Below are 56,887 nucleotides of genomic sequence, written 5' to 3'. Positions count from 1 at the left end.
TATCCGGAAACCAGTGCTTCGGTCGGCGCGCTGTCCGAGCGCGCCGTCGAGGAAGCAGCGACGCTCACGAGAACGGCTAGTCCGAGTGAACCGCCGATCTGACGTGACGTGCTGAGCAGCCCGGATGCCATGCCGACTTCTTCGGGAGGAGCGTCGGCGGTGGCGACGTTGCTGAGCGGCATGAACGACAGGCCGATGCCGATGCTCGCCAGAAGCGAAGGCACCAGGATGACGGCCCAGAAGGGGCTGTCGAGGTTCATGGTCGAGAAGATGAAGGTTCCGATTGCTGCGAGTGCTGTTCCGATTACGAGTAGCGGTCGAACCCCGTAGCGCGGAAGGAGTTTGGTGGACGCGAGGATGCCGATGACCAGGCCGAAACAGAAGGGCAGGAACGCCAGACCGGTGGTGGTCGGCGAATAGCCCAGTCCGCGCTGAAGAAAGAGCGAGACGAAGAAGAACGCGCTGAACTGTGCCGCACACACCAGGCACATGATGGCGTTGGCAAGCCCGATTCGGGGCCGAAGCAGGGTGGACAGTCGTACCAGTGGTGTGGCGCAGCGGCTTTCGATCACAACGAAGGCAGTGAGCAGAGCGATCGTGAGTGCAAATCCGCCCAGAACGTAACCCGAAGTCCAGGAATGTGATTCGGTGGCAATGACGGTGCCGACCAGAGCGGTGATGCCGGTCGTCGCCAAGATGGCGCCGGGGAGATCGAGGGAGCCGCCTCTGGCAGCCTGGCCGGCCGGCAGGCCACGGGCGCCGGCAACTGCGGCGATCAGGGCCACCGGTGCGCCGGCGAACATCACCCATCGCCAACTGAGCCCTTCGGTCAAGATGCCACTCAGTAAGACACCGAGTGCGCCGCCGAGCGCTGATGACATTGCTCCGATGCCGAATGCCTTGGCTCTGGCGCGTCCGGTGGGAAAGGCTTGGCTGAGGGCGGCGAGTCCGGCCGGTGCGATCATCGCAGCGCCGACGCCTTGAAGCGCCCGAGTTCCGACAAGCATCTCGGCGGACACGGAGAAGGTGCCGACGATGCTGACGAGGGCAAACAGCAGAAGCCCGGAAACCAGAACCCGACGAGTGCCCATCACGTCGCACAGACGGCCGCCGAGAAGCAGCAGTCCGCCGAAGGCGAGGGCGTACGCGTTGACGACCCAGGACAACCCGGCGTCGGAGAAGTTCAGTGATTTCTGGATGTCGGGCAGCGCGACGTTGATGACTGACATGTCGAAGGCCACCAGGAACTGTGCTGTCGCGGCGGCTGTGAGGACCAGGGCAGGCGCGGCTACCGCCCGGGTTGTTGTTGTCATTGCAGGTACCTGGTTTGTATACGCGTTCTCATAAGTAGTTAGGTTTACCTTGCTGTCGACTGAGATGCAAGAGGTTCCCCGGGCGCGAGCGTCGTAGCAGGGGCGCGCACAATCGACGGATGGCCGAAAAGATGGAACCGAGATCACCGCGGCTCGGACGTCCTCCGACGATCACGTCGGAGCAGATAATCGACGCGGCGAAACGGCAGCTTCAATCCGGTGGCGCCGACGCGTTGAGCATGCGAGCGTTGGCGAAGTCGCTCGGCACCACGCCGATGGCTCTTTACCGGCACGTGGGCGACAAGGAACAGCTGATCAGTGCGGTTCTCGATGTGTATTCACAAGACCTCGGTTCGCTGGTCCTGCCAGAGGATCAGGTCGAACGGCTTCGCATGATCTTCTCCGCGATCTTCGGGAAGCTGGCGTCGGAGCGCTGGATCATCGAGTTGCTTCAGCGCGGAGGGCGCGGCGGGGGCGGCGCTGTGGTCTTGGTGGACCGGGCCATGGCCGCGTGTGTCGAACTCGGTATGTCGCCGCGTCGCGCACTGTTGGTCTATCGAGCGCTGTGGAACTACACGCTCGGTGCGCTGCTCAACATCTACGACACCACGACGCGGCCGGAAGGCAGTGTGTCGCCTCTTGCGGTCAAGATCCGAGAAATCGGCCCCGAGAAACTGCCGATACTCAGTGAGGTGCTCGAGGACTGGCCGGGAGGGACGACGACTGAGAGCTACCTGGAAGGTCTCGAGGTCTTGATCAGCGGATACGTGAGTATTCCCGACTAGTTGGCGCTCACAGCAGGCCGTGCCTCGGTGGAATTGTCCCGGACAGCGTCCAGCGGCCGATGTGTTGGACCTTCCATCGGGTCGGATCGTGCAGGGTATGCGTGCGTGCGTCACGCCAGAATCGTGAGAGGTTCGCCGATTCGCCCGCGCTTCGGGTACCGCCGATTTCGAACAGCGTACTCGTAGCCGCCAATGACGCCCTGGCGCCGACCACCTTGGCAGTTGCGGCGTCGATGGATGCTCGGGCCGTGGAGTCCTCGGTGGGATCACGACGCGCCACGTCGATCGATCGAGCCGCCTCCGCCAAGAGTGATCGGGCAGCGCGAACCTCGATGGCCGCTTCGCCTGCGAGTTGAACGAGCAGCGGATCGTCCACCGCCGTATCGACTTTCGCCTCGAAGAAGGGACGCGCTTTCGCGGCGAGTTCCACGGATTCGCGCAGTGCGGCCGACGCGATGCCGGTGTCGATCGCGGCGTGCAGAATCTGGGCCTGTGCCCCGTAGGTGGTCGGGTGAGTGAACAGCGACGTGAAGGGGACGACGTTGAACCGCGGCACCGACACGGATTCCAGGGTCACGGTTCCGCTCGCAGTTGTCTTCTGCCCCATGCCGTCCCAGTCGTCGACGATCGTCAGTCCGGGGGTATTCCGAGGTAGGTAGACCACGGATTTCACTTGCGCACCGGTCTCTGTGAACTGATCCGCATTGGCCGCACGCACCACGATCCAATCTGCGAAGAGCGCTCCCGTGCAATAGAATTTGCGACCTTCGAGCACAAAGTTCTCCCCGTCGGAGGTGAGAGTGGTGCCGTCGATGTCGATGGTCTTGTTGCCGCGCTCGCTCTGGGCGTTGGCGAACTGCTTACCCGACAAAGCCTCGGCGTAGAAGAACTGCTTCTGCTCGTTCGACCCCTGATATCGAAGCGCTTCCAGGAAGGTGAAGTGGCTGTGCGGAATCTGCGCGATGCTGGGATCACCTTCGGCGAGTAGACGGAAGACCTCGGTCAACGTCTCGGTGCTCGCGTCGATACCACCGAACTCCCTCGGCACCGAGAGTCCGAGCAGCCCCGACTGTGCCAGGGCGCGGACCTCGTCGTGGGGAAGAAGGCGCTGCGCATCGCGGACGCCGGCACCTGCCGCGAACTCGGCGGACAGCCGCGAGGCTACCGAGAGCGCCTCGTCTTCACTGGTGATGCGGTGCGCGATCTCCTGAATATCCACAGCAGTCATGCTGCCACCGTTTCACGGTCGCGGCACCCATCCAACACTTACAACCTGTGTGATCGCCATCCTGGAAATAGCCGGGAACTGCATGTTTGCTGGACCTTATGTCTACTGAACGTATCGCCGACGAGATCAAGTTCGCCTACTGGGTGCCTAATGTCAGTGGTGGTCTGGTTACCTCCGACATCGAGCAGCGAACCAGTTGGGACTACGAGTACAACAAGAAGCTGGCGCAAACTGCCGAGAACAACGGCTTCGAGTACGCCCTGAGCCAGGTTCGCTACGAGGCGAGCTATGGGGCCGAGTTCCAGCACGAATCCACGAGCTTCAGCCTCGCTTTACTCTTGGCAACGGAGAAGCTCAAGGTGATCGCTGCCGTACACCCCGGGCTCTGGCAGCCGGCAGTGTTGGCGAAGCTGGGCGCTACCGCTGACCATCTGTCGAACGGTCGATTTGCCGTCAACGTCGTCAGTGGTTGGTTCAAGGACGAGTTCACTCACCTCGGTGAGCCGTGGCTCGAGCACGACGAGCGCTATCGGCGTAGCGCCGAGTTCCTTCAGGTCCTTCGCAAGATCTGGACCGAGGACGACGTCGATTTCCGCGGAGACTTCTACCGCATTCACGACTTCACGTTGAAGCCGAAGCCTCTCAATACTCCGGAGCGTCCCAATCCCGAACTGTTCCAGGGTGGTAACTCGGCGGCTGCCCGCGAGAACGCCGGCCGCTATTCGGATTGGTACTTCAGTAACGGCAAGGACTACGACGGAGTCACCGAACAGTTGGTCGACGTTCGCCGTGTTGCTCGCGAGAACGATCGGGAGGTGAAGTTCGGGCTCAACGGGTTCATCATCGCCCGCGACACCGAGGCCGAAGCGAAAGACACGCTGCGGGAAATCATCGCCAAAGCCAACCGCCCTGCGGTCGAGGGATTCAAGAATGCAGTTCAGCAGGCAGGCGCATCGACCGCGTCCAAGGACGGTATGTGGGCGGATTCCAAGTTCGAGGACTTGGTTCAGTACAACGACGGCTTCCGCTCGCAACTGATCGGCACGCCGGAGCAGATCGCTCATCGGATCGTCGAATACCGCCGTCGTGGTGTCGATCTGATTCTCGGTGGGTTCCTCCACTTCCAGGAAGAGATCGAGTACTTCGGGGCCAAGGTGCTTCCGCTGGTTCGCGAACTCGAAGCAGCCGACAGTGCCGAACAGGTGCTCGTCACTGCCGGCTGACTGCCTGACCTCTCAGGACTTCGCGTGGCGCTTCGCCAGCATCCAACGAGAGATCTTCATGTCCCGAGCTTTTCTCTCGATGGTCAGCAGGTCCAGCGGAGCGCTGAACTTCTGAACGGCAAGTGATTTCACGCTGCTGAACTCACGCAGTCCGTCGGCTCCGTGGATGCGTCCGAATCCGGAATCGCCGACCCCGCCGAATGGCAGGGCGGCGATTCCGGCGAATCCGAGAACCGAATTGACCGTGACGACACCGCATTCGAGCTTCTCGGCAATCGCTCGACCCTTCGACGAACTCTTGGTGAACACCGAGGCGCCCAAACCGTACTTCGACGCGTTGGCGCGCTCGATCCCCTCGTTCATGTCGGCCACCTTGTTCACCACGACGCTCGGGCCGAACGTTTCCTCGGTGATCGCAGTGGAATCCTCCGGAACGTCCGTCAGGATGATCGGATCGATGAACGGACCGTTGAACGAATCAAGTCCGCCGAGTACAGCTTTCGCACCGCGTCCGAGGGCGTCTTCGATCTGGCCCCGGACTATCGCAGTCTGCTTTCCCAGCGTCATCGGCCCGTAGGTCGAGCTGTCGGTGGCGCCGGCGTGGGCGTCCCGTAGCGCGGCCGTGAGTTTGGACAGGAAGGCGTCGTACACGGGTGCTACGACGTAGATTCGCTCGACGCCGGCGCAGGTCTGTCCGCCGTTGCCCACTGCCCCGAACGCGGCGAAGCTGACGGCTGCATCGAGGTTGGCGTCGGAGTCCACCAGCATGGCGTCCTTGCCGCCACATTCGGCGACCAGGGGAGTGAGGGTGTCCGCGCAGGCGGCCATCACCCGCTTGGCGGTAGCCGTCGAACCGGTGAATGCGATCTTGTCGACACCGGACGAACACAGAAGTGCGCCGGTTTTGCCGTCACCGGTAATGGTCTGCAGGACAGGATGTCCGGGTGCGGCGATGTTCCACAACCGGGTCAATTCGACGCCGACGCCTGGTGAGAGTTCGCTCGGTTTGAACACGACGGCGTTACCCGCGGCCAGCGCGTAGCCGATCGACCCCATCGGTGTGTACAGCGGATAGTTCCAAGGGCCGATCACGCCGACGACGCCCATCGGCCGGTATCCGACGGAGGCAGACTGGTTGGCGCTGATCAGTCCTGCACCGACGCGTCTGCGGCGCAACACTTTCTGTGCGTTGCGTGCCGCCCAGTCGAGATGTTCGACGGCCAGCATGACTTCGAGTAGTGCGTCGTCGCTGGGCTTTCCCGTCTCGGCGGAAATGATCGCCGCCATTGATTCGGCGTGAGTGGCGATCGCAGCGCGGAAATTACCGAGCACCTTCCGGCGGCCTTGGAATCCGAGTTGATCCCACCACTTCGATGCGGTGCGAGCTGCGGCGACCGCCTTCTCGATCGCCTGTTGATCGGCGATGGGGTGCTGCGCGACCACGGATTCGTTGCGAGGGTCGAGGCTCGCGAAGGTGTGATCGTCCGATTTCGGATCTTTAGACGTGCTCTGGCGGCCGAGCTGTTCTGTCATGTTCTTCAGATCCTCCACATGTCGGTGCATCACATATATGTGATGTGATTTACTGTGCTGGTAGTCACAGTATGCGTCGGACGGAGCTCCGACAAGCCTCCAGCCTCATCTCACTCGGGAGTTTTCGATGTACATGGATTTCACGCAGGAGCAGTCTGATTTCGCCAAGTCGGTAGCGGCATTCTGCAAGAAGGAGAGTGGGACCCGTGAGCAGCGAGATCTGCTGACCGATCATGGCGCCCACAATCACAACCAGGCGTTCTACGAGAAAATGGCCGAATTGGGATGGCTCGGGCTGACCGTCCCGGAGGAGTACGGCGGATCGGCCGGAAGCACGGTTGACCTGTGCATCTTCCTGGAGGAAGCCGCCAAAGGGATGGCACCGATCGGTGGACTCGGCCCGACCGTCATCACCGGGGCCGCGTACGAGAAGTTCGGAAGTCCGGAGCAGAAGGAGGCAGTGCTGGGCGGGATCGTCCGCGGCGCGTCCCAGTCGATCTCGATGTCCGAACCCGAAGCAGGCTCCGACGTGGGCAATTTGAGTTGCCGCGCCGAGAAGGTCGACGGTGGTTGGCTGATCAACGGCCAGAAGACGTGGTGTTCCAACGCGCACTTCGCCGAGAACATCCTTCTGGTGGCTCGTACGTCCAGAGGTGAAGGCAAGCACGAGGGCCTGACGATGTTCCACGTCCCGGCGGACATCTCCGGATTGAAGATCAGTGGAATCGACACCATGGGCGGCAAGGAGGTCAACGATCTGTACTTCACCGACACATTGCTGCCCGAGGACGCGGTGGTCGGGGAAGTCGGCAACGGCTGGCGTCAACTCATGGCCGGACTCAACATCGAACGCCTCATCCTCGCGGCGATGATGCTCGGGACCGCGCAGCGCGCTTTCGACGACACCCTCGAATTTGTCACCACGCGTAAGCAGTTCGGCCGTCCGGTCGGATCGTTTCAGGCACTTCGCCACCGGATCGCGGATCTCGCCACGGAGATCGAATGCGGCCGTCTGTTGGTCTACAGCGTGGCCCGGATGGTCGACGCCAACCCGACCAAGATGTTCCCGCGGGAAGCGTCGATGGCCAAGCTCAAGCTGACCGAGACCGCCAAGAAGGTCGCGCTCGAGGGGATGCAGATGATGGGTGGGTACGGTTACGCCACTGAGTTCGACATGGAGCATCATGTGCGAAAGACTCTTGTGTCCTCCATTTATGGTGGTACCAACGAGATTCAGCGAGACATCATCGGCAAAACGTACGGACTGTGAGGATCGGTTGTGGCAACGTCTGCACGCACTCGGAGGGCGACATCTGAGCTGAGGAGACGGCCACAGTTGTCGGAGGACGTGGCCAACCACGTTCGCAACCTGATCATGTCCGGCTCGGTCCGTCCGGGCGAGTTCGTCAGGCTGGACGAAACCGCAGCCGACCTCGGTGTCAGCGTCACGCCGGTGCGAGAAGCCCTCGTCGCATTACGCGGCGAGGGGATGGTCGAGTTGGTACCGCATCGCGGCTATCTCGTCTCGCCCCTCAGTCGCCAGGACATCGAAGACATCTTCTGGTTGCAGGGGCAGATCGCGGTAAAGCTGGCCTTGCGGGCGATGGACAGCATCACCGCTGATCAACTGGTAGAACTCGCGGAACTCAATGCCGATTTGCGCGCGGCGGTCGACGCCTCGGATGCAGCTGCGATCGAGCAGTGCGAATTCGAGTTCCATCGCCTGATCAATCGCGCTGCAGGTGGTGCGAAACTGGCATGGTTCCTGTTCGGCGCGATTCGGTACACCCCAGCTCGTCTCTACGCGACCGATCCCGGATGGGGTGAGCTTGCGGTATCGAGCCACGACAGCCTGATCGAAGCGTTCGAAAAAGGTGATCGTGAGCAGGTCGACGCGCAGATGGGCCTGCAGTTCTCCGACGGCGCTGCTCGACTGCTGGCGCACCTCGACAACATCGGTATCTGGGACTGAATCAGGAGCTCACGGCGGCGGTAGGGCGGGAGCGAGCAGGATCGCTGCACACTCGGCGACCAGTTCTTCTTCCGTCACGTCGATGTACCCGTCGAGCCATGCACTGAGGGTCTGCGCCAGGCCGCCGACCAGGAACGTTGCCGTCAGGGTCAGATGACCGCTGTCGTTCAATCGGTAGAAGGTCTTGGCGTTGGCAGCCAGGAGACCGACGAATATCGTCGTCGACGCTTGGCGTTTCTCGGCCAGGACAGGGCTCGTCAGGGCGCTGGAGAACAGTAGACGTCCGCGACGAGGATCGTTCGCGATAGTGCGGACGATGTTCGCGATTCCGGCGAGCGCCTTGCCGCGTTCGGTCTCGGCGGAGTCGACTGCAGTCTGGGTTGAAACGGCGATATCCGTGATGACGGTGTCGTAGACGGCCGACATCAGAGCATCACGATCGGTGAAGCTCTCGTAGAAGTACCTTGCCGCTACACCGGCCTGCTTGCACACTCCGCGGACCGTCAGTTCGGGTTCGGCCGAACCCATGAGTTCCAGACCGGCCTCGATCAGCGTCTCCCGTCGTTGGGCTACGCGGAGCACGCCGTCGACGCCACCGTACGAACGCGGTTGGTCATTCATAAAGACCATCTTGGCATCTCGGTGTTGTTTGAAATCTCGGCGTTGCTTGACATCTCGGCGTTTCAGCGTTTCACTCATCTGAGAACGTGCGTTCGCAGATATGACTTCGAAGGGGTTCTGCCATGACGGTGAGTAGGGATTCGATAGACGGGCGCGGGGAAACGGTGGCAGGTGTCGACATCGAAGCGGTCGGCACCAAGGCGGTCGACACCAACACGGTCGACATCGATGCGGAAGTCGAAAAGGCGATGTCCGGGCTCGGGTTGTTGGCCGCCGGTGCGAACGTCATCATGCAGTTGGCGCGTCCGGCGGTGGGGTACGGCGTGTACGAGAGCAAGGTCGAGACAGGCCGGTTGGACCGACACCCGGTGAAGCGAACCCGGACGACGCTGACGTATCTCGCGGTCGCGAGCCTGGCGACGGACGAAGAAAAAAAGCTGTACCGACGCGCAGTCAACGGCTCGCACAAGCACGTTCGCTCCGACGAGAACAGTGCAGTCGAGTACAACGCGTTCGATCCCGAACTGCAGTTATGGGTCGCAGCCTGCCTGTATCGCGGGTTCGAGGACGTGTACAAAATTCTGTACGGCGATCTCGATCCGGTGACCCAGGACGCGTTCTATCAGCGCAGCGCCACGTTCGGTACGACCCTTCAGATGCGCCGCGACATGTGGCCGGCGGACCGGGATGCGTTCGAGGTCTACTGGAACGAGAACCTCGACAAGGTGGCCATCGACGAGACGATTCGTGAGCATCTGTACGGGATCGCGTCGGCGACTTTCACGCCGAAGTTGTTGCATCCCGTGGTCGGCCCCTTCAATCGATTTGTCACCACCGGGTTCCTTCCCCAGGCCTTTCGTGACGAAATGCGACTCCCGTGGTCGGTGCGTCGGCAGCGCAATTTCGACCGATCCATGCGCGTCGCCGCGCTGGTCAATCGGTTCAGTCCGAAGGTTCTGCGGATGTTCCCCTACAACTTCTATCTCTGGGATCTGCGTCGGCGTATCGCCAAGGGAATCCCGTTGGTCTGAGCCGACTCTGAGACTTGATGTGATTGACACCACAGGTAAATCGGACACATACTCAACATAGTTGAAGTTGACGTCAAGTTTCATCATTCCTGTGGAGGCTGTCAGTGGCGAACATCGAAGGCGTATGTGACCAGCGATTCTCTGGTTTGAAGGAGGCGCTGGCACGCAATCTCGATTCCGGCGAGGACGTCGGGGCGGCGATAGCACTGACGATCGACGGCGAATCCGTCGTCGACATGTGGGGCGGTTGGATCGACGTCGAGCACACTGCGCCTTGGGTCCGCGACACCGTCACCAACGTCTGGTCCTGCAGCAAGACCGTGACCGCACTGGCCGCACTGATGCTCGTTGACCGCGGCTTGCTGGATCTCGATGCCCCGGTCGCGCAGTACTGGCCCGAGTTCGCCGCAGCAGGCAAGGATCGTATTAAGGTCCGGCAACTGCTGTCGCACACGTCGGGTGTGTCGGGGTGGGATCAACCCTTCACCTTGGAGAACATCTGCGACGACGACTACGCCACCGCCCGGTTGGCGACCCAGGCCCCCTGGTGGGAACCGGGTACGGCATCCGGATATCACGCCCTCAATTACGGTCACTTGATCGGTGAGGTCGTCAGGCGCCTCGACGGAAGGACCCTCGGCCGCTTTATCGACGAGGAAATAGCCGGTCCGCTCGATGCTGATTTCCGCCTGGGCTTGCCGAAGTCCGAGTACCGGCGAGTCTCGAATGTGATTGCGCCACCGCCGTTGCCGATTGACATCGCGGCACTCGGGATGGACAACATCATGGTGAAGACCTTCACCGCACCGCCGGCCGACGCGACAGGTTCATGGACCGACGGGTGGCGCGCCGCCGAGATCGGCGCGGCCAACGGCCATTCGAATGCGAGGGCGCTCGCACGCATCCAGTCGGTGATCGCATGCGGTGGCAAGGTCGGTGACGTCCGTCTGCTGTCGGAGGAAACCATCGACAAGATCTTCGAGGAGCAGTCGTCCGGGGTCGACCTCGTCCTCGGTGTGCCGGTCCGCTTCGGCGTCGGATTCGGCTTGCCGACGCCCGAGTCCGTCCCGTTCATTCCGGAGGGGCGAATCTGTTTCTGGGGTGGTTGGGGCGGCTCGCAGATCATCATCGATACCGAGAAGCGCATGACGTTTTCGTACGTGATGAACAAGATGGGTCCGGGTCTGCTCGGTTCGGAGCGATCGGCGCAGTACGTATCGGCCGCCTACGACGCTTTGAATTGATCGACACGACAGCGCTGATCGACACGACAGCGTTGACCGGCATGACAGGGTTGATCGATCTGACAGGGAGGGCGGAGCGCTATCAAATCCTTGCTGAGTAGTAGCCCAGGGCGCTGGGTGTAGGTTCTGATCCTTAATCCGGCAGAACGGTTTTTTTGTCTGTCTCCGCTGACTATGCTGCCGGATATGCCAGTGTGTTCCGGGGGGAAATCAGCGTGTCCGCTACGTCGAAGTGTGCCCGAAAGTTGCAGACCTGCGTTGGCTGACCAGTGATGAACGGTCGCGTCGAAGTTGTCTTGCGCTGGTGGCGGTTGCCGGACCAGTTTCACAGTTTCAGTCGCTACCTCGAGGACCATGCGTTCTTGACTTCCTGCCGGGCACTGGTCGGCGGAACTGCGTTCTGGATGGGGTTGGTATTGCTGTCGGCGCGATTCAGTGACGTCGGTCCGCAAGGTGCGTTCTGGCGAGCGGTCAATCTGACAGTCATCGTGCTGTGCTTCGGCGCGGCTCTGATCTGGTGGTTGTTTCCGCCGACGCCGCTGTGGTCGTACACCTTTGTCGTGGGCTCCGACGCTGCGATTGCGGCAGCAGCGGCAACCGACACGGAACCGCTGGGGCGGCTCATCGCGTGCGTCGTTTTTGCGTCGATCGGTGGCTACATTGCGTTCTTCCACAATCCGAAACTCCAAGTCGGTCACCTGATCTTCGCCTCGATCGTCACGATGCTTTCGGGGTGGACTTTGTTGTTCGGCCCAACGGCCGACGTCGGGTTGGGACTGGCGAAGATCTCGGTTGTGCTGGCTACGATCATCGTGATTCCCGGTGTGTCACAGATTGTTCTGGCGGTCTTGGGTTCGGACGCCAGTACCTCCGACATCGACCCGTTGACTGGTCTGCTCAACCGTCGCGGACTGGCGCGTCGGGTGAACGACGTGATGGGAGCTCCGGTCACCGAAGCGGATGCACTACTCGTAGTGGTGATCGACCTCGACCGCTTCAAGACGATCAACGACGTTCACGGCCATGACGTGGGAGACAGCACGATCATGCGAACTGCACTGCGTATCCGTCTGTGGGCAACCCAGTCCGCCTTGACAGCTCGTACGGGCGGTGACGAGTTCGTCGTGGTGGAGCGGGTACCGGTCAGCATGATTTCCAGGCTGGAAGGACAGATCCGCTCGGCGATGGACGGGGCGGCCGATGATCCGCCGACGAGTGCCAGCGTCGGAATGGCGGTCCGCACCGCGCCACGGAATTTGGACGAGTCAGTCGACGAAGCCTTTGCCGAACTGTTCCGCGTTGCAGATTCGGCAATGTACGAAGCGAAGCGGGAAGGTGGCAACCAGGTTCGCGCGAGCCTGGTCTGATGTGAGAGCTCAGTCGGCGAAGCTCAGGCCACGTTCGGCGAGTGCTTCACGCAGAATCCTCAGGGCCTTCGGCCCCATCCCGTGCAAGGTGCCGAGTTCCTTCTCGGACACGGACGTCAGCTGCGCGAGGTGGGTGTAACCCGCGCCGATCAGCGCGCGCTGTGCGGGAGCGCCCGTTTTCGGGAAGTCGGTTTCCACTGTGTCCGGATCCGGTTCGGTCACTGGCCAACTCCTCCGTGTGGGTTTTCCACAGTTTAGCGAGCGTCGTGAACGATTTCGGGTCTGTCGACTTTGTCGAGGGTTCGCGGAAGCGCGCGACCGGCCACGGCAATGCCGATGATCGCGACAGCGGCGAAGGTGAAGAGAAGCAATTGTGCAGAACGAAGCGTCGACGGTTCGCCGATGTTCACCAGCACTCCAGCCAGAGCTGCGCCGAAAGCGTTGGCGATCAACTGCACGGTGTTGATGGCAGCCGAGGCCCGCGCCCCTTCCCCGGGATCGGCGACCGAGGTCATCGCACCGACTGCAAGATGAGGCCAGGCGATGCCGATTCCGACGCCGGCGACCAGCAGTCCGATCACCCACGCGACCATCGCACCGGCGCCGGCGCGCTCGGTGAGAAATGCTGCCATGATGCCCAACCCGATCGCGACGAGGATCGGACCGCTGACAACGATTCGTCGCACGATACGAGGGGTAGTGGCCGAGGCGCTCGGGATTTCGCCGAGAGTCCAGCCCAGAGCGAGTGCGGCGCCGAGGAATCCGGCGGCGAGCGGTGCCAGTCCGGCAAGTCGTTGGCCGAAGAGTGGAATGAACGTCTCGACGGTCGACGCGACAGCGAGGACGACGATGGTCAGGTACACCCATTTGAGAGACGACGCGTTGAACGTCGACGGTGGCAGTACGCCGTGGCCCGAGCGGCGATCTGCGGCGACAAAAGCGATCAGTAGCAGCACAGCGGCGAGGACCATCCCGGCGGTCACTGCGAGGTTGGACAGAATTCCGGCGACGCTGACCAACAATGCTGCCGCGGTCAGCAGTGCCAGTGAGAGGACCGGCACCTGACTACGGGTGGCGCTTCCCGGTTCATGCGCTGGCAGGGCGCCGGGAACGAGAGCGGCAACTGCAATCGTCGCGATGACCAGAACGCCGAAAGCCCATCGCCAGGCACCGAATTGAGCAAAGACACCGCCGATCGCGGGCCCGGCGAAGGTGCCGACTCCCCACATCGCCGAAACCAACGCAGCTCCGCGCGTCCATAGATGTCTCGGGAGCGCGGCATTGATGACGGCGTAACCGAGACCGGCCAGCAGGCCACCTCCCGACCCCTGGATCGTGCGGCCGACCAACAGCAGTTCCATGGTCGGGCTGACTGCACACACGACGGTGCCGAGCGCGAAGATCGCGAGGCCGATCAGGTAAGCCCCGCGTGGTCCCCTGGCTGCGAGGACGTTGGTGACCAGCATCGAGGAGATGACGGAAGCGATGAGGAAGACCGTTGCGGTCCAGGCGTAGTACTGCTGGCCACCGATGTCGTCGATGGCGGTCGGAAGCAGGCTGGTCGTCAGGTAGACGTTGGTCGCATACAGCGCGACGCCGCCTGCGAGGACGGTAGCGGTGCCGAGGTATCGACCGCTCAGTAGCTGCCGCCAGGTTCCGGCGGGAGCATCGGTGGGGGAGTGCATGTTGTCGAAGGTAGAATCTCAAGTGCGCTTCAGGTCAATGTCGTGCAGCCATTGGGAGGCAAAATGATCCGCAAGAGTGACGAACTTCTCTCGATCGGTGAGGTATCGGCACGAACCGGCGTCGCCGTGTCGGCGGTGCGCTACTACGAAACACTCGGTCTGGTTCCTGCGGAGCGGACGGCGGGAAACATGAGGAAGTTCCCGCGTCACTCGATCCGGCGGGTGTCATTGATCCAGCTGGCAGTCAGATTCGGGATACCGCTTGCCGAAGTTGCCGAAGTATTCGGGTCGTTGCCGCAGGGGCGAACTCCGACGAAGAAGGACTGGCGCAAGATCTCGACGGAGTGGAATCAACGGCTCGAGGATCGCAAGCAGGCCATCAACCGGATGCAAGACGAACTGACAGGTTGCATCGGCTGCGGGTGTCTGTCACTCAAGACATGCAACCTGCTCAACCCCGGAGACGAACTGGGCCGGGAGGGGCCCGGCGCCAGACGTCTCTGAAACTCCTGTCGGTCAGACTCTTTCGCGTGGCCGGGACTGCGCATTCCACCGACCACCGCGACGCTCGATCTCGATGGGATGCGAGAAGCACTCGCTGATGTTCTGGGTGGTGATCACATTCTCGGCGAGGCCGCCGGCGGTCACGACGCCGTCCTTGATCAGGAGAGCGTGCGTCGTGGTGCTCGGAATCTCTTCGATGTGATGCGTCACGAGGATGCTGGCAAGTGAGGGGTTCTGATTGCGGAGGTCGTCCAGTGCCGTCAAGAGTTGTTCGCGTGCAGCCAGATCCAGCCCGGTCGCCGGCTCGTCGAGCAGAAGCAGGCGTGGTTCGACCATGAGTGCTCGGGCGATCAGGGCTCGTCCCCGTTCACCTTGGGACAGGTTGGGCCACAGTGCGTCCGAACGCGGGCGCATGCCGAGGAGATCGATCAGCGCGTCGGCATGAGCTTCTTGTTCCGGAGTCGGTGACCACCGCGGCATCACCTCGGTGGTGTTGGTGAGACCGGTGATCACGACGTTGCGGACCGTGATCGGAACCCCGATCGTGTGACGAGGGTTCACGTGCCCGATGTCCATTCGCAATTCGCGCATGTCGACGCGGCCCAACTTGTGGCCGAGGACGTAAACGGAACCGCGAGTCGGGTGGGCGGTTGCTCCGAGCAGGCTCAAAAGCGTGCTCTTGCCCGCGCCGTTCGCGCCGAGGAGGACCCAGTGTTGTCCGGGTTCGATCGAAATGTTGATGTCTTTCAACAAGTATCGGCCGTCGCGGACGAGATCCACGTGTTCGGTCGACAGAACTGTGCCGGTGGGGTGTTGCACGAGAACCAACCTCTCTTAGGCGTCGAGCACACGCAGGCGTCGTAGGACGGTGTCGATGTTCGCTCGTGTTGCCGCTACCGCGGCTTCGGGGTCGGCATCTTGAAGTGCTTCGACCAACTGATCATGGGCATGCGAGGTGTCGGGGACGCCGGCCTCGTGGGCCATCATCTCGACGAGGGACTCACGAAGGAGCGGACGCACCGACGTGAACAGCGAGAGCAGAACCGCGTTACCGGAGAGGCGAACAACTTCCGTGTGAAAGTCGAGGTCGACGTCCACGAACTTCTCGACATCACCTTCGAAATGGCTGTGTCGCATGGTCAGTCGTCGCCTCAGGCCGTCGAGGTCTTCGGGTTGTACCCGCTCCGCGGCCAGCCTGGCGGCCTCGATTTCGAGTGCGCGACGCACTTCGAAGACCTCCAGGATGCGTGAGCGTCGAAGAAGCTTGGTGAATTCGTCGACATGCTCGAGTTCGGATGCGGCAGCCACGAAGGTTCCGACGCCGTGCCGAACCTCGAGAAGTCCGTCGCGAGCAAGGAGACGGATGGCCTCGCGAATCGAGGAGCGTCCGACGCCGAGTTCGACGGCAAGGGCCGCCTCGCTGGGGATGCGCTCGGACGGCGCCCACGTCGCTTGCATGATTCGCCCGCGCAGCAACTGTTCGAGTTGCGGTACCAGGGGACCACTGCGAAGTGTGAATCCTGTGTGGTCGTCGGACACGGCTTGCCTCTCGTGGGTGTACCGACAGGGTAGCAACTCATCAGACGTCTGAGGACTCGGGTTGGCGAGTGTGTCGCAGCAGCGTTCCTCAGTCGGTCCCGTCAGTTGCGGGTGACGCCGAGAAGTAGTGCGATCAGGTCGAGGGCCGTCTCGATCTCGGCCTTTTCTCGTCCGAGTAGGGGCGCGTAGAGGTGTACGTCGCAGATACGAACGAGGGCTTCGCCCAGCACTTGTGGCGAAAGTGTGATGGTCAACTGGCCCGCGTCGACCTGGGACTGCAGTATCTCGGCGGTGATGGAGGCGGAGATCGACTCGATCGAACCGGGCATCATCGCGAGCTTGATGAACACCATGGGTTCACGTTTGGTCAGCGCGCGCAGCTCGGTCGATGATTCCACCGAGCGCATGACGCGGCCGAAAACGTCGAGGATGTACTCCGGACCTTTCCCCGACGCCTGTGACATCGCTTTGCGGTATGTCCGTTCGGTGGCCTCGGCCAGCACTGTTCCGAGCAGTTCGTCGCGGTTGCCGACCCAGCGGTAGAGCGTCGCGCGGCCTACCCCGAGACGGTCGGCGAGCAGTGACATGTCGAGTGGTTCCTCCGCGAGGTACATGCTCGCGGCGGTGTCGATCGCGCGTCGGCGTTCGAGGTCGGTAGGCATCGGGACATTCTCTCCGGTTGTCCGGTACTGCACAATTTCGGCCTTTGAAAAACGGTGAGCCTCGGGGGATCGAGCCTATTGACGAACCTCGCCACGTGAGACACACTAGCTCATTGTCTCATGTTAGTGATGGCGATCACAGTCAGGGGTTCGATCGATGAGTTTAGTACAAACCGTTCGTGGGCCGGTGGACACAGCCGATCTGGGAAAGGTGTTGATGCACGAGCATGTCTTCGTTCTGGGTGAGGAGTTGCGCCAGAACTACCCCGACTACCCCGAACCCTGGGATGAGGAGGTGCGGGTAGCGGACGCAGTAGCGAAGCTGACCGAGGTGAAATCCCGCGGAATCAGCACGATCGTTGATCCCACGGTGATCGGCCTCGGCCGGTACATTCCGCGAATCGCCCGTATCAACGAGCAGGTCGATCTCAATATCATCGTTGCCACCGGCATCTACACCTACAACGACATTCCCTTCCAATTCCATTACACAGGACCGGGATTGCTGTTCGACGGTCCCGAGCCGATGGTCGAACTGTTCGTCAAGGACATCAGGGAAGGAATCGCTGGAACCGGTGTCCGAGCCTCCTTCCTGAAGTGCGCCATCGAGGAACCGGGTCTAACCCCCGGCGTCGAGCGGGTCATGCGCGCGGTCGGACAGTCGCAGGTGGAAACGGGAGTGCCGATCACGGTGCACACCAATCCACATACGGAATCGGGCCTCGTTGCGCAAAAGGTTCTGGCCGAAGAGGGCGCGGATCTGACCAAGGTGGTCATCGGGCACTCCGGCGACACCACCGATCTCGACTATCTGTGTGCGCTTGCCGATGCCGGTTCGCTACTCGGGATGGACCGTTTCGGACTCGAGCCGTTCCTGTCGTTCGAGGACCGTGTCAACACCGTGGTGGAGATGGCCCGTCGCGGCTACGCGGAGAAGATGGTGCTGGCACACGATGCGTCGTGTTTCATCGACTACTTCCCCAGCGCTGCAAGAGAAGTGGCACTCCCGAACTGGAACTACACCCACATCAGTGATGACGTCATTCCGGCGCTGCTCGAACGTGGTGTCACCGAAGACCAGGTCAAGGCGATGCTGGTCGACAACCCACGTCGGTACTTCGAGAGCTGACTTATGACCAACGTGTACGAGAGCAAGCCCTGGCTCGCCAATTACGACGCGGACACAACGCCGAACGTAGACATCGAGCACGTCAACGCCCTCGAGATGTTCCGGGCATCGCTGGAGCGCGATCGCAATGCCCCGATCATCCGGTACTTCGACGGAACCGTCAGCTTTGCCGAACTCGACGAGATGTCGGACGCGCTTGCCGTAGCCCTCGCCGAGGACGGAATCGGGTTTGCAGACAGAGTTTCCTTTGTCCTGCAGAATGTTCCGCAGTTCGTGATCGCGACGGTCGCGGTGTGGAAACTCGGCGCCGTCGTCGTTCCGGTCAATCCGATGTACCGGGACCGTGAACTGTCCACTGTTCTCGCCGACAGCGGCGCGGTAGCGGTCATCTGTCTGGAGTCTTCGGCCGAGACGGTTGTGACCGCGTCTGAGGGCACCGAAGTACGACGGGTCATCACCACGTCGGAACTGGATTTTCAGTCGCGCGACGACGAACGGATCTTCGGTTCGGCGTCCAGGATTCGCCACGATGGATTTCCGGACCTGCTGGAATTGATCGAGGCGCATCGAGGACAGAAGCCCGGGCCGGTCGAGCTTGGACCGGAAGACCTTGCCTACCTTCCCTATACGTCGGGAACGACCGGCCCGCCGAAAGGTTCGATGAACACGCACGCGAATGTCGTGTTCGCGGCGCAGATCTATCGGGACTGGTTGGAGCTGCGACCCGGTGGCGCGATGTTCGCGGTGGCGCCACTGTTCCATATCACCGGATTGATCGGGCACGTCGCGGCCCCACTCCTGGCCGGTGCGTCCACGATTCTGACATGCCGATTCCATCCCATCGTTGCAGCGGAATCGATTTCGGAACATCGGGCAACCGCGATCATCGGTGCGATCACCGTGTTCATCGCGTGGACGGACAGCGCCGCAGTCTCGAAGGAATCGCTGAGCAGTCTCGAGTCGGTGTATTCGGGTGGCGCGCCGATTCCGCACGCGGCGTTGGAAGCGTTCCGGTCGAAGTTCGGTCACTACATTCATAACGGCTACGGGCTGACCGAGACGAACAGCCCGGCAATCGTTGTACCGAACTCTCGTGAAGCACCGGTGGATCCGGCGTCGGGAGCGGTCGCCGTCGGAGTGCCGGTATCGAATACGTACGCGGAGGTAGTGGACGAGAACGACAAGCCGGTACAGATCGGGGAGTACGGCGAGATCGTGGTCTCCGGTCCACAGGTCGCGCTCGGTTACTGGAACAAGCCGGAGGAAACCGCATATGCCATGCCGGGCGGGCGTTTTCACACCGGTGACATCGGATTCATGGACGGCGACGGCTGGTTCTACATCGTCGACCGGATGAAGGATCAGATCAATGCCTCGGGCTTCAAAGTGTGGCCGCGCGAAGTGGAAGACGTTCTCTACGAACACCCTGCGGTGCGGGAAGCTGCCGTCGTCGGTGTCATGGATCCGTATCGCGGCGAAACTGTGAAGGCCTTCGTATCCTTCAAAGACGGGTCCGAGGCGACCACCGAGGATCTGGTCGAATTCTGCAAGGAAAGGCTTGCGGCATACAAGTATCCGCGCATCGTCGAGATCATGAATGACCTACCGAAAACGGTGAGCGGCAAGATTCTTCGTCGCGAGCTGCGGGTTCCGAACTAGATCTACCTGACAAACGAATTGCCGGCCGCCGACAAGGTGAGCCGGCCATTCGTCGTGGTGTCTGCCGGGAATCGATAGGGGTTTAAGTCCCCTATGCGGCAAAGCATTTCAGTGATTGACATCACTCTTTTTGTGTCGCAGACTGATCGCAACGCCATAGAGTTGAAGTTGGTGTCAGTTTCTACTTCTGGCTCCGATTCGACTTCTCAACTCCCGGCGCGACGAGTGTCCGACCCATCGAGGAGTAACCCATGACGAGATCGGCAGTGGATTCGAGCACGCAGGCAGGGGGCCTGTCCGATCAGGACCGAAAGAAGAAGCGAGCACACCGCAAACTTCTGGGCGCGGGACTGCTCGGCAGTTCCATCGAATGGTACGACTTCTTCTTGTACGGAACGGCTGCAGCACTGGTCTTTCCGCATGTGTTCTTCCCCGATTCCTCGGCACTGATGGGCACACTGCTCTCGTTCAGTACGTTCTGGGCCGGGTTCGTAGCTCGTCCCATCGGTGGGTTGGTCGCGGGGCATTACGGTGACAAGTACGGACGCAAGCCCGCGGTGGTCACCTGCCTGCTGCTGATGGCTGTCGCAACCTTCCTGATCGGCGCGATTCCGAGTGCGTCGGCGATCGGCGTCGTCGCTCCGATCCTTCTTGTGACGCTGCGATTCATTCAAGGTCTTGCCTGCGGTGGACAGTGGGGTGGAATCGTCCTTCTTCTCACCGAATCCGCGAGTCCCAAGAAGCGTGGTTTCTCAGGCACTTTCGGTCAGATGGGTGTCTCGTTCGGTGTTGTCCTGGGCAACCTGGTCTTTCTCGTCGCGACCGCGACCATTTCCAACGACGCGTTCCTGAGTTGGGGTTGGCGGGTTCCGTTCTTCGCCAGCGCGTTGCTCTTCCCCGTTGTTCTGTACATCCAGACGAAGGTCGAGGACACGCCGGAGTTCCTCGAGCTGCAGGAAGACGCAAAGAAGAATCAAAAGGACGTCGTCGTTCAGGCTCCGTTGGCCCAGGCACTCAAGGATCACTGGCGCAAGATTCTGCTCGGCTGCGGACTGCTCGCTGCCACCAATGCGCTGTTCTACATCAGCATCGCAGGCGTGCTCAGCTACGGCACAACCGAACTGGGGTTGAAGCGGAACTCACTGCTCATCATCTCGCTCCTGAGTGCGTTGCTGACCGTCGGAGTGGTGCTGTGGTCCGGGAAGATGTCCGACAAGATCGGTCGTCGTCCGATGATCTTGATCGGCGCTGCGGCGATCGTGGTGTGGGCGTTCCCGTACTTCTGGTTGATCAACACCAAGTCCCTGCCGCTGTTCTTCATCGCAGTCACGGTCGGCAGCGTGTTCCAGTCGATGACCTACGGGCCGATCGCGGCCTACATGGGTGAGCTGTTCGCGCCCAACGTGCGTTACTCGGCCGCATCGCTGGCCTACCAATTGGCTGCGATCACGGTCAGCGGCGGCACTCCGTTCATCATGACAGCACTTGTCGCGAAGACCGGAACCACGACGTGGGTTGCCGCGTTCGTAGCACTCATGGGCTTGGTGACCTTCTTCAGTGCCTGGGTGCTGAAAGAGACCAACCCGAAGGAAGTTCGGGACGATCCGAACGCAATTCCCGGCGCGCACCTGTACGCCAAGTAACGCCTTCGATCTCGAACAGTCGCCCGCTACCGGTCACCGGTAGCGGGCGACTGACGTATAACTGGAGCATGGCTGCAGCACGCACAGGCTCCGAAGATGCTTCGTCGACAGTGTCACGGGAGCTTCCCTCCACTCAGCGTGGTTTGCGTACGCGTCGAGCGTTGATCGATGCGGCTCGCACGGTCTTCGAGCGGACCGGTTATCTGGACTCGCGTCTGATCGACATCACGGTGGAAGCGCAGTGCTCGGCCGGCACCTTCTACACCTACTTCGCAAGCAAGGAAGAGATCTTTGCGGCACTGATGGAGCTGGCGCGCGAAGACATGATGCATCCCGGCATGCCGCACACTCCGGAAGGCGCGGATCCCGCTGAGGTCATCGCAGCGAGTAACCGCGCGTACCTCGAGGCGTACCGACGGAACGCGAAGCTGATGGGTCTGCTCGAGCAAGTCGCAAGTATCGATTCGGAATTCCGGGTTCTCCGCATCGAGCGCGCTGACGCGTTTGTACGTCGCAATGCGCGCAGCATCGAGAAGCTGCAGAAAGCCGGTCTGGCGGACGCGAATCTGGATCCGCTGCTGACGTCTCGGGCACTCTCCGGAATGATCAGTCGACTTGCGTTCGCTTACTTCGTATCCCGCGGCGGCGAGGACGGCGCCGCCGGAGTGACGTTCGACGGTCTGCTCGATACGGTCAACCGGTTGTGGATCAACACTTTACAATTCTCGCTACAGCAAAATTGATGTTGACGCCGGGTTCATGTTTGGTGTCTGATGGGAGAATGACACCCACGCGTACGGCAGTGCTCGTCGATTTCGGTGGAGTTCTCACCTCCAGTGTTCTGCAGGCTTTCGCAGACTTCGGAGCCTCGCTCGGCGGTGACCCACGACTTCCGTTGACCCTGCTCTCCCGCGACGACGTCTCGAAGAGGCTGCTCTCCGACCACGAATCAGGAAAGATCGACCAGGAAGCATTCGAGGCCGGATTCGGGGAACGTCTACGCGCGCACGGCGCCGTCGTCGACAGTGTGGGGCTGGTCGACCGGATGCAGGCCGGGCTGATTCGGGACGAGGAGATGGTGCGTCTGCTCGCAGACGTGCGGGCGGCGGGCCACCCTGTTGCGCTCGTGTCCAACGCTTTCGGGCGTGATTGTTATGCGGGATTTGTCCTCGAGGACCTGGCCGACGAGGTTGTGATCTCGTCGGAAGTCGGGATTCGTAAGCCCTCTCGTCAGATCTACACCATCGCGTGCGAGCGCCTGGGCGTCGCGCCCGAAGATGCCGTGATGATCGACGATCTGCAACAGAACCTCGACGGTGCGGCCCGGTTGGGGATTGCGGGCATTCTCCACACCGACGCGGAAAGTACTCGCAGGCAATTGGAATCGACGTTCGGACTACTGCCCACGCAGTGAAACTGTAGGTTGCTCGGTAATACTCGAATACTGCTGGAACACTTTTGGAGGAATGAATGATTGCTGTCATCGCGGATATCACCGTCAAGGACGGAAGCGGCGAGCAGTTCGAAGCCGTAGTCGCCGAACTCGCCGAGAAGGTGCGCACGGAAGAGCCCGGAACGGTTCTGTATCAACTGATCCGCTCGAAGACGGATACGAATTCCTACAAGTTCATGGAGCTGTATCAGGACGGCGCGGCCATCAAGGCGCACGGAACGTCCGAGCATTTCCAGGCTGCAGGAAAAGCGATGGCGCCCTTCCTGGCCGGTGCCCCACAGATCGAGTACTTCGACGCACTCTGAGCGCATGGACAGAGATCTCTGAGTACAAGTACATGGACAGGGCCCTCTGAGCTCGTGAACAGGTGAGCCCCCGGCGAAATCTCGCCGGGGGCTCACCTGTGATTTCAGTTCTGCTTCTGGGCGAGGAGTTCGGACCGGTCGATCGATCGCTTGAGGATCTTTCCCGTCGAACCCTTGGGGAGTGCGTCGATGAACTGGACGACCCGGGGAATCTTGTAGGCGGACAGACGTTCCCGAGCCCACGACGTGACGGCAGCTGCTTCGAGGTCGGAGCCTGGGCGCACGGCCACCACTGCAGCGACCTCCTCGCCGTAGTAGTCGTCAGGGATGCCGATCACCGCGGCTTCGATGATGTCGGGGTGCTGGTAGAGCACCTCTTCGACCTCGCCCGGATAGACGTTGTATCCACCACGGATGATGAGGTCCTTGACGCGGTCGACGATGCGAAGATCCCCGTCGGTGTCGGTCGCGCCGAGGTCTCCGGTGCGGAACCATCCGTCGTCGGACAGAACGGCGGCCGTGTCGTCAGGGCGCTTCCAGTATCCCTTCATGATCGTCGGTCCTTTGATGAATACCTCACCCACTGTGCCTGCCTCGCAGACATTTCCGTCGTGATCACGGACCTCGACCTCGGTGCGCGGTACGGCGCGGCCGGTGTAACCGATCTTTGCAACGCGGTCGATACTGTTGAAAGTTCCGAACGCGCTCGTCTCGGTCAGGCCATAGCCCTCGAGGATCGTGCAGTTGAAACGTGCTTCGAAGGCGCGAGCGACTTCACCGGGAAGTGATGCGCCTCCGGAGATCGCGATCCGCAGTTGTTCGAAGTCGGAGCTGTCCACGTCGGCGGCGGCGTGCAGCATTGCATTCCACATGGTGGGGACGCCGGCCATGATGGTGAGCTTGTCCCGACGCACCAGATCGAGCATGGCAGCGGGATCGAACCGGGCGAGCAGGGACAGTGATCCGCCGCCGGTGAAGGTTGCCAGCATGACCGAACCCTGGCCGAAGATGTGGAAGAGCGGAAGTCCGGTTCCGGTGCGGTCCGAGGGATTTCCGCGGCTGCTCTCGGTGCCGATCTCACCGGCAGACAACAGATTCCCGACGGTCAGCTGAGCGCCCTTCGGGCGTCCGGTGGTGCCGGAGGTGTAGAGAATGGCCGTGGTGTCTGCTGCGTCGCGGTCGACCACGGTTCCCCGTGCATGGTCGGCCTTCGCCGATTCTTCGGTGAGCGTCCATACCGGGACGCCGCGCGCACTCCCTGCATCCTGGACTGCGGGGCCGAGCTGATGCCAGGCGATGGCCAGGGAAATCTCCGCGTCGTCCAGAACGTACTCGACTTCGGGTTGCGCCGACATCGTGTTGATGGGCACCACGACACATCCTGCGGCCTGAATCCCCATGTACGCCACGATGAATTCCGGCACCGACGGCGCCGCGAGCAGAACTCGGTCGCCGACGCTCAACCCTTCGTCGCGAATGCGGCCGGCGAACGCCAGAGACGCGTCGTGGAGCTGTCGGTAAGTCCAGTGATTGTCCGTGCCGCGAATTGCAATATTGTCCGGAGTGGCTTCCGCGTGACGGGTCACCGGGTCGAGAACGCTAACCATGGTTCTGCCTTTCGGGAGGAATCGACCGATTGTGTGTCCTGGGTCTCACCAGAGCGTACACTTGAATCCGGCGTCAACATCGAGTCTGTTGGGATTGTCCCGAAATGATGTTGGCCCGGAAGGACGGGGAGCGCACTGTGCTCGACGACGAATCGCGAATTGCCGCCTTACCGGTGGCTCCACCCGCGCTGCTCCGGGATCGGCCCACTACCGAGCGGGGAACTCGCACGCGCGCAGCTTTAGTAGCCGCTGCCCGTACGGTTTTCGAGCGTAGTGGCTATCTCGACGCCCGCCTCGTCGACATTGCCAAAGAAGCCGGCTGCGCGACGGGATCGTTTTACACGTACTTCGCGAACAAGGAAGAGGTGTTCGCCGCCGTCCTCGAGGTTGCGCGAGACGACATGATGCATCCCGGTATGGGGCGTGTTGACGGGGCTGACGATCCCTACGCCGTGCTCGAGGCGAGCAATCGGGCGTATCTGGCCGCGTATCAACGCAATGCAAAATTGATGGGTCTGATGGAGCAGGTCGCCCACATCGACCCCGAGTTCCGGAAGTTTCGCAGCGAGCGCGCCAATGCGTTCATCCGTCGTAACGCTCGGGGGATTGCCGATCTGCAATCGCGTGGCATCGCGGACACGACGCTGGACCCGATGACGGCGTCGATTGCCCTCTCCGGCATGGTGAGTCGACTCGCCTACAGTCTGTTCACCCTCCGTGAGGGTGAGGTGGACGGGCGTTTGCCGGAGTTCGATCAGATTGTCGCCACGGTGACCGATCTGTGGGCGAACGCTCTCAAGTTTCCCGACCGTCTCTGACGAGGGGCCGCCCCGGCCGTCCCGCGCTCGGGGGCCGGGACGTGCCGGTTCAGCTCTTTTCGACGACGCGAGCGACGGATTCAGCGACGACGACGGGCTTGTCGGAACCTTCGCGCTCGACCACCTGGCTCATCTTCACCTGGATTCCGCCGGGCAACTGCTCCGCGGACACGACGGTTGCGCGCATGCGAACCCGGGATCCCACGGGGACCGGAGCGGGGAAGCGAACCTTGTCGTAACCGTAATTGAGGCTGTGCGCGAAGCCGTCGAAGTGGATGAGTTGGTAGGAGAACTGGGGGCCCAGCGAGAGGCTGAAGAGTCCGTGCGCGATGGTGCTGCCGAGCGGGCTCGATGCGGCGCGTTCCGGGTCGACGTGGATCCACTGATGATCGTTTGTGGCTTCGGCGAACGCGTTGATGCGCTCCTGGGTGATGTCGTACCACTCCGTCGGGCCCAGCTCCTGGCCGATGAGCTTCTCGAGCTCGGCGAAGGTGGACGGGCGGACGGGCAATTGGTTTTCAGTCATCGTTGATCCCTTTACTCGCAGTTCAGGAGGACGGAACGGGCCGTTCGGGTGAGCGTCACGATTCGACGGTTGAAACTGACGCCGGATTCAACTATACATGAGGGGAGACGTGGATCACTGTCAGCGCGTAGGTATGACGCAAGCGAGAGGAATCGCTCATGAAGGTTGCCCAGAAGGTAGCAATTGTCACCGGTGGCGGCGGGGGGATCGGCGGTGCGCTGGCCGAGCGACTGGCTGCCGAGGGCGCACGCGTAGTAGTGGCCGACCTCGACGGAGCGGCAGCGTCAGCGGTGGCCGAGGCGATCAACGCGGAGCATCCCGGAGCGGCCGTGTCTGCCGGTGGCGACGTCTCCGACGAGACGGTCATTGCGGCCCTGATCGCGCAGGCGGAAAAGGAATTCGGCCCGGTCGACCTCTATTTCGCCAATGCCGGCGTCACCGGAGGCATGGGCCTCGACATCAGCGAGGACGTCTGGGACACGACGATCGACGTCAACGTCCGCGCCCACATTCGCGCTGCCAGGCTCCTCGTCCCAGGTTGGACCGAGCGCGGAGAGGGCTACTTCATCAGCACGGCCTCTGCGGCCGGCTTGCTCAGTCAGGTCGGATCCGCCGCGTACTCGGTGACCAAGCATGCTGCGGTCGCGTTTGCCGAGTGGCTCTCGATCACCTACGGGGATCAGGGCGTTCGTGTCAGTTGCCTGTGTCCGATGGGCGTCAACACCAAGCTTCTCTACGAGGGCGAGAACTCCGGAGATCCGGTCGGTAAGGCCGCAACCGGAGCCGTGCTGGCGGCGGGCAACGTCCTCGAGCCTGCCGAATGCGCTGAAATCGTCCTGGCTGCAGTAGATGCCGAGGAATTCCTCATCCTTCCGCACAAGAACGTGCTGGACATGTACCGGCAGAAGGGCGCCGACTACGACCGTTGGCTGCGCGGGATGCGTCGGTACCAGGCGTCGCTGCTCGCGGGAACGCGATGACCGAGGAGCTCGTCCTCTCCGAGCAGAGAGGAGCGGTGCTGGTCCTGACATTCAATCGGCCCCGCGTTCTCAACGCGTGGACCAACGTGCTCGAAGACCAGTACTACGACCTTTTGGCTGCAGCAGACGAAGATCCCGGTGTCCGAGCAATTGTCGTCACCGGTTCCGGCCGAGGATTCTGCTCGGGGGCCGACCTCGGCAATCTGAAGAACGTCGGCGAAGTCTCCGAAAGTGATCTGATCCGACCGCGAGACCGCGATTTCCCGACCACCATCCGTAAGCCGCTGATCGCTGCCGTCAACGGCGTCGCTGCCGGCCTCGGTATGGTCGAGGCCCTGTACTGCGATGTTCGTTTCGGCTCGAGCGCAACACGATTCACCACCGCATTCGCGCGCCGGGGACTGATTGCGGAGTACGGCATCTCCTGGATGTTGCCACGCTTGGTCGGGCACAGCCGCGCTGTCGATCTTTTGCTCTCCAGCCGGATGGTGGATGCGGACGAGGCGTACCGCATCGGTTTGATCGACCACCTGGTCACCGGTGATGACGTCCTGGACGCAGCGGTTGCCTACGCCGAGGACATCGCGGCCAGCTGTTCGCCGACGTCTCTCTCCGTCATCAAGTCTCAGATGAGTGCCGACGCGCACTCGAGCTTCACCGATTCCGCCAGGCGTGCGGAATCACTGATGCTGAACGCATTTCACGGCCCGGATGTCGTCGAGGGCGTCAACAGCCATCTCGAACATCGAGCCCCCAATTTTCCTTCCCTCTCTGTCAGGAGTTCACATGTCAGTGTTTGAGTTCTCGGATCGCACCAAGAAGTACCAGGCCGAACTGATCGATTTCATGGACAAGCACGTTTATCCGGCCGAAGCGGTGTACGAAGAGCAGATGCGTGAGTCCGGTAACCCACACTTCCAGCCGCCGATCATCGACGACTTGAAGAAGGAAGCCAAGGCCCGCGGGCTGTGGAACCTCTTCCATCCCCATCCCGAATGGGGCCCCGGCCTGACCAACCTGGAATATGCACCGCTCGCAGAGATCATGGGCCGCAGCCACCTGGCCTCCGAAGCCACCAACTGCGCCGCTCCGGACACGGGAAACATGGAGGTGCTCACGCTCTTCGGCACCGACGAACACAAGGAGAAGTACCTCAAGCCACTTCTCGAAGGCGAAATCCGTTCCGCTTTCGCGATGACCGAGCCCGAGGTTGCCAGCTCCGACGCCACCAACATCCAGCTCCGTATGGACCGTGACGGCGACGAGTACGTGCTGAACGGCCGTAAGTGGTTCGCTTCCAACGCCTTGCACCAGAACTGCAAGGTTCTGATCGTCATGGGCAAGACCGACTTCAACGCCGCGACGCACCGTCAGCAGTCGATGATGGTCGTGCCGATCGATGCTCCCGGTGTCACGATCCTGCGCAACCTGCCGGTCTTCGGTTACCAGGACCGCGAAGGACACGGCGAGATCACCTTCGAGGACGTGCGCGTCCCGGCCAAGGATATTCTCGCCGGTGAGGGTGAAGGATTCGCGATCAGCCAGGCCCGTCTCGGCCCCGGCCGCATCCACCACTGCATGCGTGCAATCGGAATGGCCGAGCGTGCACTGGAACTGATGTGCAAGCGCGCATCCACCCGCATCACCTTCGGAAAGCCTGTCAGCGACAACGCAAACATCCAGGACTGGATCGCCGAGGCGCGTATCGATATCGAAATGGTTCGACTCCTCACCCTCAAGGCTGCACACATGATGGACACGGTGGGCAACAAGGAAGCACGCACCGAGATCGCGGCTATCAAGGTTGCGGCGCCGAACATCGCGCTCAAGATCATCGACCGCGCCATCCAGGTCCACGGCGGCGGCGGCGTCACGGACGACTTCCCGCTCGCGATGGCATACGCGCACATGCGCACTCTTCGTCTGGCCGACGGCCCGGACGAGGTGCACAAGCGCGCCATCGCCAAGCAGGAACTGCGCAAGTACCGCGAAGTCAAGGCGAACTGACATGGCAGGACTGGATCTCACAGGTAAGACGGCGATCATCACCGGCGCATCGCGGGGCATCGGCCTCGCGACCGCGCAGACGATTGCAGCGGCGGGCGGAAACGTCGTACTGACTTCGCGCTCACAGGAATCCGCAGATGCGGCTGCCGCACAGGTGACCGGCAACGCGATCGGTGTCGGCGCACACGCGACGGACGAGGATGCTGCCCGCAAGTGCGTCGAGCAGACGATCGAGCGTTTCGGCAGTCTCGACATCCTGGTGAACAACGCGGGCACCAACCCGTCGTTCGGGCCGATCATCAATCAGGATCACTCGCGCTTCGCCAAGACCTTCGACGTCAACGTGTGGGCTCCAGTCCTGTGGACCGGCCTGGCAGCGAGGGCCTGGATGGGCGAGCACGGTGGTTCCGTGGTCAACACCGCCTCGATCGGTGGCATGGCATTCGAGGCCGGGATCGGTACGTACAACGCGTCGAAGGCTGCTCTGATCCACATCACCAAGCAGTTAGCGCTCGAGTTGTCGCCGAAGATCCGTGTCAACGCAGTCGCTCCGGGAGTGGTGAGAACCAAACTCGCCGAAGCGCTGTGGAAAGAACACGAAGAAGCGGTGTCTGCATCGACCGCTCTCGGACGTATCGGTGAACCCGAGGACGTCGCTGCTGCCATCGCCTTCCTGGTTTCCGATGCGGCCCAGTGGATCACCGGCGAGATCATGACCATCGACGGTGGCCAGCTGTTGGGCGACGCACTCCCGTTCCGGCAAGGTGCGTCCGTCGGTGGCTAGCGTCGGAGTCGTGGGACTCGATACCGAAGCGGTCACCGGGTGGATAGCAGGCCTGGGGATCGACTTCAGCGGGCCGCTGTCCTTCGATCGAATTGGCCTGGGGCAGTCCAATCTCACATACCTGGTCCGTGATCAGGGCGGCCATCGCTGGGTTCTACGACGCCCACCGCTGGGTCACCTTCTGGCCTCGGCACACGACGTGGCGCGCGAAGCTCGAATCCTGAGCGCTCTCGAATCCACCGAGGTGCCTTCTCCGCGCGTATTCGGGTTGACCGAAGACCCGGCCGTCACCGAAGTCCCGCTGCTCCTCATGGAATTCGTGGACGGCGAAGTGGTGGACCGGATGCCGCTCGCGGAAGCGTTGTCGGAAGATCGTCGTCGGGCAATCGGCATCTCGCTCGCTCGGACGCTGGCGAAGATACACGCCGTGGATCTGAAGCAGGCCGGCCTCGACGACTTGGCGAGCCACAAGCCCTACGCCGCACGGCAGCTGAAGCGTTGGGGTGGTCAGTGGGAACAGTCGAAGACGCGGGAATGCCCCGATCTGGACGATCTCACCCGACGCCTCATTGCGGCTCAGCCGGCTCATACCGAAACCACGTTGGTGCACGGCGACTTTCACCTACGCAACGTGATCACCTCCGCTCAGAACGGAGAAGTTGTCGCGGCCCTCGACTGGGAACTCTGCACACTCGGTGATCCGTTGGCGGATGTCGGAAGCTTGTTGGCGTACTGGCCGGCAGCTGGGGAGAACACGGGCGGCGATTTTCCGGCATCGGCACTCCCCGGATTCCCTTCGCGTGAGGAGATCTCGAGGATCTATCTCGAGGCCACCGGACGGGATCCGGCTGCGCTGAAGTTCTGGCACACCTTGGGACTGTGGAAGATTGCCGTGATCGCCGAAGGCGTGATGCGTCGCGCCCGCGACGAACCGCAGAATGCCGCCGAGAGTGGAACTCCCACCGTGGAGCGTATTGACGCCTTGGTGACCAAAGCCAGGGAAATTGCAGATCAGGCCGGGATCTGACGAGATCTTCCGGTATCCGTCGAATCACGAAATTATGGAGGGCCAGTGAGCCAGGAACGTAGAACCGCAATTGTCACGGGTGCAGCACGCGGAATCGGTGCGGCAGTGGCCAAGCGACTGTCGGAAGACGGCTTTGCCGTCGCCGTGCTCGACCTCGACGAAGCAGCGTGTGCCGGAACCGTCGACGCGATCAAGGCTGCAGGCGGCCAGGCGCTGGCCGTCGGCGCTGACGTCTCCGACGAGGCTTCGGTCGCTGCAGCGGTGGATCGTGTTGCGGCAGAACTGGGCGCACCCACCGTACTGATCAACAATGCCGGTATCACTCGCGACAACCTTCTGTTCAAGATGAGCGTTGCCGAGTGGGATTCGGTGATGAACGTCCACCTACGCGGAGCGTTCCTCATGTCGCGTGCGGTGCAGAAGTACATGGTGGAAGCGAAGTTCGGCCGCATCGTGAACCTCTCGAGCACGTCAGCTCTCGGTAATCGTGGACAGGTCAACTACTCCGCTGCGAAGGCCGGAATGCAGGGATTCACCAAGACATTGGCCTTCGAGCTGGGCAAGTTCGGCGTCACCGCGAACGCTATTGCCCCCGGATTCATCGAAACCGAGATGACCGCCGCAACGGCCGAGCGTATGGGAGTCGGCTTCGAGGACTTCAAGACCGCTGCCGCTTCGCAGATTCCGGTCAATCGCGTCGGGCAGCCCGAGGATATCGCGCACACCGCGTCGTTCTTCGTCAGTGAAGGCGCAGGCTTTGTTTCCGGTCAGGTCGTCTACGTTGCCGGTGGACCCAAGGACTGACCGTCCGCTCACCGCTCGAACCGAAGGAATGGGCATGGCTTTCGACGAAGAGGCAGTATCGCGTGACCTCACCGACAAGGTGAACACGCTTCTCACGGAGAACGATCCGAGCAGTGTGTCGGCATCGGATTTCCTCGGCGCACGATTCGACGCCGGACTGGCGTGGGTCCATTTCCCCGAAGGTCATGGGGGGCTCGGTGTACCGCAGAGCTTTCAGCGTCAGGTGAACGCTCAGCTGGAGGCCGCCGGTGCACCCGGCCCGGCCACCGGTAAGAACGGGATCGGACTGGGCATGGCGGCACCGACCATCGCTGCCTTCGGTACCGAGGAGCAGAAGCAGAAGTTCCTGCGCCCGTTGTGGACTGCGGAGACGGTCTACTGCCAGCTGTTCAGCGAACCGGGCGCAGGTTCGGACCTCGCGGCCGTCGCTACCCGCGCCGTCCGCGACGGCGACGATTGGATAGTCAACGGGCAGAAGGTATGGACGTCGGGCGCGCAGAACGCGCAGCTGGCGATTCTGGTGGCCAGGACCGATCCGTCACGCTCCAAACACGCGGGTCTGAGCTACTTCATCTGCGACATGACCGACCCGGGCGTCGACGTCCGTCCGCTGCGCCAGATCACCGGCGAGGCCGAATTCAACGAGGTATTCCTCACGGACGTCAGGATTCCGGACGCCAATCGCCTCGGAGCCGAAGGTCAGGGATGGAAGGTTGCGACCACCACCCTGAACAACGAGCGTGTTGCCATCGGTTCGGGCGCACCGCGTGAGGGCGGCATGATCGGAAAGGTCGCGCAGGCCTGGCGCGACGAGCCCGAGCTGCGTAACCCGGCGATGCACGACGAGTTGATGCGGCTCTGGACCGAATCGGAGGTCGCGCGTCTGACCGGTGAGCGGCTTCGCCAGCAGCTCGCCGCCGGACAGCCCGGCCCCGAAGGCTCGGGAATGAAGCTCGCGTTTGCCGGTTTGGCCCAGCAGATTTCGGGTTTCGACCTCGAGTTGCACGGCGAAGCCGGTCTGCGTTACGACGACTGGACACTGCGTCGACCGGATTCCGTCGACTTCACCGGGCGTGAACCCGGATACCGGTACCTGCGGGCCAAGGGCAATTCGATCGAAGGCGGAACGTCGGAGATCCTGCGCAACGTCATCGCAGAACGAGTACTCGGGTTGCCGCCCGAGCATCGCGTCGACAAGGACATCGCCTGGAAGGACCTACCCCGATGAGCGCCGATCTGCTGTATTCCGAGACCGAACAAGATCTGCGTGCCAGCGTCAGACGACTGCTGAGTGAGCGGGCCGGCGCCGATACCGTGGTCACGGCTTACGACGACGTGTCCGCCGACTTCACCGGACTGTGGAAGTCACTGGCGTCGGAACTCGGTTTGGCGGGACTGCTGGTACCCGAGGAACTGGGCGGGGCAGGTGCGTCCACGCGTGAGGCGGCGGTCGTGATGGAGGAGATCGGACGTGCGGTCGCTCCCGTTCCGTTCTTCACCAGTGCTGTGCTGGCGACGACGGCGTTGTTGAAAGCGGGCGAGACAGACGTGCTCGGTCAATTGGCAGCGGGGGATTCGACGGCCGCTCTGGTCGTCCCGTTATCCACTGCACCGGGAACATTCACACCCACTGTCAAGGCAACGGCGGATGGACTCGTCGGCAGCGTCACGACGGTTGCCGGCGTCGCCGAGTCCGATGTTCTTGTTGTTCCGGTTGCCGGTGAGAGCGGTGTGGAGCTGCACACCGTTCGGATCGCCGACGCTACCGTCACGCCGGTTCTGTCCCTGGACATGACGCGCCGATTGGCGGACGTCGAGTTCTCGGGGGCGCCGTCGGTCCGGGTCGACAACGGCGATGCCGCTCAGGCGGTTGAGGAAGCGTTGCTCTGCGGAAGCGCACTTCTGGCGTCCGAACAGTTCGCCGTGGCTCAGTGGTGCCTCGAGACGACCCTCGCGTATGTGAAGGAGCGCAAGCAGTTCGGCCGGGCGATCGGTTCGTATCAGGCGATCAAGCACCGCCTCGCCGATCTCTGGCTCGAAGTCAGTTCCTCGGGTGCGGCAGCACGATATGCGGCGGACACCTATGCACGCGGCGACGCCGATGCGGCGATCGCAGCGACGGTGGCCCAGGCATTCTGCAGCGGCGTCGCGGTTCATGCTGCCGAAGAATGCGTCCAACTCCACGGTGGTATCGGAATGACGTGGGAGTATCCGGCGCACCTGTACCTCAAGCGGGCGAAGAGCGACCAGTTGTCGCTGGGAACCGCGTATCAGCATCGGGCACGTCTCGCCGAGTTGGTCGACCTCCCGATCTCGTCCTGAATCTCATCCACTATCTGTCTGGAGAATTGCTGTGAAGGCTTGGCGCGTCAACGAACTCGGTGAACCCCGCGATGTACTCGCATTGGAGGAGATCGCGGATCCCACCCCCAATGCGACGGAGATGTTGGTGAAGGTGCTGGCGGCTCCGGCCAACTTCCCCGACGTCCTCATGTGCCGCGGTGAGTATCAGATCAAGCCGCCGCTGCCCTTCACCCCTGGAGTCGAACTGTGTGGTGAAGTGGTCTCGGTCGGTGAATCGGTGACCAAGTTCGCGGTGGGGGACCGTGTGATCGGTAACCCGAGTCTGCCGTCCGGCGGATTCGCCGAGTACTCGGTGCTGGATCAGAGCAACACGTTCCCGGCGCCGTCGGCTCTCGACGACGCGGAAGCCTCCGCGCTGAGTATCGGCTATCAGACGGCGTGGTTCGCTCTACATCGCCGCACGCGGCTGCTCGAAGGCGAAACCTTGTTGGTGCACGCCGCTGCGGGTGGTGTGGGTAGTGCTGCAGTGCAACTCGGTAAGGCTGCAGGCGCCAAGGTGATCGGTGTTGTCGGTGGGCCGGACAAGGCAGAGTACGCGCGCAAGCTCGGGGCAGATCTGGTCGTCGACCGTCACAGTGAGGACTTCGTGGCAGCGGTCAAGGAGTTCACCGGCGGCAAGGGCGCCGACGTGGTCTTCGATCCGGTCGGCGGCGATGCCTACGCGAAGTCCACCAAGTGCATCGCCTTCGAAGGACGGATCGTCATCATCGGCTTCGCGGGTGGCACGATTCCGCAGCCGGCTCTCAATCATGCTCTCATCAAGAACTATTCGATCATCGGTCTGCACTGGGGGCTGTACAAGGCCTACAACCAGCAGGCCATCGACGATTGCCACGTCGAGCTCACCAGGCTCGCCGATGCCGGCCTGGTCAAACCACTGATCAGCGAGCGATTGTCGTTGACGGACGTTGCCGACGGTATCGGTCGCCTCGGCGACGGCACCACTGTCGGTCGCGTCGTGTTCCAGCCCTGATTCTTTGCTGTGCGCCTTTATTAACCCCTGGTGGTTAATAAAGGCGCACAGCACTTCGTGTTCGACGAAAGGTTTCCCCGATGAGGCAAGCTGTCATCGTTTCCACCGCCCGTACCCCGATCGGTAAGGCGTACCGCGGCGCGTTCAACAACACTCAGGCTCAAGAGCTTGCTGCGCATGCCATTTCGAATGCAGTGCAGCGCGCGGGCCTCGAGGGCGGTGAGGTCGAGGACGTCGTCCTCGGCGCCGCGTTGCAACAGGGATCTTCCGGAGGCAACGTCGCTCGGCAAGCTGTGCTGCGGGCCGGGCTTCCGGACTCGGTTTCCGGAATGACGATCGACCGTCAGTGCTCGTCCGGGCTCATGGCCATCGCAACCGCCGCCAAGCAGATCGTGGACGACGGAATGCAGATCGCGATAGGCGGCGGCGTCGAGTCGATCTCGTTGGTACAGAACGATCACATGAACAACTTCCGCGCGGCTGATCCGTGGCTGAAGGAAAACAAGCCGTCGATCTACATGCCGATGCTGCACACTGCCGAGATCGTCGCCGAGCGCTACGGAGTCACCCGTGAGCAGCAGGACGAGTTCGCGCTGATCTCGCAGCAGCGGACCGCAGCGGCACAGGACGCAGGTCGGTTCGACCTCGAGATCGTCCCGCTGCCCTCGATCAAGCAGGTACAGGACAAGGAGACGGGGGAGATCCGCAGCGAGTCCGTGACGCTGACCCGGGACGAAGGCAACCGCGCTTCCACCACGTTGGAGGGGCTGGCGAGTCTGCGACCGGTTCTGGCCGACGGGACTGTCAGTGCTCATTCCTCCATCACTGCGGGTAACTCTTCTCAGCTCTCCGACGGTGCTTCGGCGTCGGTGCTGATGGAGGCAGGGGAAGCGGAACGCCGCGGTTTGGCTCCTCTTGGTATCTACCGTGGCATGGCTGTCGCCGGTTGCGCTCCCGACGAGATGGGAATCGGCCCGGTGTTCGCGATTCCCCGTCTGCTCGACCTGCACGGACTGAAGGTCGACGACATCGATCTCTGGGAACTCAACGAGGCCTTTGCTTCTCAGGCCCTGTACTGCCGCGACAAGCTCGGGATCGATCCCGAGAAGTACAACGTCGACGGGGGCGGTATCTCCGTGGGCCATCCGTACGGAATGACGGGTGCTCGTTTGGTCGGCCATGCACTCCTGGAAGGCAAACGGCGCGGAGCCAAGCTCGTCGTCGTGACCATGTGCATCGGCGGCGGCATGGGCGCTGCCGGGCTTTTCGAGGTCGCATGAGCTTGATCGAGGGACTGTTCGACGTCAGTGGAAAGACTGTCGTGGTCACCGGTGGATCACGCGGTATCGGATACATGATCGCTCGCGGATTTGTCGAAGGCGGAGCGACGGTCGTCATTTCGGCCCGAAAAGCCGAAGCATGTGACGAAGCCGCGCGGGAGCTTTCCAAGTTCGGCACCTGCATCTCGCACCCGGCCGATCTGTCCACCGACGAGGGGATCGAGAGCCTCGCTGCGAAGGTCGCGGAGATTTCGCCGACGCTCGACGTGCTGGTCAACAACGCCGGTGCCACGTGGGGTGCTCCCGTCGACGATTTTCCGGCTGCCGGCTTCGACAAGATTTTCGACATCAACGTCAAGGCGATCTTCCTCTTGACTCAGAAGCTGTTGCCACAGTTGCGTTCTGCTGCCACTTCGGAAGATCCCGCGCGCGTGATCAATATCGGATCGATCGACGGGCTCGTGGTTTCGGGTTCGGAGAACTTCTCGTACGGAGCCAGTAAGGCTGCGGTGCACATGTTGACGCGCAAGTTGGCGGCAACGCTTGCGGGGGAGCAGATCACGGTCAATGCCATTGCACCGGGTCCGTTCCCGTCGAAAATGATGGCCTTCCTTCTCGAGGACGAGCAGAGCGCAAAGGCTGTGGCGGACTCGGTCCCGTTGGGTAGGGTCGGAACTCCCCAGGATGCCGCAGGTCTGGCTATCTTCCTGGCTTCGCGTGCCGGGGCTTATCTGACCGGGACGGTGATCCCACTCGACGGCGGTACGAGCGGAACGCGCTGACCAACTGACCGATTCCCTCTGTCCGAAAAGGCCTGAAAGTCTGAACTACTATGACTTTCAGGCCTTTTCGTGTCTTTGTCTGATTGGGCTATCTGTGACTGCAGTTGCTAGATTGTCCGAGGTTCGGGGGGAACGACGACGACAACACCAACAATCCCGGCCTTGGGGGAGTCATGTTTCGCGTGAGGAGATCGTTGGGGGTGTCCGGGATAGTCGCTGCGGTTGCAGTTGCTGCCGTCACGGCGGTGGCTTCGCCGGCGGCTGCGGCGCCGGGATGCGTCGGAGTGAGTGGTGTCGGTAGTACCGGAGGGCCGGCCAATGCGGCGCCGTGGCTCAACGGCAACACCGGAGGGTTGCCTGGCCTGTCAGGGCGCACGGTCGCGATCGAGAAAGTCACCGGAACATACAGTCCCAACAAAACTGTCGATCGCTTCAACGTACTCGGCACCGACCTGGGCATCATGTGGGACAACGGTGCCGGTCAGATTCTGACCGCTTTCGGTGACACCACCGGGCTCAGCCGCAACCCCGCCTGTGACGGTTTGGTGGGCGAGTGGCGAAGCAATGTACTTTTCCGCAGCTCGGACCAGGTACTGGCCGACGGGATGCGTATCGACAGTGCGCCGATGGACGGCACCGGTCAGGCACGCGAGATCATCTCCGGTCTGAAGATTCCGGGCGTCGAGGCTTCCAGTATCCCCACCAGCGGCATCGCCGTGAACGGTGTGCAGTATCTGAGCTACATGTCGGTGCGCAACTGGGGTGAGGCTGGGCAGTGGAGCACCAACTACTCACAGATTGCGACGTCGTCCGACAACGGCGAAACCTGGACGACGCGTCCGGAAACGCTGCGCCCCAACATCGGTGGTGTTCTTCCCGCCGGTGTCGGTCCCGTTGCCGGTAGTGAGAACTTCCAGATGAGTTCGATGGTGAAAGACGGCGGGTTCGTCTACAACTACGGAACGCCCGCAGGACGATCCGGAGAGGTTCGGCTTTCTCGCGTCTCCGAGGGTTCGATACTCGATCTTTCCGCCTACGAGTACTGGAACGGAAGTGGCTGGATCCGCGCCGATCCTGCTGCGGCCGTACCCGCCATGGACGGCCGCATCGGTGAGGTCTCCGTTCAGTACAACGAGTTCCTCGGCAAGTTCGTGGCGATGTACGCCGATGCGTTCAGCTCGATCGTGATGCGAACCGCTCCCAGTCCGGTCGGTCCGTGGACGGCACCGGAAACATTGGTCAATCTGGTCGAGGTTCCCGGTATCTACGCGGCATACATCCACCCGTGGTCCAGCGGTTCGGATCTGTACTTCCTTGCCACCACGTGGGCCGACTACAACGTCATGTTGATGCGTACGACGCTCGTACGCTGATCCGATTCACGTTCGCGCCGACTCACGTTTGCGTTGGCTGGAGGTACACGATCTCCTCGGTGATCGGCGCGTCGTCGTCGGCGTCGGTCTGCGGTTCTTGTCGGCGGCGCCACCAGATGGTGAACAGGACAGCTCCGATCACCAAGGCAGCCAGAGCGAGGACTGCCAGCCAGAATTTCGGGCCGTAGTATCCGACAAGGACCATGCGCATCGCGTTGCGCGCCCACGTGAGTGGCATCAGAGCGTGCAGCCACTGCAGGACCGTCGGCATCTGTTCGATGGGGTACACCGCACCGAACGCGAAGATCTGAATCATCAAGGCGCCCAGAGCGATAAAGGTTCCGTTGACGGCTCCGAACACAACGGTGAAGAGCCTGCCCGAGCTGACGGCGGCGGCGCCCACCAGGAGCATCACTGCGATCATCGCCAGGACACTCGGTGGTTCGACGTTTGCCACGGTCAGTGAGACCACCGACAACACGAGTGCCGCAACCAAGGTGACCAGGGCGGGAATGCGGTAGCGGCGCAGCCCCTCACGCACCACGCTCGTGTGCGAGTTCAGGGAACGTCCGCGTCGAGGACGGACGACGAACCACGTGAGAATTCCGCACAGGAACAATGCCACCGAGATCACGGCTGGGACGGCTCCCGGTCCGAAACCAGCTGCGGGATTGTTGTTCCGCGCGTCGACGGCAACGGGTGAAGACAGCAGATTGGCCGTGGTGGCACGTTCGTCGTCCGAGAACTGCGGCACCTGGGCGGCGCCGTCGGACAAACCGGTCGCCAGTTCGGCGCTACCCGCGTCGAGCTCGCCGACGCCGGCCGCGAGCTGACCGAGACCGTCACGGAGCGCAATATTTCCGACGTCCAGCTGCCCGAGGCCTGTGGAGAGTTCCTGTGCGCCGGTAGCGAGTTGGCCTGCGCCGTCGGACAGTTGGCCGAGTCCTGTGTTGAGTTCACCTGCGCCTGCCGCCGCTGCGAGCAGGCCACCGCGGTAGTCACTGCTCGGATCGGTGAGTTGCCGCGAAATCTCCCGCGCACCGTCGCGAAGCTGACCGAGCTGAGCGATCACGTCGTCGCCGGACGGTTGGGTAGTCAAGGAGGCCCGCAGTCCGCCGAGTGCTTCGACGAGTCCGGCGGAGACCGGATCAGTCGAGTTTCTCAGCATCGACGTGAGGGCGTCGATCTGACCGACGACGGCGTCGGAGGACCCGGCGAGATCGAGTACCGGGGTGGTGACCATGTCGACCACTTCGCTGATCTGACGAGCACCCGCGCCGAGTTCGGCGGTTCCCCCGACCAACTGGTCGAGGCCGCTGCTCAGCTCGCCCGAACCCGCAGCAGCTTCGTTTGCTCCAGCGGCCAACTCGCCGGCCCCGGCGGCCAGCTCCTTGCCGCCCTGATTTGCTTCACCCATACCGGTGGCCAGTTCCTGGCTTCCGGCGTAGAGCTCGTTGGTTCCGGCAAGCGCTTCGGAGGACCCGTCCGAAAGCTGTTGTGCGCCTGCCGCGGCTTCGCCGAATCCTGTTCCGAGTTCACCCAACCCGACCAGCACCTGGTCGATGGACTGCTCACCGATCGACTCCGAGACCGCGGAGCGCACCTGAGCGACGATGCTTTCACCGACCGGGCCGGCGACCAGGCTGTTGTAGTCGTTGTACAAGACGTCGAGCTCGGCTTTACGGCCCGAACCCGACGCGGCACTGGCCACGTCCGCGCTGAACGTCTTGGGGATGGCAACGGAGAAGTAATAGGTGCCGTCGTTGACGCCGTCGGCTGCTTCCTGTTCCGAAACGACCTTCCACGCAACGTCACCGCTCTCGACGAGCGCGGCAACAACGTCATCGCCGGCCTGCAGACGTGTTCCGTCGAGTTCTGTGCCCGCATCCGCGTTGACGATGGCGACGGGCAAGCGGTTGACCGTGTCGCCCGGATCCCACAGTGCCCACATGTAGAACGCCGCAATCGACAGTGGTGCGATGACGAGGACAGCGAGAACTGTCCGGATGATGTGCGTGCGTCGCGTCGTGGCCGCGTTGTCGACTACGGGTTGGGGCGCCATGTGGAGCTCTCTTCTCGTGGACCGAAGCAGTTGTGGCACGAAAGAAAGCCACCAGAACTGCTGGACATACGTCCAGCTCGGTCACGATACAAAGCAAACGGCCATCCTGTGACCGTTTTCGAAGAATTGGGCGTTACTGGGCGCCGTGCTCTGCCTCGATCTTTGCCCACTCCCACCCGCGAAAGTTGGCCAGACGAAGCTCCTCGGCTTCGTCGAAGGTGTACCACTCGGTGCTCGGCGCATCGGGGAGAGTGCCGCGCAGGTATTCGCCGAGGTAGTGAATCGGGCCTTCCCATCCGGTTCCGACGCCGTAGCAGCCGGTGTCCGGGTCGTTGCGGAAAACATCGGCTACGGAGGCGTGCTCCAACTCGAGCCAGGTGCTGTCGGGTCCGTCTGCGGTCAGCCGGATCTCGACCTGATCGCTGTATCCGCGATCGCCGGGCGGCGTCCATTGCAGTCGCAGCAGATGCGGAGCGTCGCAGGCCAGAATCTCTCCACTCGCCTGGCCTTCGAAAGCATATGAGCCGCCCACCTGGAAGTCTCCGCTCACGGGAAGGAAGAAACGGTTGATGCGGTCTGGGGTCGTGATGGCGTCCCAGACGTCGTCGATCGATGCGGTGTAGCGCCGCTCGAGTACGGCTGTTCGAGCCGAACCTTCGGCGATTTCGCGGTTGCCCATGCTCCGCCCCACCGCGGTGAGGCTGGTGTCTTGGTTTGCGATCTCGGTCATTGTGAGTCCCCTTCGTCGGAAGAATTCGATTGTGAAGATCCGCTCCGTTCGGAGCCGCGTCGTTTCCCGCGTGCGAGTTCTGTAGCCAAGGCGTCGAGAGGGCCGCTCCGGAACTGCCGGAATCCGTCGAGCCATTGGTCCACTTCTTGCAATGGCGCGGGCTCGACGGCATAGAGACGCCCGGTGCCTTCGCTGCGCACGGTGGCGAGTATAGGCAAGAACCGAAGCTTGCACTCCGGCGTCAGTCCGAGAGGGCGAACTCGTCAGCGTCGAAGAGTTCGCCGATCAGACCGCCGAGATGGCGTCGATGTTCGGCCGACAATGTCGCTGCCGCCTCGGCATCGTGGTCTGCACACAGGTCGATCAGCTTGTTGTGATGGTCGACGGAGTCCTGGCTGCCGAGAAGACTCGAAAACTTGCGGTGGTAGATGCGGTGAATTTGTGGGTGAACTTGGTGGATCAGCTTCTTCAACAGCGGATTTGCCGCAGCATCGATAATGACGCTGTGTAGGCGATCGTCCGCGATCAGGGCCCGGCCTATGTCGTTTCGCTTGACGGCGGCAGCGAAGTCCTTGTTGGCGGAACGCATTGCCACGATCATCTCGTCGGTGAGATTCGGTACGGCGGTTACGACGGCCAGTTGGTCGAGAGCCTCGATGACCGCGAGTGTTGCCTCGACGTCGCCGCGGTCGAGGGTTGTGATGCGCGTGTACGCACCGGGTTTCGCTTCCACGAGTCCGGTGTCGACAAGCCTTGCCAGTGCTTCGCGGACCGGAGTTCTGCTCAAGCCCAGATACTCGGCGAGCTCGCTGTCCTTGATCTTCGATCCCGGTGCCAGTTCACCGGTGACGATCGCTTCGCGAATGCGTTCGAGAGCGATGTCGCTCATTCGTGCTCGCTCAACCGGTTTACCGCCACGCAACATACTGGATATCGTACTCTCCAGGCGCCTGCCGCTGGTCAGCCCGAGTGCGCCGTCGAAGGATATATCCGTGCATCCGCAACGCGCAGGAGCAGCGCGCGGGCGAGAATTGTTGCCGGATCGATCATCTGACAGGTTGTGGCATCGGCAGGCAGTCCGAGTGGAATCTCGGTGCATCCGGCCACGACTACCTGCGCGCCCGATTCGGCGAGAAGATCGGCGGCCCTGACGAGCTTGTCGGTGGTCTCGCGTCCGACGTTGCCGCTCTTGATGGCTCGGATTGCCGGCATTACCAATTCATCCTGGATCGCCGGTTCGGGTAGCAGGACGTCAATCGAGTATTCCGACAGCCACTGTTGATACAACCCGGTGCGGACCGTTCCCGTGGTGGCCAAGAGTCCGACGGACGTCACGGCCGGTGAGAGTGTCCGGATGTGCCGCGCAACTTCGTCGATCATGTGGACGACGGGAAGTCCCAGTTGGGACGAGATGCCGGGCAGGAAGGCATGGGCGGTATTGCACGGGATGGCGAGCGTCGTCGCGCCCGACTCTCGGAGGACGCGCGCACCGCGGATCAGCCAGGGAGTGGGGTCCGGGCCGTTCTCGGTGAGTGCCAATGTCCGGTCGGGAACGGTGGGATCGGCCCAGATGACAACTTTGGGGTGCTCCTGATCCGTCGAACCTGGTGTCAGGGCAACGAGTTTGGAGTAGAAGTCGGCAGTAGCGGCGGGTCCCATGCCTCCGAGTATTCCGATGACGGGTTCGCTCATGGCCGTCGGAGAGTTGGCGCTCTGCCGTATTCGTTGCACCTTCATATTGCCATCCAACCTTTCGCATCCAATATATTGGATACTCGTAATGCTGACTACAGTGAAGGAGGTCGGAGGTAGTTGTCAAGTAAGGCGCAGCGTTCCCGGAACTGCGAAGTTCGAAATCTCGCTCGATCAGCAGGGGTTGGGTTCGCCGATCTTGACCGCCGAGAGCACGGCTTCGATTTCGATGTGCCTTATGTCGAATAGAACCATAGGCTTTCGGCACCGGATTCGAGAGGAATTGTCTACATGCATTTTCTGGAACTACGACACGCGCAGTGCGAACCCCCAGCGGCGTATTCGCCTGTCCTGGAGAGCTATGGAGATGTGCAGACTGTTCTTCTGGGCACCGACCCCCTTCCGGCGCATCGACGGTTCGACGCCGTGATCGTGATGGGTGGGCCGATGGGCGTCGGCGATCAAGGCGAGGTCGAGTGGCTGGCGTCCGAGATCGAGTACATTCGCGATCTGGTCGAGAATGATGTCCCGGTGTGGGGAGTGTGTCTGGGTTCGCAGTTGCTCGCCGCGGCGCTGGGTGCTCGCGTCTACACGGGAGCGGTGCCCGAAGTCGGAGTTGAGGACATCACCTTGACTGTCGAGGGTCGGCAAGATCCGGTGTGGGGAGACCTGCCTTCCACATTCCCTGCAATGCAATGGCATTCGGATACCTTCGACATTCCGGACGGCGCGATACGGCTCGCTGGTTCTGCCAAGTATCCGAATCAACTCTTCCGATACAAGCAGAGTTACGCCGTTCAGTTTCACCTCGAAGCGTCCTCCGCGGTGGCGCGCGAATGGATGGAACTGGCCGAGTATCGCGACTCGCTGCATGCTTCGCTGGGAGCAGACGGTCCGCGCATCTTCATGCAGCAGCTGGGTGCTGCCGAAGCTCAGGGGTTGGAGACAGCGGCGGCAGTCATGGAGAAATGGTTGAAATCCATCTCCATCAAATAAGCCCGTTTTGTCTAGCTTGACCGATTTACCTGTTACCTTGTGTTCTCGTGGGTGGATGAACCGATCCGGTCGAGCAACACACCTCGTAGAGTCCGGATCTCCCCCGCGAAAGGGGAGCGATGCGCCGGATACGGAAGATATCGACAGCAGCAGTGACGTGTGTACTTGCGTCGACCGCGGTCTTAGGGGCAACCCAAGCGCATGCATCCCCGTGGGATTGCAATGTCACCGGCAGCTTCGATCAAACAGGCGGGCCGACCAATCCGATTCCCTGGCTCAACGGAACGGACGGGAAACTTCCGGAACTGCAGGGCCGCACCTCTGCGGTCGAGTACATCACGGGAGCGCTCAGCCCCAATCAAACCGTTGAGCGGTTCAACGTCCTCGGTACGGATCTCGGCATCATGTGGGACAACGGCGCAGGTCAGGTCCTGACAGCTTTCGGTGACACCGTCGGCATCGGATCTGATCCTCTGTGCTCCGGGGTGGTCGGTGACTGGCGCAGCAACGTCCTGTTCCGTAGCTCGGACGGAAATCTGTCCGACGGCATGAACATCGACTCCTCACCGACCGACCGACCGAATCACTCACGCGAGATCATCGGAAGTCTGAAAGTCACCGGCGTCGAAACCAGCAGCATTCCGACGACGGGTATCTCCGTGGGCGGCGTTCAATACGTCAACTACATGTCGATTCGGTCGTGGGGTGGATCGGGCGAGTGGGTCACCAACTTCTCGCAGATCGCGTCCTCGCACGACAACGGTGAGACCTGGCAGATCGAACCGGCCTCGTCCCGGCCGAATCTACCGTTGACGGGTAACGACAACTTCCAGATGGGATCCTTCGTCAAAGACGGTGGTTACGTCTACAACTTCGGTACCCCAGCCGGACGTTTCGGCGAGGGGCGCCTTTCGCGGGTGAAGGAAGCCTCCATCGCGGATGTCGCGGCGTACGAATACTGGGACGGAAAGGCATGGGTCCCCAACAATCCCGCTGCCGCGGCGGTAGTTCTCGACGGGGACGTCAGTGAACTGTCGGTGCAGTACAACAACTATCTCGGCAAGTTCGTCGCGATGTACTCCAACGAGTGGGGCGCACTGGTGCTGCGGACGGCGTCGGATCTGACCGGACCGTGGAGCGCACCGGACGTCGTGATCGGCACCGACGCGGTTCCGGGACTCTACGGCGCGTACATGCACCCCTGGTCGCAGGGGCAGGACCTCTACTTTCTCGCTACCACGTGGTCCGACTACAACGTGATGCTCATGAAGACCACGCTGCACCAGTGAACCGGATGGTTATCGTTGAACGGTGAGCACCACCGACAACGCGCTACTGATCACCGCCCTTCGAGACGTGTTGGTGGGACCACTACCCGAAATCGGCCGACGATTTTCGACGCTGATCGCGGACATGGCGCCGCACGCCTCCCTGGTGATCTTCACTCGAGAGTGCACCGGTAGGCCGCGCAAGGTCGCCGGGGACCCTGCCGTCGTCGATCGTGTGACTATCGCCGAACTCGACCGTATCCGTACGGAACTCGCTGTCGGACAGATCTTTCGAGGGAAGTCTGCCATTGCCGGCCGCGAGCGTGAAGTGCTCGCGATGCTCGATCGAACAGACACCCTCCTCGTGCTCACGCCGCACCCCGGACCGGTGAAGGCGGCATCCCTCGAATTGATCCAGGCACTGTTCGCGGTGACTGCAACCGGAATTCAGCTCCAGGTGCGGAACGCGAGCCCGGCATACTTGGCCGAGTCGCGGGCGGCGTCGTCCGAGCGAGCACGCACCGTCGCGGAGATGACCGAGGTGCATGCGGCCACCCTCGAGACGATGCTGGCGACGCTGCGCTCGGCGGATCTCGACGACACACGTGCGCGAACCTCGGCCAGGGAGACTGCGGCTTCGGCTCTGATCGGGTTGCGTTCGGCCGTCGACGTGCACCGCGAGTTGGCCGAAGAGTCGACCACCACGGCTTTTGCGCGGATGCGTGGGGAATTGCGTTCGCTGCTCAAGCATCGAGAAATCGCGTTGGAGTTGGTGGAGCCACCCGTCGACGGGCGTGGGCTACCCGGCGAAGTTGCGCACGGCGCCCGAGCCGTGGTTCGCGGCGCGGTGTTGGCTTTGTCGGATCAGCAGGCGCTCTCGCGTATACGGGTGGCGTGGACCCTCGACGCGGCTTCGCTCTCGATCGACATCCGCGACGACGGCGGCGGTGAAGCCGACGTGGTTGACGTGGAGCGCCAATTACGTTCGCGGGTAGAGACTTTGGGTGGAACCGTCGAATCCGAGTCGACGCCTGGGTGGGGGAGCCGGATCAGCGCAACTATCCCGCTCGACGCCCCCGTCGCCCTACCGAACCGCGACGTCCTCACCGAACTGGCGCCGCGGGAGTTCGAGGTGCTCGAGCATTTGGTGGCCGGACGCCGAAACAAGGCGATCTCGGAGCGACTCGGCGTCAGTGAGAGCACGGTCAAGTTTCACGTTGCCGGGATTCTGCGGAAATTGGGTGTCGAGAGTCGGGGTGCCGCCGCCGCTGCGGGCGCCGAGGCCGGCGTGAAGCCCGCGCCCTAGTCCTTTCGGCTAGGTCGGTCAGTCAGTTCGACCAGGGTTGCGGGCACCTGCTTCGGGCTAGCCTTTGAAAGAGTGCACATATCGCAATGTGAAAACACGGCGCCATGTGTCGACACGTCCTCAAATCGCACGAAGCCAGGAGCAAAGCCATGTCACAGCAGGTACGCGGCGTCATCGCCCGATCCAAGGGTGCCCCAGTCGAGATCGTTCCCATCACCATCCCTGATCCCGGCGCCAACGAGGTAGTGGTTGCCATTGCAGCGTGCGGTGTGTGCCATACCGACCTGACCTACCGCGACGGCGGAATCAACGACGAGTACCCCTTCCTGCTCGGGCACGAGGCGTCGGGCATCGTCGAGAGCGTCGGCCCCGGTGTCACTCATGTCGAGGTGGGCGACTTCGTCGTGCTCAACTGGCGTGCCGTGTGCGGGCAGTGTCGTGCGTGTAAGCGCGGCCGCCCGCAGTACTGCTTCGACACGTTCAACGCCGAGCAGAAGATGACGCTCGAAGACGGCACCGAACTGACGCCGGCGCTCGGTATCGGCGCATTCGCAGACAAGACCCTGGTTCACGAAGGCCAGTGCACCAAGGTCGACGCCTCGGCCGATCCGGCTGTGGTCGGACTGCTCGGCTGCGGTGTCATGGCCGGCATGGGCGCCGCTATGAACACCGGCAACGTCGGACGCGGTGATTCGGTGGCCGTGATCGGTTGCGGCGGCGTCGGCGACGCAGCAATCATGGGCTCACGCCTGGCCGGTGCCAACACCATCATCGCCATCGACCGCGATCCCCGAAAGCTGGAGTGGGCCACAGAACTTGGTGCCACGCACACGATCAATGCCACCGAGGTCGACGACGTCGTCGAAGCGGTCCAGGAGCTGACCGGAGGTTTCGGTGCCGACGTGGTTGTCGACGCAGTCGGCCGCCCGGAGACGTGGAAGCAGGCGTTCTACGCCCGCGACCTCGCGGGAACCGTAGTGCTGGTGGGAGTTCCGACGCCGGACATGAAGCTGGAAATGCCTCTGGTGGACTTCTTCTCGCGCGGCGGAGCCCTCAAGTCGTCGTGGTACGGCGATTGCCTGCCCGAGCGTGATTTCCCCGTGCTGGTCGACCTGTACCAGCAGGGGCGTCTGCCGCTCGAGAAGTTCGTCAGCGAGCGCATCAAGTTAGACGAGGTGGAGAAGGCATTCGAGACGATGCACCGCGGCGAGGTCCTCCGTTCGGTGGTGGTCCTGTGACATTGCGTGTGGATCGTGTAGTCACCTCGGGCACGTTCAGCCTCGACGGCGGAACGTGGGACGTCGACAACAACATCTGGCTGATCGGTGACGACAACGAAGTGGTGATCGTCGACGCAGCTCACACCGCGCAGCCGATCATCGATGCTGTCGGTGGACGCAAGGTGGTCGGAATCGTCTGCACCCACGGCCACAACGACCACGTCACCGTTGCGCCGGAGCTGGCCGAGAAGCTCGACGCTCCGATCTACCTGAACCCGGCCGACGATGTCCTCTGGGACATGACTCACCCCGGGGTGAAGCATCTGAGCTTGGAAGATGATCAGCGTATTGCTGTGGCGGGCACGGATATTCTGGCCATCCACACACCCGGTCATTCGCCGGGGTCGACCTGCCTCTACCTGCCGGAGGCCGGCGAACTGTTCAGCGGCGACACCTTGTTCTCCGGTGGCCCCGGGGCAACCGGGCGGTCGTACTCCGATTTCCCGACCATCATCGGGTCCATTCGCGACAAACTGTTCGCGCTCCCCGCCGAGACCAAGGTCCACACGGGTCACGGCGACGGCACGACGATCGGCACCGAGGCGCCGCATCTCGAAGAATGGATCCGTGCCGGATCCTGATGTGATCAGAACGAAGTGGGGACGCCGGTATCGGAGTCCCCACTTTCGTCACAATGCTGATGCCCAACCGGCGATGTCGTTCTCATCCGGGATCGCCATCAGGCCGTGCCACAACTCGAGGATCTCGAACCATTCTGTCTCGGATCGGCTGAGGGGTCGTACGGATTCGTAGCCGGCACGCAGGCTCTGCCGTACCGCGATCGGTGTCGGTCGCCAATCGGTGAACAGGGTACCCAGATATACGCACGCCTTGGCCAGGTCGCTGACCCGGTGCTCGATCACCACGTCGTCGAAGTCGAGCACTCCGGTGATCTTCGAGTTTCGAATCAGGATGTTGGCTGCCCGGAAGTCGTTATGTATCAGTTGGGTTTGGTCATCGAGCTCGGGTGCCCGCAACAGGAGTACCGCGAGCCTACTCGACGCCTCAGGCGCAAACCCGCGGTCGAAATTCTCCAGCCAACCACCGATGCGCTCCTTCAACCCGGTGCTGCGCGACGAGAACACCGATCCGTCGACGTGGGTGGCGCCGAGCGATCGGTGTATCTCTGCCAGACATGCTCCTGCCGACCGGATCGCCGCGTGGTCCTGCACGTCCAACCAATCTCCCGCCAACTCCGGCAGTACGGTGAATGACACTGCGCACGAAGGGCCTTCCAGAGTCTCCCGGTCCAATCCGTTCAGGGATTTGATCGGCGATGGAACGGGCACACCCTGCCCGGCGAGTGCACTCAGCAGCCGCGTCGACGCCTCCAAATTCGCGAAGCGCTCTGTGGCTCGCGACCACTTCACCACCAGCCCACCTCGGTCGCTCGCAACCCACACAATCGCGTTCTGGTCACTGATCGCCATTCTCGAGCACTCGAGGGCGGCCAGTCCCCAAGTCTGCTCGAGCACCGCCGAGATCCAGTGGGTGGCCGCGCCAAAGCTGTTGAATCCGAATCGCTGCTCCAGCGCGGCTTCCGGCTCTACCGACTCCCAGAGCATGGACAACCCGAGTGGCAACATGTTTTCCGACTCTAGTGGGGGAGAACATCGTTTCGAGGTGTCGATCTCGAGAGCGCCCGAAGGTGCCTTGCTGTTTGCGGCTGGCCGTTCAGTCGCTCTGCCGCAGTTCGCTGAAGATCAGGTTGGTCTGTGTATTGGCGATGGCGGGGTCGTTGAGGTGCGCGCTGACGAAATCGCGAAGCCGAGTGGGGGATTCACACGACACGTGCACCAGGAGATCACGGTCCCCGCTCATCAGGAACACTCGCTGAACGGAATCCAATCCGCTCAGGTGCTCGGCAATTTCCGTCATCCGACTCCTGGCGTGGGAGTGAATCAGAATCGACACCATCGCCGAGATCTCGAGGCCGAGTAGCTCGAGGTCTATGTCTGCGTGAAACCCCTTGATGACGCCCGATTCGCGTAGAGCGCGCATCCGCGCCAGAGCGGTCGACGGCGCTATCCCGACCTTTTCGGCGAGTGCATTGTTGGGGATGCGTGCATCCCGGACGAGTTCGCGGAGAATGGCCGTATCGACGTCGTCGAGCCGAACATGATTCGGCCTCGCCGCGGCAGCTGCCCGTTCGATCGCATTTATCATCCGATTTCTCCCTGCCGTCGCGAAAATATTCAGCAACTATTGACCGCGCCCGTCGATGATTCTAGCTTTTGCCAAACACATCGAATTATCAAACGGTCGAGATCGACACAGTCGACTGTTACGGACGAAGGGGTCTGGATGCTTCCGAGGATCGGCCGACACACGGGCGACTGGAGGGCACGGTTGATCGACATCAGCCCGCCGATCTCCGAATCGACGCCCGTGTGGCCAGGCGATACTGCCTTCACCCGAGCGGTCACGTCAGACCTCGGCGGCAGTGACGCCGTCACCATCAACCGAATCACCACCACTCCGCATATCGGTGCTCACGCCGACGCGCCAGCGCACACCCGCGTCGAGGGCGCGACCATTGGTTCCGTTCCCCTCGAGCCCTATCTCGGCGAGGCCCTGGTGGTTGACATGACAGTGGTCGACATGACGAGGGTCGACGGTGCCGCCTCCATCAGGCCCGTCGAAGAGACTGTGGAGCGACTCGGCGGCCATCTGCCGCAGCGGCTGATTCTGAGGACTTATCCGCAGTACCCGCGCGAGTGGGACAACGACTTCGCCGGTGTTTCTCCTGAGCTGACCCACTGGTTCGCCGACCGCGGTGGAGTTCTGATCGGAATCGACGGCGCCTCGTTCGATCCGATGGACAGCAAGACCATGGACGGGCACCACGCGGCAAGCGATCGTGGCGTCGCGATCCTCGAAGGACTTTGCCTCGACGACGTCGACGAAGGCTATTACGAGTTGATCGCACTGCCGCTGAAGTTCCTCGACCTCGATGCCAGCCCGGTACGCGCCGTGCTCCGGACTCTGCCTTCATCGCTTTCAACGCCGACACATGCAGGAGAAGAATCGTCATGACATCGACAACCACCCTTTCGCTGGAAGACTGCGTCAAGGCGGACGCACTGGATCCCTTGAGGGAGTTCCGCCGCGAGTTCGCGATTCCGGAGGGCGTCCTCTACTTCGACGGGAACTCGCTCGGCGCGCGTCCCGTTGCTGCACAGGAATGCGCCGCGAGAGTGATCGGCGAGGAATGGGGCAACGGCTTGGTTCGGAGTTGGAACGAGGCCGGATGGTTCGACCTGCCCGTCCGTCTCGGTGACAAGCTTGCTCCGCTGCTGGGGGCAGGTGAAGGCGAAGTGGTAGTAACGGATTCGACGTCGATCAACCTGTTCAAGGCATTGGCCTCCGCACTGTCCATCGCGGCTGCGCAGGATCCCAGCCGGAAGGTGATCGTCTCCGAGCGAGACAATTTCCCCACTGACCTCTACATTGCGGAGGGCATCATCTCGCTGCTCGATCAGGGATACGAACTACGCCTGATCGACCAACCGGGCGACCTCGCCGAGGTGGTAGGGCCGGACACCGCCGTGGTGATGCTGTCGCACGTCAACTATCGCACCGGAAACCTGTATGCGATGACGGAAGTCACTGCAGCAGTGCAGGAATGTGGTGCGCTCATGATCTGGGACCTCGCACACTCTGCCGGCGCCGTGACTGTCGATCTGGGCGGCGCCGACGCCGACTTCGCGGTCGGATGTACGTACAAGTACCTCAACGGTGGTCCGGGTTCACCTGCATTCATCTGGGTCAACCGTCGTCATCAGAACACCGGAATCCAGCCGCTGTCCGGGTGGTGGGGGCACGCGCGACCGTTTGCGATGGAGTCGGCCTACGAACCGGGCGCAGGAATACGACGGTTTCTGAGTGGTACTCAACCCATCACGTCGTTGTCACTCGTCGAATGTGGTCTCGACATCGCGCTCAAAGCTGACATGGCAGACATCCGTAGCAAGTCGCTCGCGCTGGCTGATCTCTTCATCAGCCTCGTCGAGGATCGTTGCGCTGCCTACGGTTTGGAGTTGATCACGCCTCGCGAGCACGAGCGTCGTGGCTCGCACGTGAGTTTTGTTCATCCCGAGGGTTATTCGATCATGAAGGCTCTCATTGCGCGGGGCGTCATCGGTGACTACCGCGAACCAGGAGTGTTGAGGTTCGGTATCACTCCGCTCTATCTCGGATACGCCGACGTGTGGAACGCCGTCGACGTGTTGCGAGACATCCTCGAGAGCAAGTCCTGGGATCGCCCCGAATTCCGCGAGCGCGACGCAGTCACCTGATTCTTCTTCCAAGTTTCCGCGGACCGGGAGGTGCCGCCTTTCGCAAGGAGCTTTCATGAGTGATTTCAAAAACATCCAGCAACGAGAATCAGGTCTCAAACGCGAACTCGGTCCCAAACAGATGAGCATGATCGCGCTCGGCGGTGCAATCGGCACCGGACTCTTCCTCGGCAGTAAGTTCGCCATCGGATTTGCCGGGCCGAGCGTCATCATCAGTTACGCGATCGGCGGGTTGATCGCCCTCCTGCTGATGGGCGCCCTCGCCGAAATGACTGTCGCGCATGCGACATCGGGTTCGTTCGGTGCCTACGCAGAGTTTTACGTCGGACCGTTGATCGGCTTCCTCGTCCGTTATCTCTACTGGTCGTGCATCGTCCTCGCGGTCGGTACCGAGGTCACCGCGATCGGTGAATACATGCAGTTCTGGTTCGCCGACGTACCGTCGTGGCTGTGGATCGTGTTGTTCTCCGGAGTGCTGATCGGGGTGAACATGTTCAACGTCAAGGCCTTCGGGACGATGGAGTACTGGTTCTCGACGATCAAGGTATTCGCGATCGTGGCTTTCATCGTGATGGCTGCGTATGTCGTGTTCGGTAGCGGAAACCCTGACTATGGATTCCACAATTACACGGCGGGTGGCGGATTCTTTCCGAATGGTTTGTCCGGCATGTGGTTTGCGGTGATCGTGTCGATCTTCAGTTACTTAAGCATCGAGATGATCGCCATTGCGGCCGGTGAGGCAGAAAACCCGGCAGTGGCGGTGAAGAAAGCGTTCCGCGTGACGATCGTCCGGCTGTTCGTCTTCTACATCGCAACGCTTGCCCTGATTCTGGCGATCGCTCCGATGGACAAGATATTGAGCGGCGGAAGCCCCTTCGTCACGGTGATGCAGGTCGTGAAGATTCCGGGCGCAGACAGTGTGCTGAACTTCGTGGTGATCATTGCCGCGCTGTCCGCGATGAACAGTCAGCTGTACGTGTCTTCGCGAATGATGTTCTCGCTCTCCCGTGCTGGTGACGCGCCGGCTATCCTCGGCAAGGTCAGGGCCAATGGCTCACCGGTCAACGCCTTGCTGTTGTCGACGTCGGGTATCGCCGTCGCGACAATCGTCTACGTTCTCTTTCCCGAGCAGGCATTCACCTTGATGATCTCGCTGTCGATGTTCGGGGCAATGGCGACGTGGCTGCTGATCTTCGTGACGCACTGGTTCTTTCGTAAGCGGATGGCAAGCGAAGGACGGACACTTTCCTTCACGATTCCGTTCTTCCCGGTGGGCACGATCCTGGGCGGTGTGCTCATGGTCGCGATCCTCGTCACGACGTTGTGGGTCGAGGATTTCAAGATGACCTTGGTATTCGGGGTACCGTTTGTCCTCGCCGTGATCGGCATCTACTACTTCACCCGCCCACGTCGGGCACAGAGTCGAGCGGTGACGGCTGAACAGGTTCAGGACGAGATCACCGGCACGGTGGTCAAGCGGGTGCCCTGACTCGCGTTGGGAATCACAGGGTTTCGGCAAAGAACTCCATAGTGCGAGTCCATGCGAGGGCAGCAGAATCCGGTGCGTAGTGGTTGGCCGAAGTGTCGTTGTTGAACGCGTGGCCGGCTTCGGCATAGCGGTACACCCGGGCGAGGTCGGAGGCGGTTGCGCACAGTTGCTCGACGCTCTCGGGTGGGATGCTCGGATCCAGGTCGCCGTAATGGCCGAGCCATGGGACCTGCAGTTGCGCAGCGAGTTCGGTGCCTGCTGCGATCCCATCCCACCGGGATTCTGCGACGCCGCCACCGTAGTAGGTAACGGCAGAATCGACGAGGGGCACCGCGGCGCACCACAGTGACGCGGTGCCGCCCATACAGAATCCGAGGGAGCCGACCTTGTCTGCTCCCCCGGATCGGCTGTAGTCGACAGCGGCACGTACGTCGTCGCCGATGCTTGTGCCGTCGAGCGCCATGAGCGCGTCCTTGGCGGACGGAAAGTCGGTGAAGGACGTCTGTGCGCCGCGGTGGTAGAGGTGCGGAGCCACGGCAAGGTAGCCGGCGTCGGCGAGACGCTCGAGGATGCTCTCGATATGCTGGTTCACGCCCCACGCCTCTTGGAGAACCACTACCGCATGTATCGGTTCACCCGGCGAATCCGGTCGGCTGACGGTGAGCGGTACGTCACGTGTGGTCGTCGTGAAAGTTCCCATGTCCCGACTGTAGGCGAGTCCAGACTGTCGATGAACGGTCGAATTAGACTCGTCGAATGTTCAGTTCCGACATCACCGGCCTCGGCGGTGGCGGCAACAAGATCCGAACGCTGCAGTACTCCTGCGCTCAGGCTTTGGCCGTCGGCGCGACGAGGGCTCATCACGCGATGCAACTTCTACGTGTTCGTGTCGAGTATGCCGACGTGATCGCGAACAACAAGTGGATTCACATCTCACTCGGAGACGCACCCGGCCCATTCTCGGTTCAGCAGCCCACCGGTGCGATCGGCAATTTGGTCGTCAACGAGCTCGGGTTGGCGTAAGGCCCGGCGTTCCGACCAATTACACCGACGCCGGATACGAGTCCCATCCGATGGAGCAGTTGGCCGACACGTTTTCGGACTGCCGTCGAGCGTCACCGATTTTGTGACCGCCAGCGGTTGGTTGAACCGAGTGAAAACGAAGGCGTTCGCAACGCTCTGACGCTTGCTCACCATTCGACTGCGCGCCCGCAACTGAACAGTTGAGGGCGCGCAGTCTTTTTCGTTGCCAGGGGCAAGGAGAAACGCGTCCTCTGCTTATGATTTCTGTCACTAACGGTTACCGTTACTTCGGCGATGCCGACGCGGATTGATCTTGCCGCGGCAGGGATCTCCGGCCCTCGACTGAGCGCGGAGGTGGTCTCCATCCCTGCAGATCGATGGTGTATTTTGTCCATATCCACTGTCGGGGTGAACAGTGATGTGCGGGGGAGTTTTCATTGAGCACAAGCGTTCGTGCCATCTTTCGGGCACAGTGATCACGGGTTCGGGACCATACCCGTCCGGCCGTGAGTTCTGGTTTGCTGAGCGTGAACGGTGCGTGGGGCGAACCGCTCGAGGGGACGAAAGGCGAGATCGGCGAATGACAGCGACTTCCGATGCACGGCGTACCGAATCGAACGCTGTCCAGAACACAGACTCGCCGTCCGCCGAAAACCCGCGCTGGCGCGACCGCAAGAGGTACCTGTGGCCGCTCGGATTGCTGATCCCGCTCAGCCCGTTCATATCCTGGTTTCTCGTCGACAACCTTCGTCTCGGATTGTTCTGGGCGACCGGCGCGTGGCTGTTGGTCATTGTCATCCCGATCATCGACATGCTGGCCGGTGAAGACGGCGAAAGTCCGCCGGACGATGCGATCCCCGGACTGCAGAAGGACCGCTACTACCGCTGGTGCACTTACGCGTTCCTCCCCTTGCAATACGCCGGTCTGGTCTTTGCCTGCTGGTGCTGGATCAACGCTCCGATGGGAATCGCGGAGAAGATCGCGATGTCCTTCACAGCGGGCGTCGTCGCCGGCGTCGGTATCAACGCAGCACACGAACTCGGTCACAAGAGCGAGAAGATCGAGCAGTGGCTCGCGAAAGTGGCGCTTGCACAATCCCTGTACGGGCATTTCTACGTCGAACACAACTTCGGCCACCATGTACGTGTAGCTACTCCGCAGGACCCGGCCAGCTCGCGGTTCGGTGAGGGCTTTTGGAGGTTCTTGCCACGAAGTGTGGTCGGCGGGCTGCGTTCTGCCTGGCGTATCGAGAGCGCTCGACTCCAGCGGAAAGGCAAGCGAACCTGGAGTTTCGAAAACAACGTCCTCAACGCATGGGCGATGAGCGTTGTCCTCTTCGCGACGCTCATCGGCATCTTCGGTTGGGAGGTCGCACCCTGGCTGCTGCTGCAGGCATTCGTCGGATTCACCTTCCTCGAAGCCGCGAACTACCTCGAGCATTACGGCCTGTTGCGTGGCAAGCGTGCCGACGGCTCGTACGTGCGCTGCAGCCCTGCAGACAGTTGGAACAGCGATCACGTGGTGAGCAATCTGTTCCTCTATCAGTTGCAGCGACACAGCGACCACCACGCCAACCCGAAGTTGCGATACCAAAGCTTGCGTAGCGCAGCCGAGGCGCCGCAACTTCCGGCCGGCTATGCGGTGATGATCGTGATCGCGTGGATTCCGCCCCTGTGGCGTCGGGTGATGGATCAGAGATTGTTGGACTACTACGACGGCGATGTAGAACGGATCAACGTCGGATAATTGCAGTCGGCTATGCAACGCGCTCGACGATCTCGGGTGACGCCTGCAATGGCACGTGTCCCTCGATCGAGATTCGTTGGCAACCGTCTACATCGATGAGTACCGGAATCCGTTCGGTATAGCCCGGCTCTGCACGCGTCAGGGTGGTGCCGACAGTAATTCGAGCCACTTCCGAGCATGCGTCGGCCCGGGGTAGGTATGCGAACGATTCGCCGAAGCTCTCGCTCAGTTGTGTCGCGCCCGCGAAGACGACTTCGCCGTCTGCCTCCGCGGAGTACCGACAGATGCCGCCGCTCACCGAGTAGCGCTCGGCGACCAGATGTTGTTCACCGATCGTGGGCGTCAACCGAACAGTGCCGCACCCGATCCGTTGGAGAACCGCATCTGAGGTAAGCGAAACGATGTGCTCGGTCCGCCTGACTTCGTCAAGCTTCTCGATCTCGACCAATCCTCCCAGCTGCTGGAAGCCACATTCGTCGACCGGATAAGACGGGCGCACGATACGTCCCTGTGCGTCGATCAACCACAAATCCTCGATCGGCGCCATGCTCGCAACTGGGCAGCTGCCCTGATCCCGACGTCGACCCTCCGACGGTGCATTGAGCTTCGCGACGGCAGCGGTGAAATCCCCCTCCCACTGGTGCTCGAAGAAGTTGGTCGTGAGATTCGCGGTGATCGAGGGGCCGAACGATTCGTCGCAGGTGACTGCCGCCGCGGGCTCGAAATCCGGTGGCACCGTTCCGCTGCGAAACCAATGCGCTTGTGCGATCTCAGG

Annotated in this window: 57 protein-coding genes (2 of these 57 only partly in view); 37 read left to right on the top strand and 20 right to left on the bottom strand. The window is 61.9% G+C overall.

Annotation, left to right across the window (positions count from 1 at the left end; genetic code table 11):
* Positions 1-1,313: the 5' portion of an MFS transporter gene (locus tag QM716_RS18265; RefSeq protein ID WP_283305424.1), read on the bottom strand. The gene continues 82 nt to the left of window position 1, outside the view; 1,313 of the gene's 1,395 nt are visible here — the first part of the coding sequence; the start codon lies at positions 1,311-1,313; its stop codon lies off the left edge, out of view.
* Between the two features lie 119 nt (positions 1,314-1,432).
* On the opposite strand from QM716_RS18265, the gene QM716_RS18260 reads away from it, so the two are divergent.
* Complete coding sequence (locus tag QM716_RS18260; protein ID WP_283305423.1) at positions 1,433-2,098, top strand: TetR/AcrR family transcriptional regulator; 666 nt, start codon at positions 1,433-1,435, stop codon at positions 2,096-2,098.
* A gap of 7 nt (positions 2,099-2,105) precedes the next feature.
* Here QM716_RS18260 and QM716_RS18255 read toward each other — a convergent pair whose 3' ends face one another.
* Positions 2,106-3,326 carry an SfnB family sulfur acquisition oxidoreductase gene (locus QM716_RS18255; RefSeq protein WP_283305422.1) on the bottom strand — a complete coding sequence of 407 codons (1,221 nt, stop codon included), beginning with the start codon at positions 3,324-3,326 and terminating at the stop codon, positions 2,106-2,108.
* A gap of 98 nt (positions 3,327-3,424) precedes the next feature.
* Between QM716_RS18255 and sfnG the strand changes: the two genes are divergently transcribed.
* Positions 3,425-4,549, top strand: coding sequence for a dimethylsulfone monooxygenase SfnG (sfnG, locus tag QM716_RS18250; protein WP_283305421.1), 1,125 nt, complete (start codon positions 3,425-3,427; stop codon positions 4,547-4,549).
* Between the two features lie 12 nt (positions 4,550-4,561).
* Here sfnG and QM716_RS18245 read toward each other — a convergent pair whose 3' ends face one another.
* On the bottom strand, positions 4,562-6,082 hold the full coding sequence (locus QM716_RS18245; RefSeq protein WP_283305419.1) for an aldehyde dehydrogenase family protein: 1,521 nt from the start codon (positions 6,080-6,082) through the stop codon (positions 4,562-4,564).
* Between the two features lie 127 nt (positions 6,083-6,209).
* On the opposite strand from QM716_RS18245, the gene QM716_RS18240 reads away from it, so the two are divergent.
* Both QM716_RS18240 and QM716_RS18235 read left to right on the top strand, forming a co-directional pair.
* Positions 6,210-7,352: an acyl-CoA dehydrogenase family protein gene (locus QM716_RS18240; protein WP_283305417.1), complete on the top strand. Its 1,143-nt coding sequence runs from the start codon at positions 6,210-6,212 to the stop codon at positions 7,350-7,352.
* Positions 7,353-7,361: 9 nt separating this feature from the next.
* Positions 7,362-8,054, top strand: a complete 693-nt coding sequence (locus tag QM716_RS18235) for a GntR family transcriptional regulator (RefSeq protein WP_283305416.1) — start codon at positions 7,362-7,364, stop codon at positions 8,052-8,054.
* Positions 8,055-8,063: 9 nt separating this feature from the next.
* Here QM716_RS18235 and QM716_RS18230 read toward each other — a convergent pair whose 3' ends face one another.
* A complete protein-coding gene (locus QM716_RS18230; RefSeq protein WP_283305415.1) occupies positions 8,064-8,753 on the bottom strand; it encodes a TetR/AcrR family transcriptional regulator in 690 nt (229 codons plus the stop codon).
* 44 nt (positions 8,754-8,797) lie between these two features.
* On the opposite strand from QM716_RS18230, the gene QM716_RS18225 reads away from it, so the two are divergent.
* The 3 genes from QM716_RS18225 (at position 8,798) to QM716_RS18215 (ending at position 12,317) form a co-directional block, all read left to right on the top strand.
* Complete coding sequence (locus QM716_RS18225; RefSeq protein ID WP_283305414.1) at positions 8,798-9,706, top strand: oxygenase MpaB family protein; 909 nt, start codon at positions 8,798-8,800, stop codon at positions 9,704-9,706.
* Positions 9,707-9,810: 104 nt separating this feature from the next.
* Complete coding sequence (locus QM716_RS18220; RefSeq protein WP_283305413.1) at positions 9,811-10,950, top strand: serine hydrolase domain-containing protein; 1,140 nt, start codon at positions 9,811-9,813, stop codon at positions 10,948-10,950.
* 272 nt (positions 10,951-11,222) lie between these two features.
* Entirely contained in the window at positions 11,223-12,317 is a 1,095-nt protein-coding gene (locus tag QM716_RS18215; RefSeq protein WP_283305412.1) for a GGDEF domain-containing protein, read from the top strand.
* A gap of 9 nt (positions 12,318-12,326) precedes the next feature.
* Here the strand turns inward: QM716_RS18215 and QM716_RS18210 are convergent, their stop codons facing one another.
* The gene (locus QM716_RS18210; protein WP_283305411.1) at positions 12,327-12,539 is read right to left on the bottom strand and encodes a helix-hairpin-helix domain-containing protein; all 213 of its coding nucleotides are present in this window, start codon (positions 12,537-12,539) and stop codon (positions 12,327-12,329) included.
* Between the two features lie 32 nt (positions 12,540-12,571).
* The gene (locus tag QM716_RS18205; RefSeq protein WP_283305410.1) at positions 12,572-14,002 is read right to left on the bottom strand and encodes an MFS transporter; all 1,431 of its coding nucleotides are present in this window, start codon (positions 14,000-14,002) and stop codon (positions 12,572-12,574) included.
* Between the two features lie 63 nt (positions 14,003-14,065).
* Between QM716_RS18205 and soxR the strand changes: the two genes are divergently transcribed.
* Positions 14,066-14,506, top strand: a complete 441-nt coding sequence (gene soxR / locus QM716_RS18200) for a redox-sensitive transcriptional activator SoxR (RefSeq protein WP_283305409.1) — start codon at positions 14,066-14,068, stop codon at positions 14,504-14,506.
* Positions 14,507-14,518: 12 nt separating this feature from the next.
* Here soxR and QM716_RS18195 read toward each other — a convergent pair whose 3' ends face one another.
* The 3 genes from QM716_RS18195 to QM716_RS18185 all read right to left on the bottom strand — a co-directional run bounded on the left by QM716_RS18195 (position 14,519) and on the right by QM716_RS18185 (position 16,707).
* Positions 14,519-15,325, bottom strand: a complete 807-nt coding sequence (locus tag QM716_RS18195) for an ABC transporter ATP-binding protein (RefSeq protein ID WP_283305408.1) — start codon at positions 15,323-15,325, stop codon at positions 14,519-14,521.
* A gap of 15 nt (positions 15,326-15,340) precedes the next feature.
* Positions 15,341-16,045 carry a FadR/GntR family transcriptional regulator gene (locus tag QM716_RS18190; protein ID WP_095972837.1) on the bottom strand — a complete coding sequence of 235 codons (705 nt, stop codon included), beginning with the start codon at positions 16,043-16,045 and terminating at the stop codon, positions 15,341-15,343.
* A 101-nt stretch (positions 16,046-16,146) separates the two neighbouring features.
* Complete coding sequence (locus QM716_RS18185; RefSeq protein ID WP_283305406.1) at positions 16,147-16,707, bottom strand: TetR/AcrR family transcriptional regulator; 561 nt, start codon at positions 16,705-16,707, stop codon at positions 16,147-16,149.
* Positions 16,708-16,864: 157 nt separating this feature from the next.
* Between QM716_RS18185 and QM716_RS18180 the strand changes: the two genes are divergently transcribed.
* The 6 genes from QM716_RS18180 (at position 16,865) to QM716_RS18155 (ending at position 22,896) form a co-directional block, all read left to right on the top strand.
* The gene (locus QM716_RS18180) at positions 16,865-17,836 is read left to right on the top strand and encodes a phosphotriesterase family protein (protein WP_283305405.1); all 972 of its coding nucleotides are present in this window, start codon (positions 16,865-16,867) and stop codon (positions 17,834-17,836) included.
* A 3-nt stretch (positions 17,837-17,839) separates the two neighbouring features.
* A complete protein-coding gene (locus tag QM716_RS18175; RefSeq protein ID WP_283305402.1) occupies positions 17,840-19,495 on the top strand; it encodes an AMP-binding protein in 1,656 nt (551 codons plus the stop codon).
* Positions 19,496-19,746: 251 nt separating this feature from the next.
* Positions 19,747-21,138: an MFS transporter gene (locus tag QM716_RS18170; protein WP_283305401.1), complete on the top strand. Its 1,392-nt coding sequence runs from the start codon at positions 19,747-19,749 to the stop codon at positions 21,136-21,138.
* Positions 21,139-21,206: 68 nt separating this feature from the next.
* The gene (locus QM716_RS18165; protein ID WP_283305400.1) at positions 21,207-21,881 is read left to right on the top strand and encodes a TetR/AcrR family transcriptional regulator; all 675 of its coding nucleotides are present in this window, start codon (positions 21,207-21,209) and stop codon (positions 21,879-21,881) included.
* A gap of 38 nt (positions 21,882-21,919) precedes the next feature.
* Positions 21,920-22,552: an HAD family hydrolase gene (locus QM716_RS18160; RefSeq protein ID WP_283305398.1), complete on the top strand. Its 633-nt coding sequence runs from the start codon at positions 21,920-21,922 to the stop codon at positions 22,550-22,552.
* Positions 22,553-22,608: 56 nt separating this feature from the next.
* Entirely contained in the window at positions 22,609-22,896 is a 288-nt protein-coding gene (locus QM716_RS18155; RefSeq protein ID WP_230817338.1) for a putative quinol monooxygenase, read from the top strand.
* A gap of 104 nt (positions 22,897-23,000) precedes the next feature.
* Here QM716_RS18155 and QM716_RS18150 read toward each other — a convergent pair whose 3' ends face one another.
* Entirely contained in the window at positions 23,001-24,503 is a 1,503-nt protein-coding gene (locus QM716_RS18150) for a class I adenylate-forming enzyme family protein (RefSeq protein ID WP_283305397.1), read from the bottom strand.
* Between the two features lie 104 nt (positions 24,504-24,607).
* Between QM716_RS18150 and QM716_RS18145 the strand changes: the two genes are divergently transcribed.
* A complete protein-coding gene (locus QM716_RS18145; protein WP_283305396.1) occupies positions 24,608-25,321 on the top strand; it encodes a TetR/AcrR family transcriptional regulator in 714 nt (237 codons plus the stop codon).
* Positions 25,322-25,370: 49 nt separating this feature from the next.
* Here the strand turns inward: QM716_RS18145 and QM716_RS18140 are convergent, their stop codons facing one another.
* Positions 25,371-25,847, bottom strand: a complete 477-nt coding sequence (locus tag QM716_RS18140) for a MaoC family dehydratase (protein ID WP_003942878.1) — start codon at positions 25,845-25,847, stop codon at positions 25,371-25,373.
* Positions 25,848-26,005: 158 nt separating this feature from the next.
* Here QM716_RS18140 and QM716_RS18135 point away from each other — a divergent pair, with 158 nt between their 5' ends.
* The 12 genes from QM716_RS18135 to QM716_RS18080 all read left to right on the top strand — a co-directional run bounded on the left by QM716_RS18135 (position 26,006) and on the right by QM716_RS18080 (position 38,221).
* Positions 26,006-26,827, top strand: a complete 822-nt coding sequence (locus QM716_RS18135) for an SDR family oxidoreductase (RefSeq protein ID WP_283305395.1) — start codon at positions 26,006-26,008, stop codon at positions 26,825-26,827.
* Positions 26,824-27,627, top strand: a complete 804-nt coding sequence (locus tag QM716_RS18130) for an enoyl-CoA hydratase-related protein (protein ID WP_283305394.1) — start codon at positions 26,824-26,826, stop codon at positions 27,625-27,627. The genes QM716_RS18135 and QM716_RS18130 overlap by 4 nt, the downstream gene beginning before the upstream one ends.
* The gene (locus QM716_RS18125; RefSeq protein WP_283305393.1) at positions 27,614-28,834 is read left to right on the top strand and encodes an acyl-CoA dehydrogenase family protein; all 1,221 of its coding nucleotides are present in this window, start codon (positions 27,614-27,616) and stop codon (positions 28,832-28,834) included. The genes QM716_RS18130 and QM716_RS18125 overlap by 14 nt, the downstream gene beginning before the upstream one ends.
* A 1-nt stretch (position 28,835) precedes the next feature.
* A complete protein-coding gene (locus QM716_RS18120) occupies positions 28,836-29,618 on the top strand; it encodes an SDR family oxidoreductase (protein WP_283305392.1) in 783 nt (260 codons plus the stop codon).
* Positions 29,611-30,645, top strand: a complete 1,035-nt coding sequence (locus QM716_RS18115) for a phosphotransferase family protein (RefSeq protein WP_283305391.1) — start codon at positions 29,611-29,613, stop codon at positions 30,643-30,645. The genes QM716_RS18120 and QM716_RS18115 overlap by 8 nt, the downstream gene beginning before the upstream one ends.
* A 45-nt stretch (positions 30,646-30,690) precedes the next feature.
* Entirely contained in the window at positions 30,691-31,449 is a 759-nt protein-coding gene (gene fabG / locus QM716_RS18110; protein WP_020909429.1) for a 3-oxoacyl-ACP reductase FabG, read from the top strand.
* A 34-nt stretch (positions 31,450-31,483) separates the two neighbouring features.
* Positions 31,484-32,677, top strand: coding sequence for an acyl-CoA dehydrogenase family protein (locus QM716_RS18105; RefSeq protein ID WP_283305390.1), 1,194 nt, complete (start codon positions 31,484-31,486; stop codon positions 32,675-32,677).
* Complete coding sequence (locus QM716_RS18100) at positions 32,674-33,771, top strand: acyl-CoA dehydrogenase family protein (protein WP_283305389.1); 1,098 nt, start codon at positions 32,674-32,676, stop codon at positions 33,769-33,771. Before QM716_RS18105 ends, QM716_RS18100 begins: the two co-directional genes overlap by 4 nt.
* Before the next feature lie 31 nt (positions 33,772-33,802).
* Positions 33,803-34,786 carry an NADPH:quinone oxidoreductase family protein gene (locus tag QM716_RS18095; RefSeq protein ID WP_283305388.1) on the top strand — a complete coding sequence of 328 codons (984 nt, stop codon included), beginning with the start codon at positions 33,803-33,805 and terminating at the stop codon, positions 34,784-34,786.
* 80 nt (positions 34,787-34,866) lie between these two features.
* The gene (locus tag QM716_RS18090) at positions 34,867-36,066 is read left to right on the top strand and encodes an acetyl-CoA C-acyltransferase (protein ID WP_283305387.1); all 1,200 of its coding nucleotides are present in this window, start codon (positions 34,867-34,869) and stop codon (positions 36,064-36,066) included.
* Positions 36,063-36,848, top strand: a complete 786-nt coding sequence (locus QM716_RS18085) for a RhlG family 3-oxoacyl-ACP reductase (protein ID WP_283305386.1) — start codon at positions 36,063-36,065, stop codon at positions 36,846-36,848. The genes QM716_RS18090 and QM716_RS18085 overlap by 4 nt, the downstream gene beginning before the upstream one ends.
* A gap of 173 nt (positions 36,849-37,021) precedes the next feature.
* Positions 37,022-38,221: a glycoside hydrolase family 183 protein gene (locus QM716_RS18080; RefSeq protein WP_283305385.1), complete on the top strand. Its 1,200-nt coding sequence runs from the start codon at positions 37,022-37,024 to the stop codon at positions 38,219-38,221.
* Positions 38,222-38,243: 22 nt separating this feature from the next.
* Here QM716_RS18080 and QM716_RS18075 read toward each other — a convergent pair whose 3' ends face one another.
* The 5 genes from QM716_RS18075 to cuyB form a co-directional block, all read right to left on the bottom strand.
* A complete protein-coding gene (locus tag QM716_RS18075) occupies positions 38,244-40,283 on the bottom strand; it encodes a YhgE/Pip domain-containing protein (RefSeq protein WP_283305384.1) in 2,040 nt (679 codons plus the stop codon).
* 133 nt (positions 40,284-40,416) lie between these two features.
* The gene (locus QM716_RS18070) at positions 40,417-41,013 is read right to left on the bottom strand and encodes an SRPBCC domain-containing protein (protein WP_283305383.1); all 597 of its coding nucleotides are present in this window, start codon (positions 41,011-41,013) and stop codon (positions 40,417-40,419) included.
* The gene (locus QM716_RS18065) at positions 41,010-41,213 is read right to left on the bottom strand and encodes a hypothetical protein (RefSeq protein ID WP_502942075.1); all 204 of its coding nucleotides are present in this window, start codon (positions 41,211-41,213) and stop codon (positions 41,010-41,012) included. The genes QM716_RS18070 and QM716_RS18065 overlap by 4 nt, the downstream gene beginning before the upstream one ends.
* A 41-nt stretch (positions 41,214-41,254) precedes the next feature.
* Positions 41,255-41,938, bottom strand: a complete 684-nt coding sequence (locus QM716_RS18060; protein ID WP_349307356.1) for a GntR family transcriptional regulator — start codon at positions 41,936-41,938, stop codon at positions 41,255-41,257.
* A gap of 35 nt (positions 41,939-41,973) precedes the next feature.
* A complete protein-coding gene (gene cuyB, locus QM716_RS18055) occupies positions 41,974-42,705 on the bottom strand; it encodes a cysteate racemase (RefSeq protein WP_283305381.1) in 732 nt (243 codons plus the stop codon).
* A 369-nt stretch (positions 42,706-43,074) separates the two neighbouring features.
* Here cuyB and QM716_RS18050 point away from each other — a divergent pair, with 369 nt between their 5' ends.
* From QM716_RS18050 to QM716_RS18030, 5 genes are all read left to right on the top strand, one after another.
* Positions 43,075-43,701, top strand: a complete 627-nt coding sequence (locus QM716_RS18050) for a type 1 glutamine amidotransferase (RefSeq protein WP_283305380.1) — start codon at positions 43,075-43,077, stop codon at positions 43,699-43,701.
* A 119-nt stretch (positions 43,702-43,820) separates the two neighbouring features.
* Positions 43,821-44,990: a glycoside hydrolase family 183 protein gene (locus tag QM716_RS18045; protein ID WP_283305379.1), complete on the top strand. Its 1,170-nt coding sequence runs from the start codon at positions 43,821-43,823 to the stop codon at positions 44,988-44,990.
* Between the two features lie 22 nt (positions 44,991-45,012).
* A complete protein-coding gene (locus tag QM716_RS18040; RefSeq protein ID WP_283305378.1) occupies positions 45,013-46,275 on the top strand; it encodes a helix-turn-helix transcriptional regulator in 1,263 nt (420 codons plus the stop codon).
* Between the two features lie 149 nt (positions 46,276-46,424).
* On the top strand, positions 46,425-47,513 hold the full coding sequence (locus tag QM716_RS18035) for an S-(hydroxymethyl)mycothiol dehydrogenase (RefSeq protein ID WP_283305377.1): 1,089 nt from the start codon (positions 46,425-46,427) through the stop codon (positions 47,511-47,513).
* Entirely contained in the window at positions 47,510-48,136 is a 627-nt protein-coding gene (locus tag QM716_RS18030; RefSeq protein ID WP_283305376.1) for an MBL fold metallo-hydrolase, read from the top strand. Before QM716_RS18035 ends, QM716_RS18030 begins: the two co-directional genes overlap by 4 nt.
* Positions 48,137-48,184: 48 nt before the next feature.
* Here QM716_RS18030 and QM716_RS18025 read toward each other — a convergent pair whose 3' ends face one another.
* Positions 48,185-49,141, bottom strand: a complete 957-nt coding sequence (locus QM716_RS18025) for a phosphotransferase enzyme family protein (RefSeq protein WP_283305375.1) — start codon at positions 49,139-49,141, stop codon at positions 48,185-48,187.
* Between the two features lie 88 nt (positions 49,142-49,229).
* Complete coding sequence (locus tag QM716_RS18020; RefSeq protein WP_283305374.1) at positions 49,230-49,721, bottom strand: Lrp/AsnC family transcriptional regulator; 492 nt, start codon at positions 49,719-49,721, stop codon at positions 49,230-49,232.
* A gap of 138 nt (positions 49,722-49,859) precedes the next feature.
* Here QM716_RS18020 and QM716_RS18015 point away from each other — a divergent pair, with 138 nt between their 5' ends.
* Genes QM716_RS18015 through QM716_RS18005 form a run of 3 tightly spaced genes read left to right on the top strand, consistent with a single transcriptional unit; the run spans position 49,860 to position 53,342 of the window.
* Entirely contained in the window at positions 49,860-50,591 is a 732-nt protein-coding gene (locus QM716_RS18015) for a cyclase family protein (protein ID WP_283305373.1), read from the top strand.
* Positions 50,588-51,853 (top strand): kynureninase, encoded by a 1,266-nt coding sequence (gene kynU, locus QM716_RS18010; protein ID WP_283305372.1) that lies wholly within the window; start codon positions 50,588-50,590, stop codon positions 51,851-51,853. The genes QM716_RS18015 and kynU overlap by 4 nt, the downstream gene beginning before the upstream one ends.
* 55 nt (positions 51,854-51,908) lie before the next feature.
* The gene (locus QM716_RS18005) at positions 51,909-53,342 is read left to right on the top strand and encodes an amino acid permease (RefSeq protein WP_283305371.1); all 1,434 of its coding nucleotides are present in this window, start codon (positions 51,909-51,911) and stop codon (positions 53,340-53,342) included.
* 13 nt (positions 53,343-53,355) lie between these two features.
* Here QM716_RS18005 and QM716_RS18000 read toward each other — a convergent pair whose 3' ends face one another.
* Positions 53,356-54,042 carry a dienelactone hydrolase family protein gene (locus tag QM716_RS18000; protein ID WP_283305370.1) on the bottom strand — a complete coding sequence of 229 codons (687 nt, stop codon included), beginning with the start codon at positions 54,040-54,042 and terminating at the stop codon, positions 53,356-53,358.
* A gap of 56 nt (positions 54,043-54,098) precedes the next feature.
* Here QM716_RS18000 and QM716_RS17995 point away from each other — a divergent pair, with 56 nt between their 5' ends.
* Together QM716_RS17995 and QM716_RS17990 are read left to right on the top strand one after the other, a co-directional pair.
* The gene (locus QM716_RS17995; protein WP_283305369.1) at positions 54,099-54,365 is read left to right on the top strand and encodes a hypothetical protein; all 267 of its coding nucleotides are present in this window, start codon (positions 54,099-54,101) and stop codon (positions 54,363-54,365) included.
* A gap of 580 nt (positions 54,366-54,945) precedes the next feature.
* Positions 54,946-56,112: an alkane 1-monooxygenase gene (locus QM716_RS17990; protein WP_283305368.1), complete on the top strand. Its 1,167-nt coding sequence runs from the start codon at positions 54,946-54,948 to the stop codon at positions 56,110-56,112.
* Between the two features lie 10 nt (positions 56,113-56,122).
* Here the strand turns inward: QM716_RS17990 and QM716_RS17985 are convergent, their stop codons facing one another.
* Positions 56,123-56,887: the 3' portion of a hypothetical protein gene (locus QM716_RS17985; protein WP_283305367.1), read on the bottom strand. The gene runs 162 nt beyond the window's last position; 765 of the gene's 927 nt are visible here — the last part of the coding sequence; its start codon lies beyond the right edge, outside the window; its stop codon occupies positions 56,123-56,125.

The organism is Rhodococcus sp. IEGM 1409 (assembly GCF_030056735.1).
In the GTDB taxonomy this organism is placed as follows: domain Bacteria; phylum Actinomycetota; class Actinomycetes; order Mycobacteriales; family Mycobacteriaceae; genus Rhodococcus_F.
The sequence above is the reverse complement of the archived record's forward strand: the minus strand, read 5'-3'. Positions and strand labels throughout refer to the sequence as shown.

Coding starts and splice junctions, on each gene's coding strand:
- QM716_RS18260 (WP_283305423.1), top strand. CDS start 1,433: ATGGCCGAAAAGATGGAACCGAGATCACCGCGGCTCGGACGTCCTCCG.
- QM716_RS18255 (WP_283305422.1), bottom strand. CDS start 3,326: ATGACTGCTGTGGATATTCAGGAGATCGCGCACCGCATCACCAGTGAA.
- sfnG (WP_283305421.1), top strand. CDS start 3,425: ATGTCTACTGAACGTATCGCCGACGAGATCAAGTTCGCCTACTGGGTG.
- QM716_RS18245 (WP_283305419.1), bottom strand. CDS start 6,082: ATGACAGAACAGCTCGGCCGCCAGAGCACGTCTAAAGATCCGAAATCG.
- QM716_RS18240 (WP_283305417.1), top strand. CDS start 6,210: ATGTACATGGATTTCACGCAGGAGCAGTCTGATTTCGCCAAGTCGGTA.
- QM716_RS18230 (WP_283305415.1), bottom strand. CDS start 8,753: ATGAGTGAAACGCTGAAACGCCGAGATGTCAAGCAACGCCGAGATTTC.
- QM716_RS18225 (WP_283305414.1), top strand. CDS start 8,798: ATGACGGTGAGTAGGGATTCGATAGACGGGCGCGGGGAAACGGTGGCA.
- QM716_RS18215 (WP_283305412.1), top strand. CDS start 11,223: ATGAACGGTCGCGTCGAAGTTGTCTTGCGCTGGTGGCGGTTGCCGGAC.
- QM716_RS18205 (WP_283305410.1), bottom strand. CDS start 14,002: ATGCACTCCCCCACCGATGCTCCCGCCGGAACCTGGCGGCAGCTACTG.
- soxR (WP_283305409.1), top strand. CDS start 14,066: ATGATCCGCAAGAGTGACGAACTTCTCTCGATCGGTGAGGTATCGGCA.
- QM716_RS18185 (WP_283305406.1), bottom strand. CDS start 16,707: ATGCCTACCGACCTCGAACGCCGACGCGCGATCGACACCGCCGCGAGC.
- QM716_RS18180 (WP_283305405.1), top strand. CDS start 16,865: ATGAGTTTAGTACAAACCGTTCGTGGGCCGGTGGACACAGCCGATCTG.
- QM716_RS18175 (WP_283305402.1), top strand. CDS start 17,840: ATGACCAACGTGTACGAGAGCAAGCCCTGGCTCGCCAATTACGACGCG.
- QM716_RS18170 (WP_283305401.1), top strand. CDS start 19,747: ATGACGAGATCGGCAGTGGATTCGAGCACGCAGGCAGGGGGCCTGTCC.
- QM716_RS18165 (WP_283305400.1), top strand. CDS start 21,207: ATGGCTGCAGCACGCACAGGCTCCGAAGATGCTTCGTCGACAGTGTCA.
- QM716_RS18160 (WP_283305398.1), top strand. CDS start 21,920: ATGACACCCACGCGTACGGCAGTGCTCGTCGATTTCGGTGGAGTTCTC.
- QM716_RS18155 (WP_230817338.1), top strand. CDS start 22,609: ATGATTGCTGTCATCGCGGATATCACCGTCAAGGACGGAAGCGGCGAG.
- QM716_RS18150 (WP_283305397.1), bottom strand. CDS start 24,503: ATGGTTAGCGTTCTCGACCCGGTGACCCGTCACGCGGAAGCCACTCCG.
- QM716_RS18145 (WP_283305396.1), top strand. CDS start 24,608: ATGATGTTGGCCCGGAAGGACGGGGAGCGCACTGTGCTCGACGACGAA.
- QM716_RS18140 (WP_003942878.1), bottom strand. CDS start 25,847: ATGACTGAAAACCAATTGCCCGTCCGCCCGTCCACCTTCGCCGAGCTC.
- QM716_RS18135 (WP_283305395.1), top strand. CDS start 26,006: ATGAAGGTTGCCCAGAAGGTAGCAATTGTCACCGGTGGCGGCGGGGGG.
- QM716_RS18130 (WP_283305394.1), top strand. CDS start 26,824: ATGACCGAGGAGCTCGTCCTCTCCGAGCAGAGAGGAGCGGTGCTGGTC.
- QM716_RS18125 (WP_283305393.1), top strand. CDS start 27,614: ATGTCAGTGTTTGAGTTCTCGGATCGCACCAAGAAGTACCAGGCCGAA.
- QM716_RS18120 (WP_283305392.1), top strand. CDS start 28,836: ATGGCAGGACTGGATCTCACAGGTAAGACGGCGATCATCACCGGCGCA.
- QM716_RS18105 (WP_283305390.1), top strand. CDS start 31,484: ATGGCTTTCGACGAAGAGGCAGTATCGCGTGACCTCACCGACAAGGTG.
- QM716_RS18100 (WP_283305389.1), top strand. CDS start 32,674: ATGAGCGCCGATCTGCTGTATTCCGAGACCGAACAAGATCTGCGTGCC.
- QM716_RS18090 (WP_283305387.1), top strand. CDS start 34,867: ATGAGGCAAGCTGTCATCGTTTCCACCGCCCGTACCCCGATCGGTAAG.
- QM716_RS18085 (WP_283305386.1), top strand. CDS start 36,063: ATGAGCTTGATCGAGGGACTGTTCGACGTCAGTGGAAAGACTGTCGTG.
- QM716_RS18080 (WP_283305385.1), top strand. CDS start 37,022: ATGTTTCGCGTGAGGAGATCGTTGGGGGTGTCCGGGATAGTCGCTGCG.
- QM716_RS18075 (WP_283305384.1), bottom strand. CDS start 40,283: ATGGCGCCCCAACCCGTAGTCGACAACGCGGCCACGACGCGACGCACG.
- QM716_RS18070 (WP_283305383.1), bottom strand. CDS start 41,013: ATGACCGAGATCGCAAACCAAGACACCAGCCTCACCGCGGTGGGGCGG.
- QM716_RS18060 (WP_349307356.1), bottom strand. CDS start 41,938: ATGTTGCGTGGCGGTAAACCGGTTGAGCGAGCACGAATGAGCGACATC.
- cuyB (WP_283305381.1), bottom strand. CDS start 42,705: ATGAGCGAACCCGTCATCGGAATACTCGGAGGCATGGGACCCGCCGCT.
- QM716_RS18045 (WP_283305379.1), top strand. CDS start 43,821: ATGCGCCGGATACGGAAGATATCGACAGCAGCAGTGACGTGTGTACTT.
- QM716_RS18035 (WP_283305377.1), top strand. CDS start 46,425: ATGTCACAGCAGGTACGCGGCGTCATCGCCCGATCCAAGGGTGCCCCA.
- QM716_RS18025 (WP_283305375.1), bottom strand. CDS start 49,141: ATGTTGCCACTCGGGTTGTCCATGCTCTGGGAGTCGGTAGAGCCGGAA.
- QM716_RS18020 (WP_283305374.1), bottom strand. CDS start 49,721: ATGATAAATGCGATCGAACGGGCAGCTGCCGCGGCGAGGCCGAATCAT.
- QM716_RS18015 (WP_283305373.1), top strand. CDS start 49,860: ATGCTTCCGAGGATCGGCCGACACACGGGCGACTGGAGGGCACGGTTG.
- kynU (WP_283305372.1), top strand. CDS start 50,588: ATGACATCGACAACCACCCTTTCGCTGGAAGACTGCGTCAAGGCGGAC.
- QM716_RS18005 (WP_283305371.1), top strand. CDS start 51,909: ATGAGTGATTTCAAAAACATCCAGCAACGAGAATCAGGTCTCAAACGC.
- QM716_RS18000 (WP_283305370.1), bottom strand. CDS start 54,042: ATGGGAACTTTCACGACGACCACACGTGACGTACCGCTCACCGTCAGC.
- QM716_RS17995 (WP_283305369.1), top strand. CDS start 54,099: ATGTTCAGTTCCGACATCACCGGCCTCGGCGGTGGCGGCAACAAGATC.
- QM716_RS17990 (WP_283305368.1), top strand. CDS start 54,946: ATGACAGCGACTTCCGATGCACGGCGTACCGAATCGAACGCTGTCCAG.